A 57,671-nucleotide genomic window follows, 5' to 3' on the forward strand; every position below is an offset into this window, starting at 1 on the left:
AAATATTTTTGATCCGCTGTAATTCAGCCTCAGTGAATGGCTGACTATTTTCAACGCCAACTTTTAATGCTTCACCCACTTTTTTTGCATCATGATTCGGTGCATAAATTGCGCCCATGAATACAACGTTAAAGTCTTGATCTAACCATGTGGTCGCTTGCACTGCGGTACTGATCCCAGTTTCAACCATATTTTTATATAAACTGCCGCTTGGCTGCATGGTATATAAGGCGGGTGCAAGTGCTAAAGTCGGTTGCAATTGGGTATTTTTACCATTCATATAAATATGAAACTTCGCAAGATCACTGCCCTTTTGTACGGTGAACTGACGTTGGGTGATTTTGCTTGCATCTAACACGGGTACTTTTACAGGGGCTGGCACAGTGCGAGCTGGAATTGGGCTAAAGTATTGGTCAACTTTATTTAAAACTTCAGTTTTATCGAATTTACCTGAAATCACCATGACTGCATTATTCGGTGCATACCATGTTCGATAAAATTGATTTAACTCATTCATGGTAATGGATTTCAATTCAGGTAAATCACCAATTGGCAAACGACCTAAATATTGATTTCCATAGGCGGCTTTTAGCATCTGATCCATTAAAACAGCAAAGGGTTGATCCATACGAATCTCACGTTCACGTTTTACGATCTCAATTTCTGATGGAACAAATTTCTCTTGGAGTACCAATTTATCCATACGCTCAGATTCGAGGTATAGAATTTCATTCAAGGCATTTTTTTCTGGACGGACAATGTTAATGTACTTCGTGGCGTAATAATCGGTACTGGCATTGGTCATCAAAGTAAATTGATCTAAACGGCGTTGGAACTCATCGCCTTTTACATTTTGTGTGCCTTTAAATGCCAGATGCTCAAGTAAATGTGCAAGCCCGCCTTTGCCTTTCGGGTCGTTCAGTGACCCAGTTAAATAAACCGTATTTACATAAACTTTATTTTCTTTATCGTTCGGCGCAAGAATAACTCTAAAACCGTTATCTAATTTATATTCTTCAATATTTTTTTCAGTTTTTACCAGTACTGTCTGAGACCAAGACGTCGCACTCAATCCAATTAAACAAAGCGAGAGAGTAAGCTGCTTAAACCGCATTAACATAGATTATCCAAGTATTTATGGTGATTTAAATAAAAATGACAAACTATAGTAGAGAACGAGCGGTGTTTTTAATAGTGATGTTTTGCAAAAAGCTGTTTACTTAAACAGCTTTTTCTTTGCGTTTATAATGTCAGCAGACTCTATGTCTCAGTTAATCATAAGTTCCGCTTGCATATACAGTTTTGCATAACCAGAAATTTCAATCCGATCTTCAGATTCAATCACACAGTCTAAAACGCCACCACGTTTAGATGCTTGAAAAGCAATAAGCTGTTTTTGATTCAACTTTTCTGCCCAAAGTGGCACGATGCCAGTATGAATTGAGCCAGTAACAGGGTCTTCACCTATGCCAACGGCTGGGGCAAAATAACGTGATACGCAATCAAACTGCCCCTCACCTCTCGCCGTAATTGCCACATCAGGTTGCGACGCAGTAATCGCAGTACGCACTTTGCCCAATTGTTTTAGTTTTTCCAGATCAGGCTGTTCATCCAACACATCCTGTACCGTCTCGTACTCCACAATAAACGCTTGAGCGTTACGATAAACCGCTTTAAATGGTTTGCTTAATCCTGCTCGAAGTTCAGGGGGGTATTCAGTCACTAACTCAGCTCTGCGAATCGGAAAATTCATTTTAATTTTGCCATCATCGTCTTGGCTAACCACAAAAACACCTAAGTTACGCACATGAAATTGAATTGTTTTTGCAGCCGTGTAATCTTTAAATAAAACAAAAGCACTGGCTAAAGTGGCATGACCACAGAAATCCACTTCGTCTATAGGTGCAAACCAACGTATTTCATAGTTGCTATCATCCAACTTTTTCACAAAAGCCGTTTCAGACAAGTTATTTTCCATGGCGATATTCTGCATTAAATCATCATCTAACCACGCATCTAAAACAATGACTGCCGCAGGATTACCCTTAAATAATGCTTGGGTAAAAGCATCAACTTGATACATTTTCATCGTTGGAAACTCTCAATATTTTTCAGTTATTTTGAACCGAAAGTTTATAAATCATAGATACAGTTTTTTCTAAATTTGCGATACAAACCATATCTTAGAATTTTACGTGAAACTTATATCAAATAGCTGAAAGCAGACCTATTTCTTTTCCGTCACCCAAAGGGTAATGATTCCTTGAACAACGACGACGCCGTCTTCCCTTAAAGCCTGCACTTTGACTTGCAAATCTCCCGTTTTCCAATCTTGTTCAACGATAGCTGTAAGTCGAATATCAGAATCAGCTTTCGCCAAATAATCAACCTGCATCCCTTTTGGCAACCATCTTAGATGAGCGGGCACAGAAGCTTCTGCCAGAACACCCATGACATATTCCAATCCATTGCAAATCGCAATCACGTGAACTGTACCAATATGATTTTCGACAGTTTTGTTTTTTGACATGCTTGCTTCACAATAATTGCGTTCAAGCTTGCGAATTATTGGGTCAACCGTTTGAAAATACGGCGCTTTACGACTTACAATTTTTGAAAGTAACGTTAATCCACCGGGGATATTCTTCAAGCCGTTGTAAGCATTAAGTACATAATTGCCTTGAGGACGTATATTTTTTCTGAGTTTTTGAATTGCGGTATTAAATAGATTAGCCATTTTGAAATTGATTTAAATGAATTTCAAATAAGTTAACATAATGAAATCTATATCACGAACGTTCCCATAGCGTTTGTCTGAACCTCTAGGTCACGAATTTTGCATACAAGTAATAAAAAAAGAGCGGTCATCGCCGCTCTTTGAAGATCATTAAATAGCTTTAATCGCCCATATGCGAAATTATTGCTTGACCAAATTCCGAACAACGCAACAAGGTTGCATTCGGCATTAAACGCTCAAAGTCATAGGTGACAGTTTTTGCTTCAATCGCACCTGAAACCCCTTTGATAATCAGATCCGCAGCTTCCGTCCATCCCATATCACGTAGCATCATTTCCGCAGAAAGAATGATCGAACCCGGATTTACTTTATCCTGACCCGCATACTTTGGTGCTGTTCCATGGGTCGCTTCATAGACTGCAATTGCACCACCAATATTGGCACCCGGTGCGATCCCAATACCACCGACTTCGGCAGCAAGTGCATCAGAGATATAGTCACCATTTAAGTTCAGGGTTGCAATCACTGAATAATCTGCAGGGCGCATTAATATTTGTTGTAAGAATGCATCTGCAATCACATCTTTAATGATGATGTCTTTGCCTGTTTTATGATTTTTGATCTTCACCCAAGGACCACCATCAAGCAGTTCGCCACCAAAACGTTCCATAGCAAGCTCATAGCCCCACTCTTTGAACGCACCTTCGGTGTACTTCATAATGTTACCTTTGTGAACCAGTGTCACCGAAGGTTTATCATTATCAATGGCAAATTGAATAGCTTTACGTACTAAACGCTGCGTGCCTTCTTTTGATACTGGTTTAATCCCGATACCACAGCCTTCTGAGAAACGGATTTTGGTCACACCCATTTCTTCTTTTAAGAATTTAATGACTTTCTTGGCTTCTTCAGAATCAGCTTTCCATTCAATTCCTGCATAGATATCTTCTGAGTTTTCACGGAAAATCACCATGTCGGTTAATTCAGGATGTTGCACTGGCGATGGTACGCCTTCAAACCAACGTACTGGTCGTACGCACACGTATAAATCTAATTCTTGGCGTAAAGCCACGTTCAATGAACGAATACCACCACCAACGGGGGTGGTTAAAGGCCCTTTAATTGATATAATGAATTCACGTAAAGCATCAAAAGTTTCTTCTGGCATATATGTGCCGTAAATTTTGTCTGCTTTTTCACCGCAGTAGACTTCCATCCATTCAATCGAACGCTTACCGCAATAAGCTTTTTGAATCGCAGCATCTACTACTGCTTGCATTGCTGGTGTAATATCCACACCAATACCATCGCCTTCAATAAAAGGAATGATTGGATGATTTGGAACATTCAGTGACAGGTCTGCATTCACTGTGATTTTGTCACCATCTGCAGGAACCACGATCTTCTGATAACCCATTGTATAGGCTCTCCCTCATGTTGCTGGCGAGTAAATATATGCCTTCTTTGGCATACTTTAATTTTTTATTTGCGTAAAATAGTCTAATCCAATCTAGTTTGTTTTGAGATTTATATGAGAAATAACAACATTTCTCATATAAATAAAAGCATAAGTTTACCAACCCCCATAATCTAGAAGTAGTATTTATTTATGAGAATAGTGGTCTTCAATAAACCCTATGATGTGCTTTCACAGTTCCGAGAAGATACGGCACACTTAACGGTTTCAAATTTTATCAGCGATCCTGAGCTTCGTATTGCAGGTCGTTTAGATTTAGACTCTGAAGGTCTGATGTTTCTGACCGATCATGGGGGTTTAAATCAGTTCATTACCCACCCAAGCAATAAAAAGTATAAAACCTATCTTGCTCAAGTCGATGGTGATGTAACCGAAGAAGCTTTAGAGCAACTACGTCAAGGCATCGAACTTGCGGATGGTCTAACCTTACCTGCAAAAGCAAGTAAAGTAGACGAGCCAGATTGGTTATGGGAACGTACTCCACCTGTACGCTTTCGTGCCAACATTCCAACGACTTGGATTGAGCTACAAATCTGTGAAGGGCGTAACCGCCAAGTACGCCGTATGACGGCTGCGGTTGGTTTTCCAACTTTACGTTTGATTCGTACTCAAATTGGTTCAATCAACTTGGTGAAGCTTGGTTTAAAACCGGGTGAAAAAGTCGAAATCGAACCGTTGCTTTATTCTGATTTTAAGGATGTGCCAGCGGATAAACCGTATGAAGGCCGTTCTTTTGCGAAAAAGTCGACCAATAAACCGCATTTTTCTCGCTCAAAAGATAAAGCACGTGAAGAAAAAGGCGAAGCACCGTTTAAGGGTAAGAAAAAAGCCAGTGGCGGTACAACACGTATTTGGCAAATGGATGAAAGTGAAAAACCACGTCGTAAGACCAATGGTACGACACGTCCAAATACCAAAGCGCCACGTGGTCGACGACCACGTTAATTTTTAGAATTAAACAAGCCCACTTTCGTGGGCTTGTTTAATTCAATATTTCTATTAGGACATTTACTAAACTAATGATCATTTTTACTCAAAAACATATTAACCCCATAAAAAGGATAATTCGTCTGATACATTTGAATTAATAACTCATATTTAACTAGGCGACCATTTTTGCATTCATAAGAAAAATCTAATGAATCTTCTAACTCTTTTTTTTGATTTAATTGATCTATTTGAAACTGTGTTAATTCTAATCTAATTTCTTCTGATGTAGATGCTTTTACATTCGCAAGTTTTTTAGAAAGCTCGTTACTCTTTGAATGAACTATTTTCAAATTAAAAGCATCACCTCCCAAATTTTCTAAGGTGTACTTGATTACAACGAATACTATATTTTCTTTAATATCTATATTTGGGTCTGAACTACTACCATACACAGGCGAATTTACTTTGGATTGAGAAATAATGAATCTAGGTTCAAGAATTCTATGTTGTTCATCCAATTGCTGACGTTGAAGTTGAACTAGTTCAACTTGCTGTTTTATCCCTTCCCTCATCTCATCAATTTGAAGCTGAAGTGCTCTTTCTTGTTGTTCTAATGCTTTAGTATTTTGATCTAATTGTTTTCCTTGTTGCATATAACCTAAGATCAACCAAAAGAAAGCGACTGGTGCAAAGATACCAGCCAAGAAATCTCCCAAAGAATTTAGTTCACTAGGCAATGAATATTCATTAAAAATACAAAACAAATAAATACCAAGCAACCAAACGATTGTAATCAGTAATCCTAAAAATAAGCCCTTTTTACTCATATAAATATTAAAACTGAAAAAGACCATTAAACAATTCAATATTGTAGAAATCAACGTCCAATTCATCATAAAATAAAAAAACCGATGCTTTCACATCGGTTTTTTACATGACCAATAAATTAGTCAGTCACATCAATAACATTAAACGGCTGCAAGAACAGCATTGAAAGTGGCACTTGGACGCATCACTTTACTAATTTTGTCCAAATCAACTAAGTAGTAACCACCAATATCAGCTGGCTTACCTTGAACTTCAGCAAGTTCAGCACCGATCTTTTGCTCATTTTCAGCCAAGGTCTTCGCAAGTGGAGCGAATGTGGCTTTCAACTCAGCATCTTCGTCTTGTGCAGCAAGCGCTTCTGCCCAATATAACGATAGATAGAAATGACTGCCACGGTTGTCAAGCTCACCAGTACGACGCGACGGAGACTTGCCACTGTCCAGTAATCTATCTGTTGCTTGATCCAGTGTCATGGCTAGTAATTTGGCACGAGAATTATTTTCTTTAATTCCCATCTCTTCCAACGATGCGGCCAAAGCAAGAAATTCACCGAGTGAGTCCCAACGTAAGTGGTTCTCTTCGACCAATTGCTGCACGTGTTTCGGTGCCGAACCGCCTGCGCCAGTTTCATACATACCGCCACCCGCCATTAACGGAACGATCGATAGCATTTTCGCAGAAGTACCCAATTCCATGATCGGGAACAAATCCGTTAGGTAATCACGTAAAATATTGCCTGTAACTGAAATCGTATCCAAACCACGTGCTACACGCTCAAGTGTATAACGCATCGCACGGACTTGAGACATGATTTGAATATCTAGTCCATCAGTATCGTGTTCTTTTAGATACTCTTCGACTTTCTTGATCAATTCATTTTCATGTGGACGGTACGGGTCAAGCCAGAAGATTGCTGGCATACCTGAGTTGCGCGCGCGCGTAACCGCAAGTTTTACCCAATCACGAATCGGTGCATCTTTCACCTGACACATACGCCAGATATCGCCTTCCTCAACGTTTTGTGACATCAACACTTCGCCAGTTTCAAGATCAGTGATGTTGGCAACGCCAGCTTCAGTAATCTCGAAAGTTTTGTCGTGCGAGCCGTATTCTTCAGCCTTTTGCGCCATTAAACCAACGTTTGGCACAGTCCCCATCGTTCTTGGATCAAAGTTGCCGTTCCATTTACAGAAATTGATCATTTCTTGATAGATACGAGCAAATGTAGACTCTGGCATAACTGCTTTACAGTCATACTGTTTGCCATCGGCACCCCACATTTTACCGCCACCACGAATCATCGCAGGCATAGACGCATCGACAATGATGTCGTTTGGCGAATGGAAGTTGGTGATCCCTTTTGCTGAATCAACCATTGCCAGCGCAGGACGATGTTCCTGACAAGCATGTAAATCTTCAATGATTTCTTCACGTAGTGATGTTGGTAATGTCTCGATCTTCTCGTAAAGTCCGGCCATACCATTATTGACGTTGATACCTAACTCGTCGAATAATTTGCCATGTTTCTCAAAGGCATCTTTATAGTAAATTTTGACGCAGTGACCGAATACGATTGGGTGAGAAACTTTCATCATGGTCGCTTTAACGTGCAACGAGAATAAGATCCCTGCTTCACGACAATCTTCGAGTTCTTGCTCATAGAAGTCACATAGTGCTTTCTTGCTCATGAACATCGAATCAATAATCTCACCATCCTGCAATGCCACTTTTGGCTTGAGGACAATACTCTTACCACTGTTGGTGATCAGCTCCATTTTCACATTACGAGCACGATCAAGTGTCATCGATTTTTCGCCGTGATAGAAATCACCATGCTCCATATGTGAAACGTGAGTTTGTGACCACTGTTTCCACTCGCTCATTGAATGCGGATGCTTCTTAGCATAATTCTTCACCGCAGTAGGCGCACGACGGTCAGAATTACCTTCACGCAATACTGGGTTCACAGCAGAGCCGAGACACTTACCATAACGCGCCTTGATCGCATTTTCTTCCTCAGTCGTTGGATTTCCTGGATAGTCAGGAATTGCATAGCCCTTCGATTGTAGCTCTTTAATGCATGACACCAACTGAGAAACTGAAGCACTGATATTCGGAAGTTTGATAATATTCGTATCTGGATTCTGCGTGAGACGACCAAGCTCAGCAAGGTTGTTCGTCACCTTTTGCTCGTCGCTTAAATAGTCTGAGAATTCTGAGAGCACGCGTGAGGCTACAGAGATATCACTTTTGACAATCTCGATGCCCGCTGGCTTAGTAAAGGTCTCAATGATCGGCAGCAGCGAGTAGGTCGCCAATAGCGGCGCCTCGTCAGTCAGTGTGTAAATGATTGTTGACTTTCCACTAGCCATATATAGCCCCTTGTGTTGGATTGAGTTTTTTAGAGCCGAGCTTTTGGCCTAGCCCCTGCGAACCGGTTTACTTAAGTAAACTAGAGAATATCTGTTCTGCTCATATCTCAGTCAACGCAATATCTTGTGATAGCGACATTTCGCTGAGAAATAACAGGCGCAAGTTTAAGACTCGCCCCATGCGAACCGGTTAGCTTAATTAAAACATGAGAGTATCAGTCCTCTGGGCATCCTAGTCAACGCAATATCTAGTGATAACGACATTTCGCTACGAAATACCTACTAAGGTCTATGATTGAAACCTTATAAATTGGTTATTTACTGAACTTTGGTCAGTGTTATACAGTCTTTTTATGTGATTGTAGTTACACTTTTTAAACTCATTTTTTTAACAAATGATGAAAACAGGCCACACTAATTTATTTTAATTTTAAAAAGCAAGGAAGAAGCAATTTTACTTCTTCCCTGAGTTTAGAAGTCCATCGACCACTTGGTTAATCTTAACATCGTTACCTTGATATTTTGTGAGATCAAGCCCGCCACCTCGATAGATATGATATTCGGAAAGTCCTATTCTTTGGCCCGCACGGTTATATAGCTTTAACGTCATATCACTGATAAAGAATACGGTTTCGTAATCTTCAGTTGCATCATAGTTCAAGGTAAATTCACAAATATTTGGCTTAAATGGCGCATTAAATACCTGTGTCTGAATATGATAGCTTTCTATTCGATTAATGAGAGTTTCTTGAAAACGGTCAATTTTGACTTTAGGATTATTTTCAATACATATCGACTTGACCAATGGTCGATAGTCACGGTGAATCGGGTCTGCTTGTCACTGCCATGAACTACATGTCGAGCAAAGTACCCCGCTCAACAATGGTAAAATTAATTTCTTATTTTTCATATATAAAGTGACATATTTGAAGACAGCAGAATTATAACGTGATGAGTAATCAATTCAATCACTTAGCTTATCTCTCTTCACCGAATAACAATAGAGCAAGACAAACTAGTTATGAATGAGTTGAACAAATCTCAGTTAAAATCATATTGTCAATCAGTTTCTACGCCCTACATGATTGCGCATCCTTTCAGTTAGACTAATGTGTCCAACTTTCGGGTGCAACTCAACAACGGTGGAACGAAGCAAAAATATATTTAATTCATCTCAGCCAAAGCATCTACTCTTTGACTATAATCAATTGTATTATTATTAAGTAAAGGAGTACCTTCATAATAAAACTTTGTTAAATATTTTCCATCATTTGTAAGACGAATACCTAAACCAAACCATTGATCTTTTGTATTTTCATCACACTCATACAAATCATCTACTGCATCAAACAGTTCAATTGATGACTTTAAAACAGGACCTCTACTACTATTAACTTTAAAAATTTTATCACCAACCCAACATTCTGAAATTACAGCATTTCTTAGCTCCCCATACTCATTTCTTAACCTCTCAGTATAGTAAACAATCTTTTTCCACTCTAAAGGAGCAGCTAATGTAATTTCATTTAATATAGTATTCAACAAATCAGCTTTTCTCAAAAATGACATTATTAACCTCCAGCTTTATTTTAAAATGTTTTTTGAATCCAATTGCCGTCAGCATTTTTATATTGTGCAACAAATGCATCTGGCCTTGTAGAAAGATTATTCCGACCATGAAATACCGAAATTCTAACAGGAACCTTTTAACATATCTGCTTAAAAATCTCAGCTACAGGGATCTCAAAATTTGTTTTGTAATGCCTTAAATTTAATTTTTAATAAAGTTCTAATTACTAACCATTTATTCGTTTGTAAAATTCGAAATTATACGCATCTTTTTGCAACTTCCCTCTAGCATACAACCCTATTAATAAATCATTATAAGTAGATTCTGTATTATATAATATTTCCTCATCTAGAAATTTTAATTCATCAATCCTATCAATAATTTCAGCTCGTGAAGTATAAAATTCACCCTCACCAACGAAAACAGCAATTGCATCATGAAAAGTTACCAAAAACCCTCCTTCTTTAAGTAGATTAACTTTAAAACTAGTTAAAAACCGTGCTTCCAACATAGCTCTTCTTGCATCAGCTTTATCATCATTATTACCATTATTATCCGAAAAAACTAACGTACCATTGCGAAGTAATGATATCCCACTTTTCTTACCAGCAAGATATTTTGTAAAACGTTCTTCAATCTCATTTAAAGGTGTTTTATTTTCTGGCTCCCATTTTAATCTTATTTCTGTCATTGACTTCTCACAAATGTTTATTAATAAATATATTTTCTATCTATTCGATTTCTAAATAAATATTCTAGTTTTTGAAGAAGAAAAAGGGGGCTACCCCACTGCTGTCCCATAGTTTTGTTTAAATAAAAAACCTGAGCCCAAAATAGTTAAAATATAAGTGCGAACAAACACTTTAACTACAAGGACTCAGGTTTTGTCACATCAGAATACCGTATTTCATCAATTACTTAAACCTATTTCACGATGTGATTTTGAACGTCTTGCCAAGCAGCATCATTGTGGACAAAAATTAAGATCAGCCACACGTTGGGATCAGTTTATTGCCATATTGATGTCCCAGCTGTCCTGTCGGCAAAGCTTAAGAGATATTCAATCCAATCTCGAATCACAGCAGGAAAAGCTCTATCATCTCGGTGCTAAGACTATTGCACGAAGCACCTTGGCAAGAATCAATCAAGAACAGCCTGCCAGCCTATATCAGCAATTATTTACTCAGTTACTTCGGCATTGTGAAAACACAAAGATTGCACATAAATTTCGATTTAAGAATCCGCTGTATTCACTTGATGCAAGCCACATTGATCTTTCACTGTCCTTATGTGAATGGGCAAAAGTACATGAATCTAAAGCGAGCATTAAACTGACTGTTGGTTTAAATCATAGTAATACCATCCCTGAATTCGTGGCACTTGGAGATGGCATTGAAAATGATATGGTGCAAGGCAGAGCACTTAGATTTCCTGCTGGAAGTATTGTGGTATTTGATAAAGGATATATTGATTATCAATGGTTTGCTCAGTTAACAGATCAGAACATCAGTTTTGTGACTCGACTACGTCCAAAGACAGTTTATCAAGTTAAATCGAGCTATAAGGTTTTGGCTTGCAAGGGAATTCTTTCGGATGAATGCATTGAATTAACGAGTATCCATGCCAAGAAAAGAGGAGCACCGAAGCGATTAAGGCGTATAGAATTTTATGATGCTGAAAAGCAAAGGAGCTTCGAATTTCTAAGCAATAATTTCCATCTAGCGGCATCCACGATTGCAGCGATCTACAAAGATCGTTGGAAAGTAGAACTATTCTTTAAAGCGATTAAGCAGAATTTAAAATTGAAATCATTTCTAGGCCGAAGTCGTAATGCAATACAAACACAAATATGGATTGCATTAATCGCTTACTTACTAGTGAGCTTTGCCAAACATATGGCGCAGGAAGGCTGGAGTATTCAAAGATTATTAAGAATTATTCAGGTGAATTTATTTGAAAGGAAGTATCTAAAGGCATTATTTTTACCCGATAAGAAGTGGCGAAAACAAGAAGAACCTCAATTGAGGTTCTTCTTGGAATAATTGTGGGACAGCAGTGGGGCTACCCCCTTTTTCTATTATACCTTCAACCAAACATCTACTTTGCTTTGATCTTCAACTTTCAATTCAACCGTGGTGAGTGGATTTTCTCCTCCCTGAAGCTCAAATTGCAAGAACTCATCTCGACGGAAAGCAAACACGGTAAATGAAGCTTGCTGCTTCGAATATTGGGCGAGCAATTTCTCTGATGCTTTTAAACCATCAATGGCAATAATCACATCATTGGCAGATAAACCCGCCTGAGCTGCAGTACTGTGACGGCGAACCTGCTGTATGACTACGCCCTCAGCTTTATCTACCGTTTTCATACCAAATGGAAGTGCTTTTTCATTTTTGATCGTATAACTTAAACCAAACTCAGGTAATAATTGATCAAGCGGTAATTCTTCAGTGGTATTGATCAAATGATTGATTTGCTCGATCCAATCATCACCCGTCAGTTCATGGCACAACTCAAAAACCGTACGATCATTGACCTGAATTCCCTGTTGCGTATTTTCATATAAACGACGCATCAAAGCATCTAGACTTGAACCTCTTAAACGCAAACCCATGTCTAGGCAAAGCGCCACTAAGCTGCCTTTATTATAGTAACTTGTGCCTGCGTTAATAGAGTTCTCATCCTGACGATAGAACTTAATCCAAGCATCAAAACTCGACTCAGAAACAGACTGAATAAAACGTCCAGGGTTTTGTAAATAACGATCAATTTGCGCTTTTAATAAATCTAAATACGATGCTTGTGAAATGACACCACTACGTAACAAAATCAGATCGTCATAATAAGAGGTAAAGCCTTCAAATATCCAAAGTAAGCTGGTATAGCCTTCTTTGTGCAAATCATAATTGGCAAAGTTTTCTGGTCGGATAAATTTCACTAACCATGAATGGAAATATTCATGACTACATAAGCCTAAGAAACGCTGATAATCCTTAGATGGTTCTTCCGCCTCATTTTCTTTTGGTAGGTCATCCCGAGGTATAATCAAACTAGTGCTATTGCAATGTTCCAAACCACCATAACTATTGCCTGTCGCCATGGTCATAAAGCTATAGTTTTGAAAGGGTGCTGAGCCAAACATATCGATTTCAGTACGACATATTTTTTCGATATCGGCTTGTAAACGTTGTAGATTGGTACTGTGTTTTCCTGAAATCACAAACTCGTGTGGAATACCATTTGCTTCAAAACTAAAACGACTTTGATCAGCGAGTTCAAATGGGCTATCAATCAGCTGATCATAATTTTCAGCTTTTAAAGTAAAACGTCCTTTGACTAAACTTTTCGCAGGCAAACCTGTAGCAATCTGAAAATGCTTCAATTCATTCGGTAGGAACAGTTCCACTTCACATGGTGATTGTTCTTGATCCTGAAGTCCTAAACAAACACAAGCTGGATTGACATAGACACGGGTTTGATCAACATAAGCACCACGCACCGATAAATCGTATGCATAGACATCATATTCAACTGTAATCAATTCATGATCGGTATTGAATAACCGCCAGCGATTTTTCTCGGTTTTCTTAATACTGAGTAAACGCCCTGCTTCATCCGATGCTTTAACCGACTCGATATGTTTTGAAAACTCACGAATCAGATAACTCCCCGGAATCCAAGTGGGCAACCAAAGTTCTTGATTTGGGTTGGCAAGAAAACGAAGCGTGACATGAATGAGGTGTTGGCGATAATCATCGAACTCAATTTGATAGTGCAGCATAGTTCAAAATAGCAAATAGAAAGATTTCTCACAGCTTATCATTTTTTTACAAAGTCTTGCGCAGTTGTCGAAATTGTCAGCAAAAGTTTAGCCTACAACGCAATTCATATATAAAATGTCAACAGCCCCCCTAGATTCTATAGCAGAAAAGTCATAGCATGCTTTTCTTGCGTTCATGCCACTGGATCGGCTGTAAAAGGTATTTAAGTGAAATTTTATCTCTCCCTCTGTTTATTTCTTAGCATGCTTTTTGCTCAGCTAACCCATGCAAATTTACTCAATATTATGCCCGAAACAGTCGAAGCTCAGGCGTGGTCGATCATCGATGTACAATCAGGACAAATTATTGCTGAACACAATAGTCATGTGCAGCGTGCGCCAGCATCGTTGACCAAAATGATGGTGGCTTATATTGCTTTAAAAGAAATCGAAGCAGGCAAATTACGTAAAGAAGATGTGCTTACCGCCACACCTGTTGTCAACTCAGTGATGTGGGATGAGTCACAAATGTATTTGAAAGCTGGCGAACAAATTTCTGTAGATCAACTATTAGCAGGCCTAATCATCATGTCTGCCAATGATGCTGCATTGACATTAGCTGAAAAAATCTCAGGGAGCGTGCCGCAATTTTTGATTCGCATGAATCAAGAAGCGCAAGCTTTAGGAATGAAAGATACTCGTTTTAGTAATCCGTCAGGCATTACCATGACCGATCATTATTCGACTGCTGCCGATCTCAGTTTGCTCGCGCAAGCAATTGTGACCAAAACACCTGACTATTTGATTTACTCAAAAATGCCAAGTTTTAGCTACAATCAACGTTTCCATCGTGCAACTAACCTTGCCCTCAAAATGGATCCGACCTCTGACGGTTTAAAAACGGGTTATACCAAAGCAGCGGGCTACAATTTAGCTTTAACAGCAGAGCGCCCTACTTCTAATTCACATGTAGATAGCCGACGTTTGATTGTGGTTGTTTTGGGCACGCCAAACGCCATAAAACGCGCTGAGGTAGCACACAAGTTAATGAACTTGGCTTATACCTATACGCGTGATGAGGAAGTCATTCCAAAGCATAGACTGATTGCTGAACTTCCAGTGATTAAATCAACTTTGAAAATGTTTAAAGTTGAAACACAACAGCCAACCATTGTGACTACGTCTTTATATGCTCAACCTGCACCGATTGATTTAAATACCTTTGATTTAGTCACTCAACGTATTCAGGTGCTTGATGCAAATCAACAAATCACCCCAGTTGAGCCATTACAAACAACCAACACGCATATCAATATTGAACTCAATCAACAACATTTAACTGCACCATTGACCCAAGCCATGAACCTTGCCACGGTTTCAATTTATCAAAATAATCAGTTACTTCGTAGCTTACAAATTGAAAATGATGTGCAGATTGAAGAAGCCAATATTTTTCAAAGAATCATGACTTGGTTTTCCAACTTGTTCTCGTTTTTCTCAACAAATGATAATCAAGCTGCCAAACTTCATCCTTTAAATCAAGGATAGAAACTCGACTAATTTTATCAAGATTAACCATACACAATTAAAAAAAGGATGGCATAATCCCCCCATCCTTTCACAAAAATAATCAGGTTAATCATGAGCAAAACCTTACATCATATCGTGATTGTGGGCGGTGGCGCAGGTGGTTTAGAGCTTGCAACACAACTCGGTGAACGTTTTGGTCGACGTAACAAAGCTAAAATCACTTTAGTCGATCAGAATCTTACCCATATCTGGAAACCTCTCCTCCACGAAATCGCCGCAGGCTCAATCAACCCTCACGAAGAACAAACCAATTATTTTGCTCACGCAGAAAAGCATCACTTTGAATTTGTGCTTGGTACTTTAATTGAGGTTAATAAAGATCAAAAACAAATTACCCTCGCTCCCCCTCAGCTTTCCAAAGAACACACGCCACAAATTCAAAGCTTAGGCTATGACACTTTGGTGCTGGCTGTTGGCTCAGTCTCAAATGATTTTGGTACTGAAGGTGTTCGTGAATATTGTCATTTCCTAGACAGTCGTCAACAAGCAGACATTTTCCAACAAGATTTATTCCACCTTTATATCGAAGCGCAAAATCAACCCAATGACCGCGCCTTGAATATAGGAATCGTTGGTGCAGGTGCGACTGGGGTTGAATTGGCGGCAGAGCTGATTGAAACCACCAAGAACTTTTATCGTTATGGATTAAAGAAAATTAATCCGAAGCAAGTCAAAATCACCTTAATCGAAGCATCTGATCGTATCTTGCCTGCACTGAATGAGAAAACAGCAGCGCACAGCGCCAAGCAACTCAAGAAAATGGGCATCGAGGTTCTGACGGAGCACAAAGTACAAAAAGTAGATCAGTCGAATGTCTACTTTAGTAATGGGCATGTTTTGCATTCGGATATTACGGTATGGGCTGCCGGCGTCAAAGCACCTAAAGTTCTAGAATCATTTACTGATTTTAAACGTGACAAAATTAACCGTTTAATGGTCTATGCAACGCTACAAACCTATTCGGATCCAAATGTATTCGCTTTTGGTGATTGTGCACATTGTCAGTTAGATGCGCGCCAACCACCTTTAGGACCACGTGCACAAGTGGCAAGCCAACAAGCATCATTCTTAGTCGATGCATTAGCAGCACGGTTATCAGGCTCACCACAACCGATGTTTATCTTTAACGACAAAGGATCGCTGGTTTCTTTAAGCCGCAATCAAGCTGTTGGAGAATTGCTGGGTGATGTCAGTGTGCAAGGTTTTATTGCCAAAACCATGTATGTTTCTTTGTATCGACTACACCAAGCCAATATTCATGGTTATACCCAAGCGGGGATGCTGACCATGAAAGATTTACTCACAAGACGTGTCCGTCCAAAAATTAAACTATATTGAGTTGAAATTTTTAATTTCGTGCCTATTTATAATGAAATCGTTTCAAAAAGTGGAAAATGGTCTACAAAAACCATTTTTCACTTTATGATATACACCTAAATTAATGACATGGATTTAAAACATGACTGCTATTGCAAATAATCACGTGGTTTCATTCCACTACACTTTAACAAACGCTGAGGGTGAAACACTTGACAAATCTCAAGGTGAACCACTTGCATATTTGCACGGCGCAGGCAACATCATTCCTGGTTTAGAAAATGCACTTACAGGTAAAACTGTTGGCGAGAAATTCACAGTAAACGTTCCAGCTGCGGAAGGTTACGGTGAATACAACCCTGACCTCGTGCAAGAAGTTCCAGCTCAAATGTTCCAAGGTGTAGACAACATCCAACCGGGTATGCAATTCCAAGCTCAAACTGATGACGGCGTACAGATCGTAACAGTTAAAGCGATTGAAGGTGACAACATTCTTGTTGATGCAAACTTCCCGCTTGCAGGTCAAGACCTTACTTTTGAAGTTGAAATCGTAGAAATTCGTGATGCTTCTCAAGAAGAATTAGATCACGGTCACGTACACGGTGCAGGTGGTCACCACCACTAATTCATTTATGAATTAGCACTACAAAAAGCAAAGCCTCGGCTTTGCTTTTTCTTCACATTCACTTTTATAAAATAAGAAAAACACCTTACTTCTTCTAATAAATTGAGTGGTTCTTACTTTATGCAAAGCGATTATCAACTGATTTGGTTTCGCCAAGATCTCAGAATTCATGATCATGCTGCCCTTTGGCATGCTGCACAAACAGGACCTACGATTGCTCTGGTGATCTTGTCACCTGAACAATGGCAACTGCATGATGATGCCCCGATTAAAATTGAGTTTTACTTACGCCAATTACAGCACCTTAAACAAGAACTTACTGCGTTAAATATTCCACTGATCACCGTGACAGTGCCGCTTTGGAAAGATATAGTACAGTTCTTTTCGGATTTAATTGAACTTGTTCCAATTCAACATGTATATGCCAATATTGAGCTCGGTGTAAATGAGTTAAAACGTGATCATGATACTCAAACTTTATTAAATCAGCATAAAAAAGACCTTATTCTACTCAATGATCGTACGCTTTTCCCTGTTGCCTCAATTCGCAATCAATCCAATTTACCTTATCAAGTCTTTGGTGCATTCAAAAAAACCTGCTATCAGCGTTTACAGCATGCTTTACCTCAGTGTTATCCCTCACCCGAGGCTCAACCCCAAATCACATTGGATTTTTCATCAAGTATACAAACCGATATTGATGCCTTACAGCAACACTACGCGACAAAACTTCCTCAGTCATGCATAGCGACTTGGAAAATCGGTGAAGCATACGCACTGCATTTACTCGACCAATTTATGGATGAGAAAGTAATCAACTATAAAAATGAACGCGATTTGCCTGCCCAAGCAGGAACCAGTCAACTCTCGGCTTATATGAATATTGGTATCATCTCAATCCGTCAATGTATCCAAGCCTTATTTCGCCAACAACAAGGTGATTTTATTATCCAATCAGAAGGTCAACAAACATGGCTGGATGAGTTGTTATGGCGCGAGTTTTATCAACATATCCTGTTTGATTTTCCGAAAGTTTCAAAACATTTGCCGTTTAAATCCTCCACCCAAAATATTGGCTGGCGTGATGATCCAATTGCACTCGAAAAATGGCAACAAGGACAAACAGGCATTCCAATTGTTGATGCAGGTATGCGTCAATTACTCGCCACAGGTTGGATGCACAATCGAGTCCGCATGATCTGTGCCATGTTCTTAAGCAAGAATCTGCTGATTGATTGGCGTAAGGGCGAACAATGGTTTATGCAACATCTGATTGATGGAGATTTGGCTGCCAATAATGGTGGATGGCAATGGTGTGCATCCACAGGTACCGATGCTGCGCCTTATTTCCGTATATTCAATCCAGTCAGCCAATCGCAAAAATTTGATCCACAAGGAGATTATATTCGCAAATGGCTGCCTGAGCTTGCTGATTTAGATGACAAATCAATCCATGAACCTTATGCTAAAAATGCAGTTAAAAGCTTAAACTATCCAGCACCGATCGTGGATCTAAAAAGCAGTCGTGTCCGCGCAATCGAAACATTCAAAGCATATCTGCATTAGGCGAAGGAAATGACAACAAACCCTAATAACAGAAAAACTATCGTAATCACCAAAAATTAATGATAATTTGATCACAAAACATGCTGAATAAAACTAAAATTACTATGCAGAAGAATCCCGCCCCAGCACTGCTCTTATGGATTATCTCCGCTCAAGTTTTTATGGGTATAGTCGCTTACGAGTGGTTGCCAGCAAGTTATCGTGGCAGTTGGATCTTCCTGTTGATCCTTGTTATCGCGGGCGCATACTTAACTGTTGGAAAAGCGCTAATATTGGGCTTGGTCATGTTTGTTTCGATTGCGGTCTATTTCTTTTTAGATCTGGCTAATCAAACCTATATTGAACGTCAACTTTTACTCTTATTTGTAGCACCGATCGCTCCCATTTTTTTAAGTGCCATCCGTCATAATATTAAAAATGCATTGGCAAGCTATCGTGCGATCCAAAGTTATGACCGAAATTATCAACATGATATTTTACCACTCACTGCACTGAAGCACTTTCAAGATCAGCTTAAAAAGTTATTGCAACTCACCCATAAAGACCACTATGAAGTGATCAGTATCAAGATTAGCAATACCATACTGATTCGAGAAATGTTGGGTGAAGACATCTGGAAAGAAACTCAAAATAAGATCATGGCGATATTATCGACCGAACGAGACAGTGTGATTTATCATTTTATTAATGAAGAACTCAGCGAAATCAAAAGTATTGTTATCCATGATGAAAATAGCATAGATGAACATCATCCCCATCCACTTTTTATTCAACAATTACAAGAACTCACCGTCTTAAAACTTAAAATTGAACAGCACACTGAGTATCTCTCCCAATCTCAACAAATCAAAGAGGTGCCCTGATGTCCGTACTTCTTAATATTTGTGGTTTGCTGATCGCAACCGAACATGTTCCAGACACAACCTTACAACAGTTTTATCAGCAGTATTACCACTGCGCCATTCAACCAGCAAAAACTAAATTAAATTCTCAACTTGAAGCTCCTGAAGCGGTTAGACAACTATTTGCTCACCCAGAATCGTGGTGGCCAGTCTTTACCGCTGATCAATTACAGTCTGAAAGTTTCAAACGATTAATTGATAAAGGTGTCGAACCAGGAGTCATTTTGCCAGATGATTATTTTAGTATCATTGAATATTATAAAATTAAAAAAGCAGTCAATGAAGGTGCTATTCCGATTGCACTCTTTCAAATGCGGCATCCAAAATATTTTGCATCAAAAGCAACATTTTCAACTGCACTCGGACTCAGACCTTTAGCAGCACTGATCGAAACAGGTTGGGATGAAAACCTGATTGCTCAACCTGCAGGTAATTATATTATTCAATCAGACGATCCCAATAAATTGTCTATTCCTGCACGTAAAATTCAGCACCATCAACATTTTTTTTATCAAGCCACGACCAACACATCACAAACCACTGGCTATCAAATTCTTATTAACCCGCCGGCAGACATGCCTATAACCAATATCGAATATCCTCAGCTAGGCATCTCATGGAACTTTAATAAGATTAAATATACCAGTACACCCGCAGGTGTCGAAACCAACATCTTCGGCTATTTCATGATTGCGGTAAGCACGGTCGTAATTCCACTGGACTATTTATTGTCACTCCACTTTCCTAGCCTACTCAGTAGCTTTGGAAGTTCGATCTCATGGGCCTCGGTGTTGCTAGGTGGCACACTACTGCTCATTTTGAGCATTGCCATGATTCGAAGGAGGAGAATACATGCCCGCAATTGATATTCTGTTCTTATTCGGCTTTCTTGGGATCTGGATTCCACAGGCATTTTGGGCATGGTTGAGCTACCAAGCGTGGAAATACTCAAAAAATGCAGCCAAAGAGCTAGAAAACTTACCCATTCCAGCCGAATGGCCGATGTTGAGTGTGCTTATTCCAGCCTATAACGAAGGTGTGGTGATTGAAGACACCTTACATGCCATTGCGCAGCAAGACTATCCTGCACATGCTTATGAAGTTTTATTGATCAATGATGGCTCTAAAGACGATACGCTTGAAATTGCTGAACGCATGGCAGCCATTTATCCGTGTATTAAGATTGTCAATGTACCAAAAGGTATGGGCGGTAAAGGTAAATCTCGAACACTGAACAACGGTTTACCCCATGCCAAAGGTGAACTGATCATTGTTTATGATGCGGACAGTACGCCTGAACCAGACTGTGTACGTCTACTCGCCCAAACCCTACTTGCTGATAAAAAACTGGTTGCGGTAAATGGCAAAGTACGTACCCGTAATTGGCGCGATAGTATTTTGACCCGCTTTATTGCGATTGAATTTATTTTCTTTCAATGGATCTTCCAAGGAGGTCGTTGGCAACGCTTTGAACTTTCAACCCTGATGGGAACCAACTATGTAATTTGGCGTGATGCCTTAGAAACCCTTGGTGGTTTTGATGAAAAATCACTGGTTGATGATACGGAGATGAGTTTCCGAATCTTTCTCGGTCAAAGACGAATTAAATGGGTACCCTATGCTGTAGGTTGGCAACAAGATCCACCTTCTTTGAGCGTTTTCATCAAACAACGATCACGCTGGACTCAAGGCAACTTCTATGTCACCAGTAAATATTTACCAATCGCTTTAAGAAAGCCCTTTCCGATTGGCATCGAAATTTTTAACAACATCATGTGCTATGTGTTATTCGTTCCCGCACTGATTTGGAGTCACATCACCCTGACCTTAGGCTTACTCGGTATTGCAGGTATTACTTTACCTGGACCCTTTACCTTGTTATGGGCGTTATCGTTTTGCTTGTATGTGGCACAGATGTGGTTCACCTTATCTTTAGAACGAGCAAAACCTCAACTATATTTCTTCGCAGTTTTATCTTACGTGACCTATTCACAAATATTCTTATTTATCGTATTTAAAGCGGCTTATGACATGCTGAAAAATAAGATACAAGGAAATTCACTACAGTGGTATAAAACTGAACGTAGCAAGGAGAGAAAATAAAATGAAAAAAAACCGATTAAATCATCCCATTTTCAAAACATTATTCGCAAGTGCAGCCCTCTCTTTGCCTGTATTTACTTTTGCAGATACATTGAATACGTGGACATTTGACAATATTAACACGTCCAACAAATACACCATTGAGCCACATTTCTTTTATGTCGGTAAGGGTTCTGAATGGCAAAGTATTCGTTTTAGCAGTGACTATTCAACAGAACATTACACCACTTTATTGGTGAAATATGATGATAAGCTTATTTATAACACTCAGCTCAACGGATCGGGCGAAATCAGCTTTGATATCCCCGCAGCACCAAGTGGCTTTCATCGTTTAGATTTTATTATACAACAGTACTCTCCCCGCACATCCCCAGCAGCAGATCGAACCACCTTTTGTAGTGAGGATGTAGATCAAGTCACCTATTTAAGCAACTCAAAAATTGATTACACCCGACATCGCCCACTTTATCATTTGAAAGAATTACCTGATGCACTATTTAATCCACAAGTGGTGCGTCCAACGCCGTTTATCGGTGTGCTCAAATACAATCCAGCTAACTTAAACGAAGCTTCAATGCTCGGGCGTTTAATGAGCGCATGGGGTTCTGTTACACCAGTCAAATGGTATGAGCAAAACCCACCCGATGGTGAAAATGCAGATTTTTTAATTGAGATTTCTAAATCAGCAACACCATTGCCAAATGGCACCTTAGTACAACTCAGTGCTCAAAATGATGTTCCTATTTTACATATCCAGTATGATCAAGCTAAAAAGTTAGAGTCCGCAATTAATGGATTATTAAATCCTCACTATTTGCAACAACTGAATACTTCATCCACCTTTCTAACTGATAAACTTGCAGCTCCAACTTGGGCCAAAATTAAACAAATTAAAACGTTGGCTGATCTTGGTATTAGTGATTTTCGTTTAAATCAAGCTGAAAAAAATCTTTTCCTTACTTTCCCTGCTGTTTGGCAACCCACTGATATTTTACAAGGTCAGATTGCGCTTCGGGTTCAAAGTGGTTTATTAGAAGGTTCAAATATTACCACGTGGATCGATGGTGGACTGGCTGGAAGTCTAAAAACGGCTGACTTAGATTCAGACCCAGTCAATCGACAATTTAACTATTTTGCAAAAACAATTTCGAATAACACAACCTTTAGTATGAAGTTGGAAAACTCTGTGATCGTCAATTCACAATGTTTACCGACAGCAAAAGGTTCTTTATGGATTGATACAAAGAAATCGACGGTTAAATTACCGCATAAACTGAAAAATGGGGTTGCATCACTATCCATGACCTTCGCAACACACCCGACAATTGCGATTGATGGTCAGTCCGGGAGTTTGGAAATCGCAATGATCGTGAGCCAAGTCGCCAAAAAAATGCTGATGACCAATGATCCAGTTCCATTAAATTTTGTTAAATTCGACCCTGCGAAACCAGAACTGATTAATGTCCACGTCAACCCGAATATCTATCGCCAACAAATCTTAATGCATAAAGATATGGTTTATCTTCCTGCCGCAACGCATGGATTCTTAGTCAGTGTCAATGATCAACGTTTTGATATTCTCACTGACTCAATCAGTGGTGCTCAGAATTTCACTCAACTATGGGAGAAAATTCAACGAGATATTCCAAACAATGCCAGTAAAATATTAGTGACTGAAAATGGTCAAGTGTTTACCTTACAGAAAATTATTGTAGGAAATCAGAAAGTACCTCTGGTTCAACAATCCTCTTTCTTTATTTTGGTTTCTATTATCTCTGCTATTATGATTCTTATCATCTTGCTCTGGTACTGGCGAAAAAAACCAAATGCTAACAATAAGAGTGAATAATTTAAAACGTATCATTGCTTTAACTATATCAGTCCTCACACTTTTGGGAGGTTGCATGCATCTGATTCAATCAGAAGCGCAACCTCCACACATTGAAGGAATGTTTTGGCAGCCCGATTTAAAAACAACACCCCCTACAGGAAATTGGGATCTATTGGGTGTATCAACCTTTGTTCCCCAATGGTCTGTTGTACAAACCAAATCTTGGTTCGATCATGATATTGGGTTCACCAAATGGGAAAAAAACATCAACCTTAAACAGCTCAATCAAAATCCATGGGCAGAAAATATTATATTGGGCTTGGCTGGAGAATATGACGAAAAACTAGCTCGCTCTAAAGTTGTTCAACTTGCAGCAAACTCTCAACAAATTATTGATAAAACCCAATCCATCCCATTGAAAGGATATTATTTTCCAGTCGAAGCTGATCCAACTTGGCTCGGCGTAGGGATTTTAGGACAAGCTTTGAGCACCCTCCCCAAACCACTTTGGGTCAGCATCTATAGTGCTGAAGCTATGCCAGCACACTTTGATGTATGGCTGAAAAGTTGGTTACCTGAGCAAACTCACGTATTCTTTCAAGACGGTGTTGGTGTGGGCACGCGCTCACCCCAACAAGCGAGAATAATCCTAGATGGCTTACAACAAGAATTTGGACAAGAAAAAGTAATTATTGTTTTAGAAGCCTTTCGCGCCACCAAAAATGGAAAGTTTCGTTCAGCCTATCCTTGGGAAATCATTGAACAACTGAAAGCTTATGAAGGGCAAAAAGTTTATATCTTTGACGGCCCACATTATATGAACCGTATGACCGTCTATGTGGTGGCATGGTGGTATAAACTCAAATACGGTTCAAGTGCAAAAGCGAAAACATCTCATTAGCCCTGAGCAATTTGATCCAAAATTCGTTGTGATGCTTTACCATCCCCAAACGGATTCGGCACATTTGCCATACGTGCATAATGTGCCTGATCAGAAAGTAATTTTTCAGCTTCTGCGATGATTTTCGCTTGATCTGTGCCAACTAAAATACCTGCACCCACCTGGACCACCTCAGGGCGCTCTGTGGTTTCTCGCAAAATAAGCACTGGCTTGTTAAACGAAGGGCTTTCTTCTTGTAAGCCACCTGAATCTGTCAAAATAAACGCGGCACGATCAATCACCGCAAGTAGACTTGGATAGTCTAATGGTTTGACGAGATGAACCTGTGCATGATGAGAAAATTTACCATGGACTACATCATGTACTGCTGGGTTTAAATGCACTGGCCAAACAAAATGAACATCAGGATAGTGTTGTGCTAAATATTCAACCGCATGACAAATATTTTCAATGCCTTCGCCAAAATTTTCACGACGATGCGCTGTGATCAATACAATCCGCGCATTTTCTGGAAAGACCAAACCGTGCTGCTGTAAATGATCGTGTTGCGTGACTTGTTGATGAATCAACGCACGCCCCAGATAAACTGCATCAACAACGGTATTGCCTGTTACGGTAATGCTCTCTGCTAAAATATGTTCCTGTAACAGGTTTTGTTTGGACTGTTCCGTTGGCGCGAAATGCCATCTAGTGATTCTAGAGACCAATTGGCGATTTCCCTCCTCAGGAAATGGATGATCCAAATCATAAGAACGCAAGCCAGCTTCCACATGCGCCACAGGTATTTTCATAGAAAATGCGACCAATCCAGCCGATAAAACTGTAGTGGTATCGCCTTGAATCACAATTGCGTCACGATATTGCCCGTCATTAAAAATCCCTTCTAATTGACTCAAACCTTGAATCAACAATTGGTTTAAACTTTGTCCCGCATTCATCATTTTTAGACGGTGATCTATTTTAATTTGAAAGAACTCAATCGCATCACGTACCAATTCATCATGCTGTCCCGTAAAAATCACTTCGACTTGAAAACGCTCATCTTGTTGAGCCAGCAAAATAACGGGGGCAAGTTTGATCAGCTCAGGACGAGTACCAAATACAATTGAAATCAGTTTTTTCATGATTAAAAATCCTTATAAAATACAAGTTCGGTACGTGTGTTGTTATAGCGATCTTGACCATTGGCTAAAGCATCCTTGAGATAATGCCCATACAGCCGTTCTACTCGTAATTTTACTGGCACATAATTGAAAGGTTGCCAAGCCACTCCTGCACCATATTCAAATAAATTATTATAATTTTCACCCTTGGAGTCAGCTAATGCATGTAGTTTGGCATAAGCTTGTACTGTACCCGTGTCACCTCGGTAGACATTAAAGCCTGAGCGTAATCTTAAATCCGCAATCACGTTATAGTCTTCACGTGAATAACTCGCAACATTGCCATACAAATCAGTAAAATAATCACTCCAAATCGTGCGATTTTCTACACTTGGATTTGCATACCACTCCTGATAACCCGTTACACCACCAACCACACTTTCGCGAAACCTATCCCGATTGCGGTCAATCAAATCATAACTACCGCCAACTTCTAAATAAGCTCGAATCGGTAAAGATAACCACGGCTGGTAATTCGCCCCCACACCGACAGTCGCTGCATTTTCATCAATGATTTCTGGACGGACACCACCTTTAGATTTTGTGTCACGGTTAAGATTCACAAAACCATAGACTTGTGCACGACCATTATCCAAGTTGCGCCCATAGCGCATTTTTAGAGGAAAAATGAAGTCGTCATAGCGCGACTCATATGATGGTGCAAAATAAATATCTTTGAATACGGGTTTGACTGCCCCACCACTCAAATTTTGTACCGCTTGCTGTGCTTTAGTCGCGATATCGGCATCACTGGATGTGGTTAAACTTTTGAAAATTGACAACGCTTCTTTATTATTTTTTTGTTGATTGAGTAAATAAGCCTGTTGTAATTTGAGTTGGTCATCTTGCGGTGCAAGCTGTGATGCTTGACGTACACTTTGCAAAGCTTCATGTGGCTTATTCAAACGAATTTGTAAATAGGTCAGACTTTTCCACACTTTGATATCCTGTGGCGTCAGTTGTGCAAGCTCCAATAAGATTTTTTCTGCTTGTTCAGGCTGGCTTTGTTCAATTTTATAAAAACTGTCCCAACGGTCATAGATTGGATTGCCTGGCTTATAAGCAGCATCGCCCTCTTTGACAAAATCAGACTCGGCACTCATCACCTGCTGTATCGGGAATAAAAGACCCAACATAAACAAGGTATGACTCAGCTTATTTTTTGATTTTTTCATTGCAGATCTCAACTCAGAATACCGATATAAAATGTTAGGAAAGGTCAATTCAACTCAAGTTATAATGTTATGTTATTCACATATTATAACTAAATCATCGTTATCGAATGGTTAAAATAAGTTATTTTATAAGCAAGTTAAGTTGATGAATCATTGATAAAAATCAATATCTATAACTCAAAAATGGGCTGATGCTCTGTTTTTTTGTATTCAAAATTAAATGAAACCTAAATAGAGAACATTATGACTTTTTCACACCATGCTGAACCTCATGTGATACAACGTTCTGGCTGGCTTCGTGCGGCAGTACTTGGTGCAAATGATGGGATTATTTCTGTCACCAGTTTAGTCATGGGCATGGCTGCCAGTGGCGCGCACGCTCAGACGCTCTTAGTTACATGTATCGCTGGACTGATTGCGGGCGCAACCTCAATGGCGGCTGGTGAATATGTGTCAGTAAAATCTCAAGAAGACATTGAAAAAGCGGATTTAAAATTTGAAGCAAAGGAATTAAAAAAGAATCCTCAAGCCGAATTGAATGAGTTAACACAAATATATATATCGCGAGGATTAGAACCTGAACTGGCGCACCAAGTCGCAACACAACTGACTGCACATGATGCCTTAGGTGCACATGCCAGAGATGAAATCGGCATCCATGAAAATACCGCAGCCAATCCGATTCAAGCTGCACTCTCATCTGCTGTGGCTTTTTCTTGCGGTGCCGCCCTTCCAATGTTCGCCATTTTACTCAGTGCCGAAGCTTATATTTCGCAGACGGTGATGCTCACGGGGATTTTATCTCTCGCGTTATTGGGTGCAATGTCAGGATACATTGCCAACACCTCTATGCTAAAAAGCAGCTTACGCATTACGCTGTGGGGCATTCTCGCCATGTTATTTTCTAGCTGGGTCGGTTCACTATTCAACGTTCAAGCACTTTAGAGATGCTTGCTTTTCCAAAATTCGAGTTGGTGTATAACAATTAATTTACGGCGGAATAAAGCTTTTTCTATCGTTTGGTAGTATGATCAGAGATTACTGAATGATCTATAATTAGTGTGAACATTCCACTAAATTCGATCCTCGCAGTTCAGAACTGACCAATGTAGAGAAGTGTTTTGATACATCGACTTGGGATATTGTTTGCATTTGCAACAATTGCACTACAGATTGCTGTTTTTCTACAGCCACTATTGCCAGAGAAATATCAAATTTCTCCTGCATGTGAGACTGTGTTGCATTTGTCATCCCAATTTAGACCTCAGCAAGATCTGCATGCACATCACTCACATGCTGAACATCATCATAGTATTGCCTCAGATCAGGTCGTTTCAAATTCAACCAATCATGGACATCAACATGATTTCAATCATCAATGTCCATTTTGTTTTTTCTACGGACAATTGGTTGTTCCTCCAACATTAGGTATTCAAGAAGTCTTGGTTCGCTTACAGGTGCGTTATTTGCACCTACAACAAGTGTTCATCAGCTTCTTCTTTTCTTTACAACGCCTATTTCTTATTCCCCAAGGCCGTGCCCCACCGCTTGCTTTTTCAGCTATTTAGTTTGTCAAAAATTACTTATTGAGAAAGTGAGTTATATATGCTTTATCGAGTTTCTTTTGCTGCCATGCAGCAAGAGCCAGCGATATACATCGCTAAAAAAATACAGTGTTTAGATGATATTCAACAGACTCCCTCTGTACTGGAGAATTCGCTATGGACTTAGGTTTAACTGCATTAGAACTGGCACGTATCCAGTTCGCTTTTACTGTTTCCTTTCATATTATTTTTCCTGCCACGTCGATTGGGCTGGCTTGTTTCCTGGCGGTTTTAGAATGGAAATGGCTAAAAAGCCACGATCCGATTTACAAAGATTTATATAAGTACTGGCTTAAAATCTTCGCCGTCACTTTTGGTATGGGCGTGGTTTCAGGTGTGGTGATGAGCTATCAGTTCGGCACCAACTGGAGTGAGTTCTCCCGTATTTCAGGAAGTATCACAGGGCCATTACTGACCTATGAAGTGCTTTCGGCTTTTTTCCTCGAAGCAGGATTCCTCGGCATCATGTTATTTGGCTGGGGACGAGTCAGTGAAAAAGCGCATTTCTTTGCGACGCTGATGGTAGCCATCGGTACATGTATCTCAATGTTCTGGATATTATCCTCCAATAGCTGGATGCAAACACCGCAAGGCTTTGCGATTGAAAATGGCATCATCGTTCCTACAGATTGGTTCGCGATTGTCTTTAATCCATCATTCCCATACCGTTTTGCACACATGGCAGTGGCTGCATTTCTTGTTTCTGCCTTGGTTGTGGCTGCTACGGCTGCTTGGCACTTACTTCGTGGTCGCCGTGATGCATTGGTCAAAAAATCATTTTCAATGGCAATGTGGATGATCTTATTTGCTGCACCAGCACAAGTGGTGATTGGTGATCATCACGGTTTAAATACTTTAAAATATCAACCGGCAAAACTCGCTGCGATGGAAGGACATTGGGAAACCAATGTCAATGAACCTATGCCACTTTACCTTTTTGGTATCCCTGATATGCAAGCAGAGACCACCAAATATGCGGTGGGTATCCCCTATTTGGGTAGCTTGATTCTCACACATAGTCTCGATGGTGAAGTCAAAGGTTTAAAAGAGTTTGCACCTGAAGATCGACCAAACTCAACCTTGGTGTTTTGGAGTTTCCGTATCATGGTGGGCCTCGGCACACTGATGGTTTTATTGGCGATTGTCGGGTTAATTCTACGCAGAAAAGATCAGATTTATGAAAAGAAATGGTTTCATAAATTCGCTCTGATCATGGGACCAACAGGCTACATCGCTTTATTGGCAGGCTGGTTTACCACTGAATTGGGGCGTCAACCTTGGGTGGTTTATGGTGTTTTACGGACTAAAGATGCTTTATCCAGTGTTTCTGCCGAACAAGTTGGACTCACGCTGATTATCTTTGTGGTGGTCTATACCATCGTCTTTGGTACAGGTATTTACTACATCCTCAAACTGATACACAAAGGTCCTCAGTTTATCGATACACCAATACCAGAGACTGGAGGCGTTGGACATTTTAAAACCCCAATGCGTCCTTTAAGTGCTGTTGATGACAGTCTTGAAAACAAAGATCAAGGCAAAGGAGAATAACATGCTGGATATTTCTCTCATTTGGGCAATGATTATTGCCTTTGGTGTATTGATCTATGTGGTGCTCGATGGTTTTGATCTCGGTATCGGCATTTTGTTCCCTTTTATAAAAGGAAAACAAGAACGAGATGTAATGATGAATACCGTTGCGCCTGTTTGGGATGGCAATGAAACATGGATGGTATTAGGCGGTGCTGGATTGTTCGCAGCGTTTCCAATCGTGTACGCCACAGTTTTATCCGCACTGTATATGCCTATTACCTTAATGGTGATTGCCTTGATCTTTCGCGGCGTTGCATTTGAATTCCGTTTTAAAGCCAATCGTTCCAAAGCACTTTGGGACATGGCATTTATATGGGGTTCAACACTGGCGAGCTTCTTACAAGGCGTGATTTTAGGTGCCTACATTCAGGGCTTAAAAACAGAGAACGGCATATACGTCGGTGGCGGTTTGGATTGGCTGACTCCTTTTGCACTGTTTACTGGTTTCGGTGTGGTCGTGATGTATGCAGCTTTAGGTTGTGGCTGGCTCATCCTGAAAACAGATCAGGAATTGCAAAACAAAATGTACAACCTGATGCCAAAACTGATCTTCACCCTATTGGCTATTTTCGTTGCCGTCAGCTTGTACACGCCTTATAGTCAGCCAGCAATCGCTGAAAAATGGTTTGCTTTACCGCAACTACTATATTTTAGCCCTGTGCCAATTTTAGTGATCGCATTTACATTTTTAACATGGCGTGCCTGTGTAAAACGAAGTGAATACAAACCTTTTGTTTATACCCTCATGCTGATGTTTCTTGCGTATTCAGGCTTTGTCATCAGTCTTTGGCCCTACATCATCCCGCCGTCGGTCACGATATGGGAAGCTGCTGCGCCAAGAAATAGTCAGCTATTTTCCTTAGTTGGTGCAGGTATTATGATTCCAATCATCTTGGTCTACACCTTTTGGGGTTACTGGATTTTTAGAGACAAAGTTCGTATTGGTGACGACGGCTATCATTGAGGTGAAGTCAAATGAAAAAATCACAAATCAAATGGTTCATTGGCTTGTGGCTGGTTGGCTTTTTAGGGTTAGCGATCATCGCTGGACTCTTTAAAGGCTTATTGATGCTTGCTTACCAATAATCTCTTTTCTGGGTGTTTGACCGATCATTGGTCAAACACCTGCGTACTTCTCCAATAAGCTTTCTATTCTTTAACTAAATAACCATTATTATTTGCTATTTTTTTAAATTCTAAGCTATGTTGAGTACAAAGAAATGAGGTACATGACATGTCAGTTTTAGAATTATTAGAAATAAAACATCCTATTTTTCTTGCACCTATGGCGGGTGTTTCCACACCAACACTCGCGGCAGAAGTTTCAAATCAAGGCGCTTTCGGCGCTCTAGGTCTTGGCGCGAATACACCTGAATCAGCCAAAGCGCAAATTTTAAAAACACAAGAACAGACGGATCGCCCGTTTCAAGTCAACTTTTTTTGCCATCAGCCAGAAGCACTCGATGCTGAGATCGCCAAGCAATGGATTGAATATTTACAACCTGAATTTGCTAAATTTGATGCTGTTGCACCAACACAGTTGAAGTGCATCTATCCGAGTTTTTTAGAAAATGATGATTTCCTCAATGTCGTTTTAGAAACCAAACCCAAAGCCGTCAGTTTTCATTTCGGAATTCCTCATCCGCATCAAATTCAAGCACTCAAACAGGCTGGAATTATCACTATGGTTTCAGCAACCAACCTGATTGAAGCACAACAAATTGAGGCTGCTGGCATTGATATTATTATTGCACAGGGTATCGAAGCAGGTGGGCATCGTGGTATTTTCAATCAAGATGTTGATGCCGCAATCAAAACCAGTGATCTTGTTCAACTGCTCACCCAACATTGTACTTGCCCTGTGATCGCAGCAGGTGGCATCATGAATGGTGATCACGCAAAAACCATGTTTAAACTGGGTGCGGCGGCTGTACAATTAGGAACAGCCTTTGTGCAATGTAAAAGTTCCAGTGCCAACGCCGCTTATCGCAAAGCCTTATTTAGTCAAAAAATCACCCAAATCAGTGCCAGTTTATCGGGACGTCCCGCTCGCGGTTTACTCGGAACATGGCATACCCAAATTGATAGCCCGCATCGTCCCACTGTACCAGCATATCCATATAGCTATGATTTAGCCAAACAACTGATGGGGATCGCAAATCAACACGATGATTTTAGCTATGGTGCATTTTGGGCAGGAAGTAATGTGGCTCAAATTCGGGAGTTAGAAGCCGCCGATTTAGTCAATCAACTGATCGTAGAAATCACAACGCGATAAAAATAATCATAAAAAAATCGACCTATACAGGTCGATTTTTTATTGCTGTCTACTTAAACAGTTCTAATAACGTTCTTTGCGCGTTATAAGGCGCTTCGCCCTCTGCTGGAGTCGCACGTTGCCACGTCCCATCTGCTTGCAATAACCACGCTTGTTGATTGTCTTTGAGATAGTTCAATAAGCCTTGCTGATAAATCCGTTTTTTCAAAGCAGGTTCCTCTATTGGGAAACAAGCTTCTACACGATTAAATAAGTTACGATCCATCCAGTCGGCACTCGAACAATAAATACGTGGATTACCATTATTGCTAAAATAATAGACACGGGTATGTTCCAAAAAGCGTCCTACAATCGAGCGCACACGAATATTTTCAGATAGATTTGGCAAACCTGGACGCAAACAGCAAATCGAACGGATAAGTAAATCAATTTGTACGCCAGCCTGCGAGGCTTCATACAATTTATTAATGAGATGAACTTCAGTTAAGGCATTCACTTTAATAATAATTTGTGCAGGTTTACCCGCTTTCACATTGGCAATTTCATCATCGATGAAGTTAATCAAATGTGCATGTAAGGTAAATGGCGCGTGCAATAACTTTTTCAGTTTTGCCATCTTGCCCATACCGGTCAACTCTTGGAACACGCGATGTACATCTTCACAGAGTTCTTTATCGGTGGTCATGAGCCCATAATCGGTATAAATTCGAGCATTACCTGCATGGTAATTACCTGTGCCCAAATGCACATAACGAACCAATTTATTATTTTCTCGGCGTACCACCAAGATCATCTTGGCATGGGTTTTATAACCCACGATACCATAGACCACCACTGCGCCCGCTTCTTGCAACACATTGGCAACTTCGATATTGGATTCTTCATCAAAGCGCGCACGTAATTCAATAACCGCAGTCACTTCTTTGCCATTACGTGCAGCTTCTGCAAGCACCTGTACAATTTCCGAGTCTGCGCCACTGCGATACAAGGTTTGCTTAATCGCTAACACCTGTGGATCACGAGCCGCTTCACGTAATAATTGAATCACAGGCGCAAAAGACTCAAACGGATGATGTAATAAAATCTCTTGTTTTTGCATCGCCGCAAAGATGCTTTCTGACTTCTTAAATACTCTTGGCAAAACTGGCGTATGCGAGTCATAGCGCAAATGCGGACGTTTAAAGTTTGACAATAAACGCGCCAAATTGACTGGGCCATCAACTTTATATAGTTGCTCTTCTCCCAACTCAAACTCAGCCAACAAATAGTCATAGATATGCTTTGGACAATTCTGCGTAACTTCCAAACGTACCGCACGTCCAAAGCGACGCGAACTCAACTCACCTTTCAATGCTTTGGCCAAATCTTCCACATCTTCGTTCAACGCCAAGTCAGCGTTTCGTGTGACTCGAAATTGATAACATCCTGTTGCTGTCATGCCAGGGAACAAGTCGGATACATGCTCATGGATAATCGCAGAAAGCATCACATGATGTTCTTTCCCGTCGGTGAGTTCATCAGGTAAACGTACGACACGCGGTAAAGAGCGCGGTGCTGGAACAACAGCCAAATCAATTTGACGACCAAAGGCATCTTTACCTTCTAATGTCACCACAAAGTTGAGACTTTTGTTCACCAACCGTGGAAATGGATGTGCTGGATCAAGACTAATCGGTGTTAAAACAGGTGCAACTTGTTCTTGGAAATATTTTTTAATCCAAGCAGATTGTGCAGGTGTTAATTCCCCACGACGTAAGAAGCAAATATCTTCTTCACGTAACTTCGGTAAAATTTCTTCATTGAGAATACGATATTGATGTTCAATCGCAGCATGTGCCGTGATGGAGATTTGCTCCATTACTTGCTTTGGTGTTAGACCATCGGGCGTACGACTTTCATTGCCCAAGGTCAGTTGTTCCATCACGCCTGCTACACGAATTTCAAAGAACTCATCCAGATTACGTGAAAAAATGAGTAGGAAATTCATCCGTTCCAACAATGGATGAAGTGGATCAACGGCCTGTTCAAGCACACGTAAATGGAAATCAAGAATGGAGAGTTCTCGATTAATATAACGATCGTTGTAACTATATTCTATTGGCGCTGTTGTCGTCACTGCAGTATTCATACCGAACCTTGTGCATTATCATTCATCAAGTGATAATTTAAGTATGCTGCAAAAATATGTCAATTTGGTAAAAAAGCCCAAAAATATTGAGCTTTTTCGCATTTAGATAAATTTACTGCGGCTTTTGTGTGCCGTTCATATATTTCAAAATCACACGTTTACGATATTGCAGCTTTCGATCATTGCGATTGTCTTGGTAATACTTGGGATTGGGTAATAACGCAGCAAGAAAAGCCGCTTGTTCACGCGTTAAGTTTTTTGAACTTTTACCATAATAATATTGAGCTGCGGCTTCTACGCCATAAATGTTCTGCCCGAATTCAACCGAGTTCATATACACTTCTAAAATGCGACGTTTGGACCACATCCGCTCCATCATCCATGTCGCGACGGCTTCTTGTCCCTTACGAATAAATGAGCGTTGGTTATACAAAAATAAGTTTTTGGCCAATTGCTGTGAGATGGTCGAACCACCAGCCACCACCTCACCCTTTTTATTATTTCGTTCCAAGGCATGTTGAATACCCGCCCAGTCGAACCCATGATGATGAATAAATTTGGCATCTTCCCCAGCCAAAACAGCATGTTTGAAGTTATCGCTTATCTGATCATAATCGCGCCAATCGTGCTGAATCGGTTTCATATCAGACCAATAGTCTAACCGCATGAACATGGTTGTATTTACAGGTTGGGTTCGCCACCATACCAAACTGCTAAAAATCCAAAGCTGAATGAGCAAAATCACGCCGACGATCAGCATCACAACACGGGCTAAAAAGGCTTTCATTAAAGTGCATTACTCCTTCTGCATCAGTCTGCGTAATGTCAACAGACCTATAGGGTCTATTGATATTTCATCCATGTCTTGCGTTATTGGTTAAAACCACACAAACAAGGCGGGAAACGTAGGCAATGGCGATCCCCTTGTCAAGTTTCATAACAAAGTTTGGGGCAGTTTTAGCCATAACCCTTCGGGACTGGAATATTTTTTTCCGGTACTTTGTTATGCCTTACTCATTTAGAATACCTAAATTTCGTAAGTCATGCCTCGTATCGTCTAAAAAATATTCTCAGTCGCAAGCATCTGTGAAATGTCAACAGCCCCTATATCATGCTAAGCTATTTTTTATTTCAATGACTCGCCAAGCATATGACTGAAACAACTCCACCACAAATCAATCAAAAATTACAGATGCAAACATGGTGGTTTACAGCGTTATTGATCGCCGTCAATGTCGGATTATTTAGTTGGCAAATTCTCACTGGTGTGAATATTACCGATCCTTCACCGGTTGATGCAATTGCTTGGGGTGCAGATTTCACACCTCTGACGTTCTTGGGTCAGCCCGAACGACTACTCAGCAGCATGTTTTTTCATTTTGGTATGATCCATTTGATGCTGAATATGTGGGCATTATACATTTTTGGTAGTATTGCCGAACAACTGTTTGGTCGGACTTATTATATTGCTCTGTATTTTCTAGCAGGGTTAATGGGCAGTGTGCTTTCCAGCTATCTGAGTATTTTAGATGCATACCAATTATTACAACACTTTGATGTAAAACTATTACCGAAAATCAGTGCAGGCGCTTCGGGCGCAGTCATGGGCTTAGGTGCTGCACTGACGGTTATCTCGCTATTTCCAACTTTGCCACGACAACGGTTTTTGTTAGATAAAAAATCCTTACTCTTGATTATGGGTATCAACCTTGTATTTGGTTTTACTGTTTCAGGCATCAATAATGCTGCACACATTGGCGGCATGATCATGGGTGCATTGCTCGCGGGCGCTTGGTATTTTAGCCAAAAAACGGTGAAAACCAATTTTATCCAAATCGCAGCCATCATCATTGCAACGTTATTACTCGCGGGATTCTATTTTTACTGTACTCAATTAAGCACTGAACTTCATCCATTGTGGTATGAGATTTTGATGCAAAACAAACTGTAAACGCGCTACGCTCATCACATCGAGCTGTCACATTATAATATGTCAGCAACATTTGACTGACGGCCCATGACGAAGAATGTACTTACATCGGATAAGTACATCTATCAAATCAAAAGGGAGACAGATATGAGACCTCACATTTCCATTTTAACGCTTGGCGTGACTAACCTAGAACAATCTCTTATTTTTTACCGTGATGGGCTTGGACTTCAGACTGAAGGTATTGTTGGCCTAGAGTTTGAACATGGTGCTGTTGCATTCTTTGATCTTCAAAATGGGCTTAAGCTTGCAATCTTTGCTCAAGATGATCTTGCTATGGATGCTGGGTTAACAAAACACCCGATTAGTTCAACTGCCATGTCAATTGGACATAATGTCACTGATAAAAATGAAGTGGATGAGCTGATGCAAACTGCAAAAAAAGCAGGCGCTACCATCGTCAAAGAAGCCCAACATACTTTTTATGGGGGGTATGCTGGATACTTTCTCGATCCCAATGGGCATCTTTGGGAAATTGTTTGGAACCCGCATATAATGCCGCCAACCGACTAGTTCTGCCCCCTAATCTCTTTTTTTAATTTCTATTAGATTAAAATTACAGACTCTATCTAAAAGACTATACATTTACTCATCATTTTTTGACGCAGGATTTAGCTCTGAAATAGCATGAGTTCCTGCGTCAAAATTAGTCCACTTTCTACGACTGATTCATTTCCCTCAAGCTCTGCAATGGTGGAATATCACATAAATAGCTGAGACGATAACGACCAATCAAAGTACAAATCAACATCATCGTTAACGGTAAAATCAACCAGATTTCAGGATGCCATTGCACTGCCATTTGCATCTTGTGACTGGCAATCGCACTAATCACCTCAGCAAACAGACATGCGACGATCCCTGCCAATAACCCAATAAAACCGATTTCCATACTCAGCATCCGTTTTAATTTATTTTTGGCGATACCAAAAGAACGCAATAAAGCCACTTCTTTACGGCGCTCATCCATCAACACATTCAAACATGCGATCAGTACCAAGATGCCTGATAACCCCACCAGCATCGCCAGTACAGTCACGATCTGAACCAGCACGTTCATTAAACGTTTTACCTCATCCAGAATCCGCCCGACATCAATAAATACCGTATTGGAAAATTGTTGAATCAGTTGCACCATTTTTGCTTGATCTGCGGGTGGCACATAAAAGCTTCCCAAGTAACTGCCTGCATTTTCATCCATCGTTTCAGGAGAAAAAATAAAGAAGAAATTTGGACTAAAACTTTCCCATTCGACTGTGCGCAAGTTAATCACCGTCGCTTGTAAAGTTCCCTCTGGCAGACTAAAACTGAGTTGATCACCGATATGAATATCAAGCTCATTGGCTAACTTTTCTTCTACCGAAACTTGAGCAACTTGGCTAAATTCTGTCGCCCCTTTTGTAATGACATTGTCAGTCGGAAAATCTACTGATTGAGTCAAATTAAGTTCACGGCGTAAAGAGTTATTTTGCTGAATCAATTCAGGTGCAAATGCTTCACCATTCTTCGCAATCAAGCGACCTCGAATATTCGGATAGAGCGGCGTTGATTGCCACTGATTTTGTTCCAGTTGTTGCTTGAGCTCTGGCATATCAAAAGGAGGCAACCCATAGACAAACTGGTTAGGTGTTCCCTCTGGTAGCTGTTGCTGCCAACGTTCGAGTAAATCAGTTCGCAAAACACTCAGTACCGTAATCAAACTCAAACCTAAAGCCAAAGCCGTAATCTGTAATGCCGTTTGATGGGGAATGCGGACATAAGCTGATAATGGGTGTTTCAGTTGTTTAATCGCTTTTAGTAACAGCCAAATCACGGCATAGAGCACAGCACAAAGGGCTAAAATCGCGCTTAACACTAACAAACTTAACTGAATGTTATCACTCAATACCAAACTAAAAATCACCAGACTAGCAACCCCAACAGCAAACATCGCAATATGAGATTTTCGCGAGCGCACTTGTTGGCGTATGACTCGAATGGGTGGTGTATTTAGTAACTCCCAAATACTCGGCAAGATAAAACCAATCAAAACCATCACACTAGTAAAAATCGCAATCGGCAATGCCATGAGTAAATCACTCATTGCAAAGCTCAGTTGTAGCTGAGGAATCAACTGCAACATCAATTGCAATAACCCATAGCCCAAAGCGATGCCCATCAAGCTTCCAATCACAATTGACAAAAGACTGACAATGCCAAGCAGTACCAAATAGGCTGCTAAGATTTGCCATTTGCTTGCGCCCAAACAACGCATCAAGGCGATATGATCTTGGTTTTGTTGTACATAACGTTGACTGGTCAAAGCAATTGCAATACCACAAAGTAGAATCGTCAATAAATTGGCGAGCTGTAGAAAAGTATCTAGATTTTCAATCGGTTTCATTAGCCGAGTATTGGATTGACTGGCATCTCGTAGTTTTAATGTTGTTTGTTCGGTATTTTCAATCTGCTGATCAACTGCCTGATCTAAAGGCTGCTCATGACCAGTGTCTTGTTTAAATATCTGCTGAAAGGCATTCACTTGTTCAGGCAAACCTGCCATTAACAACCGATATTCAATACGGCTGCCAATTTGAACGGCATTGGTTTTTGCAATATCTGCACGATGAATAATCACCGTGGGCGAAAAACCTGAAAAACCAAGTTCTTGATTTGAATCATGCTCAATCACGCCTGTAACCGTAAATTCACCATCCGCAATGGCAACCTGATCACCTAGCTTGGCATGCAATAAATCCATTGCTCTTGGACTTAACCAGACTTGTCCGGGCTGAATAGATTTGGCCTGAGGTGAGATCTCTAGTTTCCCACGCAAGGGGAAACCCTCATCCACGGCTTTGACATTGACCATCACAAACTGATCTTGGGTATGCGCCATTGATCCAAATATGGTCACAAAGGCCTGTTGCAAATTCAGTTGTTCCGCATGTTGCAGCCAGTTAGATTGAATCGGCTCCTGATCTGACAGGACTAGATCTGCACCGAGCATTTCCGCTGCTTGCAAGGTCACGGCATTTTGGACTTGAGTATTGCTAAATTTTAAAGCAGTGGTTGCGCTAATCGCGAGGGAGAGCGCAATAATCAACAAATACAATCCACCTGTACGAAAACTTTGTAGCAGTAAGGGTTTTACAATCGAATTCATACCCTTTCCTCGGCGCTCTCATCTTCAGCTTTGATGATTTCTTGAATTTGACCATCCACAAGCCTGACATGACGTTGACATAATGCAGCTAAATTTTGGTCATGCGTCACCAGCACTAAAGTCGTGCCTAGCTCTTTATTTAAATCAAATAAAAGTTGCTCAATCTCTTCTGCCGTTTGTCCATCCAAATTTCCTGTCGGTTCATCTGCGAAAATAATTTTAGGTTCGGCAATCAATGCACGGGCAATCGCCACGCGTTGTTGTTCACCACCAGACAAAACTTTGGGCGTTTGTTGTGCTTGACGAATCAAGCCCACACGCTCTAACCAAGCCAATGCTTTTTGTTCCGCATGTTTGAAATTAAAATCAGGTTGTAAACGCAATGGCAACATGACATTTTCTAAAGCACTGAGCTGAGGTAGAAGCTGAAAAGACTGAAAAACAAAACCAATATTTTCTAATCGAACCTGCGCACGTTGCTCTTCAGTTAAAGCATGTACCGCTTGTTCACAGACCCACAACTCTCCCAAACTTGGTCGATCCAAAGTGGCTAAAATCCCCAAAAGCGTTGATTTTCCTGAACCTGACCGACCTGTAATCGCAATTTGCTCTCCCTGATAAATATCTAAATCAATCTCTTTTAAAATGGTTAGAGTTTGCTGATTGATTTGAATATTTTGTGTAACTTTTCGGGCAGAAATAATCGGTTGTGGCATGATGTTAGGTATCCTGTAGAACAAATTTTTAACGGTTATGCAAACACCTAAAGTGATCTTATCTATGTCTAAACTGCTTGCCACACTACTGATATGTTTAGTACCAACACTGGTTTCGGCAAAGACGATTTTGATATTGGGTGATAGCCTGAGTGCAGGTTATGGTATTGATGCCAAACAAGGTTGGGTTCACTTATTACAACAACGTTTAGACCAACAGTATCCGAAACAGCACAAGGTGGTCAATGCAAGTGTCAGTGGAGAAACTACCAGTGGCGCGCTGGCAAGATTACCGAAACTATTGCAGACCTATAAACCTGAAGTTGTGGTCATTGAACTAGGCGGAAATGATGGATTACGTGGGCAACCACCACAAATGATTCAAAAGAATTTAGCTCAGTTGGTACAACTCAGTCAGAAACAAAAAGCCAATGTTTTACTATTTGGTATGAAAATACCACCAAATTATGGAACGGCATATAGCACCGCTTTTGAAAATAATTATAAAGTTGTAAGCCAGCAATATCGTATTAAGTTACTGCCCTTCTTTTTGGAAGGTGTCGCAGGTAATAAAAGTTTAATGCAAAATGATCAGGTTCACCCAAATGCCAAAGCACAATCGATTATGCTTAACTTGGCTTATCCGTATATTCGAGGGGCGCTATAAAGCGTTGTGCTAAGTTTGATTAATCTATTTTTTTACTAAAATAAACAACGCTTTCCGTTTCTTGAAAACCCAATGCACGATGCATTGCATGACTGATGACATTGTCCAATGCCGCATCAGATGCAAACTCAGTACAAGAAAATTGTTTTGCCCATGCTTCGACCTGACGAACAAGTAAAGTTGCCACACCTAAGCGACGATATTCTGGAAGTACATAAATGCCTTCTAGAAATGCCACAGGAGAAGTCTCTGTCCCGTTTACGTATTCATACCGAATAGATGCTTCTAGCATCGCAACCGCGTGATGATCCGAATAGGCTAATAATTGTAATGCATGCTTTTCAGCCAATAACTGATGCATCTCTTGCAAATGTGATTCTTCAAGATCATTCCAAAGCTTTATTCTTAGTTTTAACCAATCTTTGAGTGAAGCTTCTGATGCTGGTTTAATATTCATAACATAACCACCACTGCTTTGATGAACAGCGTGAAAAAATAACCTAAATAGAAAAATGGCTAACTTGAAAGTTAGCCATTTATATTATTCTAAAAATCAAAGAACGTCACTTCACCCGTTTCAAGCGAATACTCAGCGCCAACAACGATCATCTTGCCTTTCTCAATTAAGCTTTCCAACACACTTGAACCATGACGTAACTGATTCACTGATGCGAAAACATTTGAACGAACAGCATGAGCAGATAATTTTTTCAAATCATCTTTTAATTCAGTTTGCATCAAAATTTCTACCGAAGGACGCACTCGATTGACGATTGACATCAAATTTGATGATGGCGGTTGATCTGGATTTTTTAAAGTATCAATTGTTGCTTGGATCGCACCACAATGACTATGCCCTAAAACAACAACCACTGCACAATCATATCGTTCAGCGGCAAACTCAACACTGCCGACTTGTGACGGTGCAACGATATTGCCTGCTACACGTATCACGAATAAATCACCTAAGCCCTGGTCAAATACCATTTCAGCAGGCACACGCGAATCTGAACAACCTAGAATGATTGCAAAGGGATTTTGTTCACTTGCCATTTCGGCGCGCTCTTGGTGAGTGAGAAATTTCTGTTGGGTTGCTTCCCCTTTCACAAAACGAGCATTACCAGCTTTTAAACGTTCTAGAGTTTCTTTGGCAGTGAGCATGTATACAATCCATCTATGATTAACATGAGCAAAGAGTTTAATCTGCGCAAGTTTGAAAGTCACTGACCAAAATAGAAACTCATCGAACAAAGGACACTCCTTTGATCATAAAAATGACGCATAAATGATGATTTCATTGGCAAGAATTTCCATACATCTGTAGATTATGCAAATGACTCCCCGAGTAACATCCTCAATAATCAATTGATTTAAGAATAGATCAAGGACTGAGTAAAGATGAATACCCTATTTTCGGTGCCATTGCGTAAGACATTCACTGCCGCATTACTGGCTTGCAGCCTATCAGCAGTTGCAATAAGCACAACACAAGCTGCTGAAATTGAGATGAGTTTTCAAAATTTATTACAACAAGAACGAGCATGGGCTGGCCTACAAAGCAAAACATTAAAAGTAGGCGATATCACATGGTCTTATAGCGAAGGCGGTCAAGCAGGAAAACCAATCGTCGTTTTAATTCATGGTTTAGCCGGCAGTCGAGACAATTGGAATCGAGTCGCACAAGCGTTAACCGCAAATTATCACGTCATTATTCCAGATCTACCTGCCAGTGGGGAAACCCAAGTTCCAAAAGAATTTGATTATTCAGTTCCCAATGTCACCGAAAAATTACGCCGCTTTATCGAAGCAGCTAACCTCACAGGTCCAGCACATATCGCAGGTCACTCACTGGGCGGCTCCGTTGCCATGCTCTATGCAGGTCAATATTCGTTTGAGACCAAGAGCCTGTTCTTAATCAATGCCGCTGGTGTGTATCGCACGGCAACAACGCCGTATTTAAAAGATCCAAATCAAATTAGAAATATGGTGGTGAGCAAAAAAGGTGATTTTAACTTCCTCATGCAACAAGCCATGTATGCTCCGCCTTTTATTCCAAAAGAAATTGCACAAGCCCAAGAGCGGATGATGATTGGACAAGTCGAGCAAACCAAGAAAATGATGGAACAGGTAATCGCGCTAAATAAGCTATACACGCCTGATTCATTTGCTTTGTTGACTAGAGCGATTGACGCACCTACTCTAATTTTGTGGGGAAAACAGGATAAAATCATCAATGTAGAGGTTGCTTCTGAACTCAAATCCCTGTTGAAAAATGCTCAAACGCCTGTGATTCTGGATAAAGTTGGTCACATGCCAATCTTAGAAGCAGATCAATTGGTGGTGCAGCAATATTTGCCATTCTTGAGCAAGATTCAGGCAGCTAAACCTGCAACTGCCCCATCGCCATAAGTTTAAACAAGTGATTTGAAATTTTATGTCTAAACATCCAATGATAGAACAACTAATCGATGCACAACTTGATTTCATCGATCAGGAATTTGCACAAACAGAAACCATTCAACATGAGTTTAAACAGTTCTATCATTGGTTACGTTTACAGCAACTACAACAGATTTGGTCATTTCCACAGATTTTTGAACTGCTTGAAAAACAAATTTTAGCAACACCCGCAAGTTCATTTTTAGTTGAGCAAATTGCTGAGCACATCCGTTTCGCTTTGATTCATCCGCTGAATGAGCAAACCACAATTGAAGATGTCATCCCCGTTTTAACCATCGATTCGATTGCACAATACGTTGCCAGTAAAAGTGGTCATCGCCAACGTCTGATCAAAACCATAGTCAACAACCCTGCTTTTTCTGCGCTGATTACGCAACTGATCCAACATTCGATTCAAGACTATTTAGATAATTCAGTGATGTCTAAACGTGTTCCTAGTGTCGGGCATTTTATGAAAATGGGCAAATCAGTTTTGGAAACAGTGACTGATTCTAATCTCAATGAAACCATTGGCCACTATTTGCAAAAGAATATTTTAAAAATTAGCCAAATGAGTGAGAAAGTTTTAAATCAACATTTTAACGATGATAAGCTCTATCACTTTCAGGCCAATCTTTGGCATAAAATTAAAGTCATGCCTTTATCGGTATTGCGGAACTATGTCGAAGTACAGGATTTACCTAAAACGGTCGGCATGGGACATGATATTTGGGAGCATATTCGTCAAACAGATTATTTAAAACAACAAGTTCATGATGGTGTTTATGCATGGTATGCACGAAACCAAGAGCGGACTTTTGATTTGTTATTACGTGATCTAAATATTGACGAAAATTTAATTGAAAATGAATTAAGCAACTTACTAGCGCCTATCTTAGGACAAGTCATTCAAACGGGTTATCTAAGACAACGTGCTCGCACTTATTTAGAAAAGTTTTATTATTCAGAACATGTGACTGAAATATTCAAAAAACAAGGCGCTTAAAGCGCCTTGTTTGCGCTATATCGAACTTAGAAGCTATACGTCACGCCAAGATTGTAACGACGACCATCGAGCACATAATTATAGGTCTCTGTATCAATCTCTTTATCGAACAGATTGTAAACACCCGCCGCAAAGGCGATATTTTGTGTTGGTTTGTAGTTCAATCCGACATCAACCATCGTATAGGCAGGTTTACCCTTTGCCATCTCGGTGCGACTTAAATAATCAGAGGTTTTGCTGCGGTAGTTGACTCGCCCCCAACTTGAGAACTGATCATTAATCTCCCAATCTGCGGTGGTATTGAACATATGTTTTGGCATTTCATTTAGCGGTTTGCCTTTATTTATACCGCTTTTTTGTTCTGTATCAGTAAAAGTATAATTGGCACGTAAGTTCACATTTGGCAAAAATTTCCAACCAAAAGTCATTTCAGCACCACGCATATTGGCTTTATCCACATTCTCACGCAGACTGACAAAATCAAATTTTTCACCTAACCAATCACAGCCACGTGACCCAGCATCTCCCTGACAAGTTCTTACTTCAGTAATTTTATCTTTAAATTCACTGTTAAAAATTGTTAAACCTGCATTCAGATTATCGAGATTGTCCCAGTTAAATGAAACTTCATAGTTCACACTTTTCTCAGGTTTTAAGTCAGGATTTCCGACAATAACGCCATTGCTTTGGCCTCCACCTGTAGCTTGTCCCCATTCTGCAACAGTTGCACGCAGTGCTGGTGTTTTATAGCCCGTCGATATGCCACCCTTAATCACCCAATTGTCATTTAAGCCCCAGACTCCATACACTTTTGGACTCCAATGATCACCAAATTTTTCGTCTTTATCTAAACGGAGTGAGCTGGTCAAAGTAAAGTCATCAACAATATTCCATGCATTTTCAGCAAATAATGCCCAGCTATAACGATCAAGATGTGAAATAGGTTTTGCACCACCCACACTCAATTGGTTACCTTGATCATCTAATTCTTCTTTTAAATACATACCACCAAAACTAAGGCTATGACGATCAAAATTAATTTTATTGATTGTATTAAATGTGGTGTTGGTCGCTTCCATATTGCGTGATGGATTATCATTTTCTTCACGCTGAATATAGGAATTTGTTTCTACAGCACCAATTTGACCGCGATGCGTTAAGCTATATTCTGTACGGTAATAATTGGTGAGTGAGTCTGTAGGATACTCACCACGTTTATTTGGTTTGTTTTCTATTGTTTTACCCACGGTTGCGTTACGCGCTTGAATAGAGCGTTGATATTCCAAATCAATAGTGTGGTCATCATTCGGTGTTAAGCTAAATGCCGCACCGCCTGCACGCATTTTTTGTTTCTTATAACCCCCATAGATATCATCTTCATCACGTTGGGAAAATAAACCATTGGCTTTAAATGATAAAAGATTGGCAATCAACGGCCCTGAAATATATGCATTTGATTGATATAAGTTACCTGAGTTTGAGTTCTCTTGTAGTGTAGTATCAAGTTTGATTGATCCCGTCCATTCCGTGGCATTTTTTTTGGTAATGATGTTAATCACGCCACCCATTGCATCTGAACCATACAAACCTGACATCGGGCCTCGAATCACTTCGATGCGTTCAATCGCACCAATGTTTGGTAACCAACCCTGTTCAATCCCTGAGTTATCGCTATTTGGTCGAACTGAACGGGTATTTATTTTTTTCCCATCGACCATAATCACCGTATAAGCGCTGCTCATACCACGAATACTAATATCGCTTGAGCTACCACCACCCGTTACAACAACACCTGGCACATCTTTTAGTGCATCTGTCACATCACGATATGCTTTCTTATTAATTTCTTCTTGTGTGAGAACGGAAATTGACGCTGCAGCCTTTTTAATATCTTGTTCAAATCCACTTGCAGTAACGACAATAGTACTCAGTTGAGTTGCATTATTATTACTATATTTTTCATCTTTATTATTCGTTTTTATTTCGGCTTCATTTGCTGAAGCATTCCCAACTGAGCACATCCCTATTAGAACAGATATAGATAGCAATGAGAGAGCTGACTGTTTAGACATATAAATTCCAATAAATTAACATATGATTTAAAAGTGGATATTTCACGTATCATGGTAACAATATTGGATATAATTGTAAACAGTAGTGATAATTACTATCATTAATAAAATTACATTTGATAAAAAAATAGTCTCATTTAAGAGACTATTTGGATCTTACTTTTAGCGTTAAATTACTTAAAATAAGCACCTTCTGCTTGCGTATGATCGGTCTGGTCAACCACACGTTTTAATTCAGGGATATGTTGTTGTAAAGTCGTTTCAACGCCCTGTTTCAAGGTCACATCAATCGCTGAACAACCTTGACAACCACCACCAAATTTCAATACCGCAGTAAGGCCGTGTTCTGGGTCATCTTTGACTTCAACCAAACTACAATTACCGCCATGCCCTTCCAATCCTGGGTTAATCTCAGATTGCAAGATATAGGTAATACGTTCTTCGATAGATGCATCAGGCCCCACACGCGGAACTTTTGAGTTCGGTGCACGGAAAGTCAATTGACCACCAAAACGATCTTTGTTGTAGTCAATCACCGCATCGACCAAATACGGAATTGATGGTGCATCTACATAAGCAGGAAAATCTGGATAATCCTGTTTATAATCGGTCGGTGCAACCTCATCAGGCGCACTGTAAGCCATACAGCACTCAGCACGTGGCGTACCTGGATGCTCTACAAAAACACGAACGCCAATTCCTGGAGTATTTTGCTTTTCTAATAAATCGCTCAAATACTCTTGTGCAGAGGGAGTAATTAAAAGGTTTGGAATTTGTTCTGCTGCGGCAGTGTTGGTGTTCTCAGTCGACATAACATTAATCCTCAAGCTGATGTCGTTATATTAACCGAAGATGGAGGGTAATTAAAAAAAATCAACCATTTTTGTAGGAATTCTATGCAAGATCATTGTTAATTCGCTTTTTAATGGCATTATTGCCTAGACACTGATCAAATTCGAAACGTTTATGTTACATCTACCTTTTAACCATACTGTGACGCTGATTATTATCACAGTGGCAATTTCTTTACTGGCCTTTTCTAACTCTCGCGTAATGAACCGTCTGATCTTTTGGCCGCCTGCGATGCAACGCGGACAATATGATCGATTTATCTCCCATGGCTTCATTCATGCAGATGGCACACATTTACTTTTCAATATGATCACGCTGTTTTTCTTCGGCAATATCATTGAAAGTTTTTACCGTCAGTTTTTCTATGACATGGGCTTTGTGCTGTTTTATTTGGGTGGATTAATTTTTGCAATTTTACCGAGCTACTTAAAGCATCGAAATGACACGCATTGGGCAAGTCTTGGCGCATCGGGTGCTGTTTCCGCGGTTTTATTTGCCTATATTTTATTCCAGCCATGGAACCTGATTTTTGTGTTCTTTATTCCTGTTCCAGCCATTATTTTTGCCATTTTATATGTGGCTTATAGCGTCTGGTCAGGCAAACGTGGTAACAGCAATATCAACCATAGCGCCCACTTATGGGGAGCTGCTTACGGTATTGTCGTGACGATCATCTTAGAGCCTAGAGTGGTTCCGCATTTCCTCAATCAACTGACCAAATTGCCATTTTAAACAATAAAAAACAAGCCTCCAACTGAGGCTTGTTTTTCAAATATACACATCAAATTTGCTCTGACCTTCTTATTATCATTACTTTGATCGATTTCACCTGTATCAGCATCAGCCAAATTTAACCAAAGCATAGAACTGTATAAAAAAGCAACTCGTAAAAAAGATGAGATAGGCTTAAAATTTAATCAGATCAAATACACAGGGTGTATCAATATGAAAATAATTTTATTGAGCTTAAGTATTTTATTCTGTCTGAGCCTATCTGCATGTGCGGTACATACCCCACGTGGCAGCGTGGTGATTGACCCAGATGGCTATGACCACAGATACCATCGTCAAGGCGGTAAGGGAGATTTCTGCCCACCAGGACTGGCAAAACAAGGGCGTTGCTAATCATTTAAAAGCGTCTAAATGATGTACATGTGGACGCCTTTAAGTTCAAGCAATTTCTGCTGGAAAGGCGATGACTTGATCAATTTTAACCTGATTCATCACCACCATCAGTAAGCGGTCTATTCCCAACGCAATACCTGAGCATTCAGGCATATTAGGTAGTGCTGCCAATAAATACTGATCGGTTGGAATGATAGGCAAACTTTGCTTGCTACGTTCCATATTATCTGCCTCAAAACGAGCAGCTAAAATATCTGCATCCAAAAGTTCATCATAGGCATTTGCTAATTCTAAGCCTTCGATATAAACCTCAAAGCGTGCAGCAACCAGTTCACCATCTTGATCTGTTTTGACTTTTGCTAACGATGCCATTTCAGGTGGAAAATCAGTCAAAAATACAGGCGCATCGAAGCCCAAACTTGGTTCAACAAAATGAGAAAATAATAAATCCATGTAGCCAAGACGATCATCGCCAAGATCAAGATTTAGCCCCACTCTGTTAGCGGTATCTTTGAGTTGCTTTAATGTGGCTTGTAATGGATTAATGTCTAAACGATCCTGAAAAGCGTGTTTATAACTTAAAATAATCGGACGTATTTCCCCAAAACGATGCGCCAAACAACTTTCTAATAAGTCTGCTGTTTCATGCATCAGTCCTTTTAAATCCATTGCAGGGCGATACCACTCCAACATAGTAAATTCGCTATTGTGCTTACGTCCATGTTCATCATCACGGAAAACTTTACAGATTTGATAGATCGGACCACTACCACTCGCCAGTAAACGTTTCATTGGAAACTCTGGTGAGGTTTGTAAATATTGGGTACTTAACTTGCCATGAATGTGTCGCTGCACTTGCACCGAAGCCAAATGCACATCGGTTACACCTGCCTGAGATAAAATTGGTGTTTCTACTTCCATGACATCACGCTCAGCAAAGAACTGGCGAATCTTCTGATACATTGCGGCACGCGCTTTTAGTGCTTCAATGGAACAGGTCGGTTGATAAGTTTTCATATTTTGACTCATGCTTTTGGGCCTCCGTGTGCGGCCCACTCACGGCGCAATGGATAGTTTTTACGGAGTAAATCAAATGCTGACTGCTGTACCTTTCCATCTTGAACACAGGCGCGAAGTTGCTGATCATCATCAGCAATATTATAAATTTGTGTGAGATACTTCTTGAGTACCGCTTTTAAATCCTGCTGATCAAAGTATTGTTCAACGCTCGGTAACTGGCTTTCAAATTGCTTCGATGCGTTATAGCCGAACCGATTGCAAAAAGCCTCATAGATCATCTGCGTGCCTCTGGCCTTACCTTCCAAACTATAGCCTGCAATATGCGGGGTCGCTAATGCCAGCAGATCCAATAATTGTTCTGAAATTTCTGGTTCAAACTCAAATACATCCAGTACCACTTGGCGTTTGGTTTTTTTAATATCCGCCATCAATGCCGATTGTTTTACGACTGCCCCACGCGCACTATTAATTAAAATAGCTGTAGCTTTCATTGCAGAAAAGGCAGCATCATCAAATAAATGCTGTGTTGGATAATCGCCTGACAACGTTAAAGGTACATGAATTGAAATCGCATCTGCACGTTTCAAAAGCTCATTGAAAGAGACATTTTCAATGCCATCAAGTTGTACATACGGATCATAGCCGATCACTTGCCAACCCAATAATTGGGCCATTGTTGCCAATCGTTTCCCAACATTACCTAAGCCCACAATCGCTAAGGTAAATTGATGGTCTTTTTCTAATAATTCAATATTTAAATGCAGTAATGCGGTAATCACATATTCAGCAACCGCTTGAGCATTACAGCCTGCGGCATTACTCCATGCAATCTTATGTTGTTCTAAAGCGTGGATATCGAGATGATCTGTTCCGATGGTTGCGCTACCAACAAATTGAATTTTAGTTTGATCAATCAAAGCCTGATCGACTTTAGTAACAGATCGAACCAACAGCGCATCTGCATCTTGTACATCCTGATGCGTCAATGTACGCCCTGCTTTATGCTGTATTTCTGCAAATTCCGCAAAAAAATAATCGGTAAATGCCAAATTTTCATCTGCGATAATTTTCATGCAGCGCTTTCCATCTATGAGTCTGCGCTTATTATCCTTAGCATCGAGGAAATTGACAAATCAAATCTCGATTTTCTAATAACAATGTCGACCATGATTACAGTTTTGAAGATGCGGATATTGATTTGAGTGAAATACAAAATCATAAATTTCAGGCATAAAAAATCCCTGCATATGCAGGGATCTTTGGATCTAGACGAAGATGTAATTACATCATGCCGCCCATACCACCCATACCGCCCATATCAGGAGCAGATGGTTTATCTTCAGGAAGATCAGTAATCATACATTCTGTTGTTAACATCAAACCAGCAACAGAAGCTGCGTGCTCAAGAGCAGAACGCGTTACTTTAGCAGGGTCAAGAATACCCATTTCTAACATGTCGCCATATTCGCCAGTTGCAGCATTATAACCAAAGTTACCTTCACCTGCTTTTACTGCATTGATGACAACCGATGGCTCATCACCTGAGTTGGCAACGATTTGACGAAGTGGCGCTTCGATCGCACGACGTAGGATGTTAATCCCCGCTGTTTGATCGTCATTTGCACCTTTCAGATTTTCAAGGGCATTGACAGCACGTACCAGTGCAACACCACCACCCGCAACAACACCTTCTTCGACAGCAGCACGTGTTGCATGAAGTGCGTCATCTACGCGGTCTTTTTTCTCTTTCATTGCAACTTCAGTCGCAGCACCGATTTTAATTACGGCAACACCGCCTGCTAATTTAGCAACGCGTTCTTGAAGTTTTTCTTTGTCATATTCAGAGCTAGACTCTTCGATTTGACCACGGATTTGTTGCACACGTTCAGAGATTTGAGCTGCATTACCAGCACCATCAACGATCACAGTATTTTCTTTAGATACAGTGATTTTATGCGCAGTACCTAAGTCTTGAAGAGAAGCTTGTTCTAAAGACATACCCACTTCTTCGGAAATCACAGTCGCGCCTGTTAAGATCGCGATGTCTTGAAGCATTGCTTTACGACGATCACCAAAACCAGGTGCTTTAACCGCACATACTTTAATGATACCGCGCATGTTGTTTACAACAAGTGTAGCAAGCGCTTCGCCTTCAACATCTTCAGCGATAATTAAAAGTGGCTTACCTGTTTTAGCAACCGCTTCTAATACCGTAATCAATTCACGGATGTTGCTGATTTTTTTATCAACAAGAAGAATGAACGGATTTTCAAGTTCAGCCGTTAAAGTTTCTTGTTTGTTCGCAAAATATGGAGAGATATAACCACGATCAAACTGCATACCCTCTACAACGTCTAAAGAGTCTTCGAAGCCAGAACCTTCTTCTACAGTGATAACGCCTTCTTTACCTACTTTTTCCATTGCTTGCGCAATCAACTTACCAACAGTTGTGTCAGAGTTCGCAGAGATTGAACCCACTTGTTCAATCGCTTTGAAATCATCAGCAGGTTTTGCATTGGCACGGATATTTTCAACTACAGTTTTCACTGCGATGTCGATACCACGTTTCAAATCCATTGGGTTCATACCTGCAGTTACAGATTTGATCCCTTCATTTAAGATTGCTTGAGCAAGTACAGTTGCAGTCGTAGTACCGTCACCAGCGATGTCGTTTGTTTTGCTTGAAACTTCACGAACAAGTTGAGCACCCATGTTTTCAAACTTGTCTTTAAGTGAAATTTCTTTCGCAACAGTCACACCATCTTTAGTGATGTGTGGCGCACCGAAAGAACGGTCGATCACAACGTTACGGCCTTTAGGACCTAAAGTTACTTTTACAGCATCTGCAAGGATATTTACGCCTGCGATCATTTTTGAGCGAGCTGAATCACCAAATTTTACGTCTTTAGCTGACATATTAAACTCCGAATCTTTTTAAATACTTAATCTGATAATAAAATGAGTTATGTGTCGATTAGCCTTCTAGCACAGCTAAGATATCTGACTCTTTCATAATCAAGAGTTCTTCACCACTCACTTTAACGGTTGTACCTGCATATGCACCAAACAATACTTTGTCACCAACTTTGACATCCAAAGCACGTACACCGCTATCTGTGATTTGACCGTTACCGACTGCAATTACTTCACCTTGTAATGGTTTTTCAGCAGCAGAACCTGGCAATAAAATACCACCAGCAGTTTTGGTTTCTTCTTCTACGCGACGAATCACAACGCGATCATGTAATGGACGAATGTTGCTCATAATTAACTCCATCAGACTTAGTCTTTTTGATTAATTTGTACTGCTACTCCAGTAGCAATAAACAAAATTTTGATATGCCACTTTTGTGGGGTTAAAAAAAAAGGCTTCAAGGGGAAAAACAAAAAATATTCTACTTTTTGATGCTTTTTCAGACATCATCATCATTGCTGTTTAAAATCGTCGCTTTTTCATGCTTTTCGAACTGCTTTTTTTGTTCATCAAACCAATAATGTTCAATCACACCATCCGCTAAAATCACATTAAAACTATTCGGCAAACCAAAACGTACCCGATTGGATATCGCTGTTCCTGCATGAATATCCAAAATAGGATGATCAAATCCCAAATGGAAAATCTGGTTTAAATCATGCACTGCGACCTTATGTAAATGCCCATGCAATAAACCAAACAATCCCGTTTCGCCCCACTTTTGTAGTGCTACTTTTCCAAGCACAGGACAATCTTTGCCGCCATGATCATCTGGAAATGTATAAAAAGGTTGATGAAAAACACCTAGCTTGATTTTATCTGATGCTGCATTTTTTAATTTTTCATAGGTCTCATTGATCTGATCAAATGAAATATGACCGCGCGTATGATAACGCCTGCGAATGCTATTTATTCCAACAATATAGAAATGCTCCGTTTCTAAAGTCGTTTCCAGATCACCAAAAAACATTTGATAGCGTAGAAAAGGCGAAAAGAAGCGATTCCAAACATGATACAGCGGAATATCATGATTGCCCGGCACCACCAAATAAGGAATCGATAGACCGTCTAGAAACTGACGACACGCATAAAACTGTTTAAGGCGAGCACGTTGAGTCAAATCACCACTCACCACAATTGCTTCAGGGTGATGTTGCTGACAAAACAGTTTAATCGCGCTCATACACGCTTCGCGCTCAGTACCAAAATGCAGATCAGACAGATGTAACAACATTTGGAACCATCACTTTTAAAGCCGATTTTTTAACAGCGAAGTTTAATGGTGTTTGCATTTCCATTAACTCCCCATCTACTGCTACCGTTATTGTGGTCTTTTTACAACCCACCTGTATCTGCTCAGCGCAAAAGGTATATACATCAGAGGCTTGATCAATTTTTCCTTGAATTAACTTCAACAACATTTTTAACAAACTAAATCGATCACTTTTCGCCACCACGACCCCAGCAAGTTTGCCATTGGCTGCACATTCCGCAATTCTAAGTTTCAAATCACTGAGTTGAAGTTGATTATTTCCAAAGAAAATTAGCGGCGTACTCACTGGATGTTTTTGTCCATCGACGGTCACAGCCAATTTTAAAGATTTATGCTCTCGGAGCAGCACATCTAAGCCCGATGTATAGGCGTGCAAAGGAAATCGCCCAAAGCGTTTGTTGTACAACTCACGTTTCTTAATAAATAACGGATATAAACCTAGACTGGCATTATTCAAGTAAATTTGATCATTTATAGTCGCAACATGCACATCATGTACCTTTCCTGTCGCAATCACTTCCGCTGCTTGTTGTACATCAATCGGAATATTTAACGCTCGAGCAACGTAGTTAAACGTACCTAGCGGTATGATTCCCATTGGGATATCGGTATGCATCAAGCGCTTTGCAACCGCGTTTAAAGTACCATCTCCGCCTGCGGCAATCACCACTCCGCAATCATCAGCCTGTTGATGTCTCACTAAAATAGCTTCCATCATTTCACCAAAATCAACTGTTTGATTTAACTCAAAGACCTGAATTTCAAAACCATATTGAGTCCAAAATGTCATGAGGCGCTCATATTCTTCATCTTGTTGTGCGGCATGAAATCCAGATTTTTGATTATATATAATAGAGAGTGGACGTAAATTTGGATGCATAAAGATCAAACTTAAGGCTGTTAATAGCTGTATTTTTGTGTACAAAAGCAACAAATGAAAGCTTGTTTATGTAAATTTTGAATGAGCATAATTCATTTTATCAATAATAATTCTCAAGAAACACACAAACAGTAAGATATTGTTATTTATTAATATTTTTAATAAAAATAACACCTATAAATATATCGTATACTGTATTGAAAAAACATTCAAACGATCAAAAACAACCACTTAGGTAGATATAAACAGCGTTTCATTAACAGTAGATAACATTCTTGGCTCTTATTTTTTTTTCGATTTTATGCTTTAATACAGCCACTTTTTTTACTTCATCTATTTTCATTGTATCCCAATGAATAGAACTGTACGTCGTACACACTTTAAAAAGGCATCACCATGACCCAAGTGAACGCACCAGAATTCGTTCGTCACCCTAAGCTTATTGCATGGGTGGAAGAGATTGCAAAATTAACCAAACCAGCAAAAATTGAATGGTGTGACGGAAGCGAAGAAGAATATCAACGTCTGATCGACTTGATGATCGCTAACGGCACCATGCAAAAACTTAACCAAGAAAAGCATCCTGGTTCATATCTTGCAAATTCTGATCCTTCTGATGTTGCTCGTGTTGAAGACCGCACTTATATTTGCTCTGCAAACCAAGAAGATGCTGGCGCGACGAATAACTGGGTTGCACCTGCGGAAATGCGCACAAAATTAAATGGATTGTTTGATGGTGCAATGGAAGGCCGTACCATGTATGTGGTTCCTTTCTCAATGGGTCCGTTAGGTAGCCACATTGCACACATTGGTATTGAACTTACAGATTCACCTTACGTTGCTGTTTCGATGAAGAAAATGGCGCGTATGGGCAAAGCGGTTTATGACGTCCTTGGTACAGACGGTGAATATGTACCTTGCGTACACACTGTTGCAGCTCCTCTTGCCGCTGGTGCAAAAGATGTTGCATGGCCATGCAACAATGAAAAATATATCGTCCATTATCCAGAAACGCGTGAAATCTGGTCTTACGGTTCTGGTTACGGTGGTAACGCGTTACTGGGTAAAAAATGCTTAGCATTACGTATTGCTTCTGCAATGGGTCGTGAACAAGGTTGGTTAGCTGAACACATGCTAATTTTAGGCGTAACCAATCCTCAAGGTGAAAAACATTACATCGCAGCGGCATTCCCTTCTGCATGTGGTAAAACTAACTTTGCTATGTTGATTCCACCAGCAGGTTATGAAGGTTGGAAGATTGAAACTGTAGGTGACGATATTGCTTGGATCAAACCAGGTGAAGATGGTCGTTTATATGCAATCAACCCAGAAGCTGGTTTCTTCGGTGTTGCACCTGGTACAAATACCAAAACCAACCCGAACTGCATGGCAACTATGCACAAAGATGTCATCTATACCAACGTTGCTGTAACTGATAACGGTGAAGTATGGTGGGAAGGTCTTTCTAAAGAAGTTCCAGCGAACCTGACTAACTGGAAAGGTCAACCGCATACTGGCGAAGACAAAGCTGCTCATCCAAATGCGCGCTTCACAGTTTCTGCTGGTCAATGCCCTTCGATTGACGCTGACTGGGAAAATCCAGCAGGTGTTCCAATCTCAGCATTCATCTTCGGTGGTCGCCGTGCGGACACAGTGCCTTTAGTATCAGAAGCTTTTGATTGGGTTGATGGCGTGTATAAAGCTGCAACCATGGGTTCTGAAACAACTGCTGCGGCTGTTGGTCAACAAGGTATTGTTCGTCGTGATCCATTTGCGATGCTTCCTTTCGCTGGTTATAACATGGCTGATTACTTCGGTCACTGGTTACAACTTGGTCAAGAAGTTGGTGCTAAAGCAGAAGCTGCTGGTAACAAATTACCAAAAATCTTCAATGTAAACTGGTTCCGTCGTGATGCTGAAGGCAACTTCGTATGGCCTGGTTTCGGTCAAAACATGCGTGTTCTTGAGTGGATCATTGATCGTTGTGAAGGTCGTGCTGAAGCGACTGAAACACCAATCGGTCTAGTTCCAACTTATGAGCAATTGAACTGGGAAGGTATTGATTTCTCTAAAGAACAATTCAATACTGTTACTGCGCAAGATAAAGATCAATGGATCAAAGAGCTTGAGAGCCACACTGAGTTATTTACTAAACTTGGTGATCGTTTACCTCAAGCACTTAAAGATCGTCAAAATGAATTATTAAATGCGGTTAAATCTGCTTAATAATAAAAGACAATAAAAAGGTCGCTTCGGCGACCTTTTTTGTTGTGTGATGACTGAGCATTTGAAATTAATAAAACCTGCTTCATAACTAAAACAGGTTTTAAGAAACGGTAACTACCAATATTAGTTATTCTTTAGACAATACATTAATACACCTGAAATAAAATGTCCTGTTCGAGGTAACTAAAGTATCCTTATTTCAAATTACTAGCAATAATAATTTTTATTCTCTTCGGATTTATTCTTGCATTAAAATATTTACCCCAACAGGAAATAAATCAAAATGTTCTAGTAAACCATTTTTTTAGCGTCTCTTCTGAGAGTTCACCATTATCATAAATTTCTCTAAATACATATAAAGCAATACTGAAGTCTTGATTAACATATTGAGCTTCCCATTCATCATCATACGGTGAAAATACAAAAACTTCTGTAGGTTTTTCAGCAGAGTTATTTAAAAGGCTAAAATATCCCCCCTGTGGATACCTTTCACACTCATCAATTGAACATGCCAATAAATAACCATATCTCGGATCACAAACAAAACTATACCTATCATAAATGATAAATCCTGTAACCTCCCTAAACTCCACATATAATCCATCATTATCTACTGGCTGTACCTTTTCGACAATAAACTCACCACCATTCTTATAGATACTCTCAAGCCATTCAACAATAGTTCTCCACTCGGTCTCAAGATAATTAATTTTATAACTGTTAACAAGAGGCTTTCGCACCACATAACTCAGCTGATAAAGAAACATTTTCTTTCCTTAATAACTTATCGACCGTAAAAAGGGGTTTGGGAATGGGCTGCCATCTTCAAATCGTTT

At 40.1% G+C, this 57,671-nt stretch carries 51 protein-coding genes and 1 pseudogene (2 of these 52 cut by a window edge); 24 read left to right on the forward strand and 28 right to left on the reverse strand.

Annotated elements, in window-relative coordinates; all coding sequences use genetic code 11:
• The 4 genes from MMO38_RS04690 to icd all read right to left on the reverse strand — a co-directional run.
• Positions 1 to 1,120, reverse strand: the start of a protein-coding gene (locus MMO38_RS04690) for a pitrilysin family protein (RefSeq protein ID WP_241322739.1). Its footprint begins 1,649 nt before the window's first position; 1,120 of the gene's 2,769 nt are visible here — the first part of the coding sequence; it begins with the start codon at positions 1,118 to 1,120; its stop codon lies beyond the left edge, outside the window.
• Positions 1,121 to 1,267: 147 nt separating this feature from the next.
• The gene (locus MMO38_RS04695; protein ID WP_241322740.1) at positions 1,268 to 2,089 is read right to left on the reverse strand and encodes a PhzF family phenazine biosynthesis protein; all 822 of its coding nucleotides are present in this window, start codon (positions 2,087 to 2,089) and stop codon (positions 1,268 to 1,270) included.
• A gap of 138 nt (positions 2,090 to 2,227) precedes the next feature.
• Positions 2,228 to 2,737 (reverse strand): hotdog fold domain-containing protein, encoded by a 510-nt coding sequence (locus MMO38_RS04700; RefSeq protein WP_241322741.1) that lies wholly within the window; start codon positions 2,735 to 2,737, stop codon positions 2,228 to 2,230.
• Between the two features lie 160 nt (positions 2,738 to 2,897).
• Positions 2,898 to 4,154 (reverse strand): NADP-dependent isocitrate dehydrogenase, encoded by a 1,257-nt coding sequence (icd, locus tag MMO38_RS04705; RefSeq protein WP_241322742.1) that lies wholly within the window; start codon positions 4,152 to 4,154, stop codon positions 2,898 to 2,900.
• A gap of 192 nt (positions 4,155 to 4,346) precedes the next feature.
• On the opposite strand from icd, the gene MMO38_RS04710 reads away from it, so the two are divergent.
• A complete protein-coding gene (locus MMO38_RS04710) occupies positions 4,347 to 5,159 on the forward strand; it encodes an rRNA large subunit pseudouridine synthase E (protein ID WP_004670416.1) in 813 nt (270 codons plus the stop codon).
• A gap of 71 nt (positions 5,160 to 5,230) precedes the next feature.
• Here MMO38_RS04710 and MMO38_RS04715 read toward each other — a convergent pair whose 3' ends face one another.
• The 5 genes from MMO38_RS04715 to MMO38_RS04735 all read right to left on the reverse strand — a co-directional run bounded on the left by MMO38_RS04715 (position 5,231) and on the right by MMO38_RS04735 (position 10,605).
• Positions 5,231 to 6,040, reverse strand: a complete 810-nt coding sequence (locus MMO38_RS04715; RefSeq protein WP_241322743.1) for a hypothetical protein — start codon at positions 6,038 to 6,040, stop codon at positions 5,231 to 5,233.
• A 72-nt stretch (positions 6,041 to 6,112) separates the two neighbouring features.
• Positions 6,113 to 8,344: an NADP-dependent isocitrate dehydrogenase gene (locus tag MMO38_RS04720; RefSeq protein WP_241322744.1), complete on the reverse strand. Its 2,232-nt coding sequence runs from the start codon at positions 8,342 to 8,344 to the stop codon at positions 6,113 to 6,115.
• Between the two features lie 454 nt (positions 8,345 to 8,798).
• The gene (locus tag MMO38_RS04725) at positions 8,799 to 9,149 is read right to left on the reverse strand and encodes an Sbal_3080 family lipoprotein (protein ID WP_241322745.1); all 351 of its coding nucleotides are present in this window, start codon (positions 9,147 to 9,149) and stop codon (positions 8,799 to 8,801) included.
• 359 nt (positions 9,150 to 9,508) lie between these two features.
• Positions 9,509 to 9,913, reverse strand: a complete 405-nt coding sequence (locus MMO38_RS04730) for a hypothetical protein (protein WP_241322746.1) — start codon at positions 9,911 to 9,913, stop codon at positions 9,509 to 9,511.
• Positions 9,914 to 10,140: 227 nt separating this feature from the next.
• The gene (locus tag MMO38_RS04735) at positions 10,141 to 10,605 is read right to left on the reverse strand and encodes a hypothetical protein (protein ID WP_241322747.1); all 465 of its coding nucleotides are present in this window, start codon (positions 10,603 to 10,605) and stop codon (positions 10,141 to 10,143) included.
• 193 nt (positions 10,606 to 10,798) lie between these two features.
• Here MMO38_RS04735 and MMO38_RS04740 point away from each other — a divergent pair, with 193 nt between their 5' ends.
• The gene (locus MMO38_RS04740; RefSeq protein WP_241322748.1) at positions 10,799 to 11,956 is read left to right on the forward strand and encodes an IS4 family transposase; all 1,158 of its coding nucleotides are present in this window, start codon (positions 10,799 to 10,801) and stop codon (positions 11,954 to 11,956) included.
• 35 nt (positions 11,957 to 11,991) lie between these two features.
• Here MMO38_RS04740 and MMO38_RS04745 read toward each other — a convergent pair whose 3' ends face one another.
• Complete coding sequence (locus MMO38_RS04745; RefSeq protein WP_241322749.1) at positions 11,992 to 13,695, reverse strand: PDZ domain-containing protein; 1,704 nt, start codon at positions 13,693 to 13,695, stop codon at positions 11,992 to 11,994.
• Positions 13,696 to 13,902: 207 nt separating this feature from the next.
• Between MMO38_RS04745 and MMO38_RS04750 the strand changes: the two genes are divergently transcribed.
• The 9 genes from MMO38_RS04750 to MMO38_RS04790 all read left to right on the forward strand — a co-directional run bounded on the left by MMO38_RS04750 (position 13,903) and on the right by MMO38_RS04790 (position 24,509).
• Positions 13,903 to 15,222, forward strand: coding sequence for a D-alanyl-D-alanine carboxypeptidase PBP6B (locus MMO38_RS04750; protein ID WP_241322750.1), 1,320 nt, complete (start codon positions 13,903 to 13,905; stop codon positions 15,220 to 15,222).
• A 93-nt stretch (positions 15,223 to 15,315) separates the two neighbouring features.
• On the forward strand, positions 15,316 to 16,602 hold the full coding sequence (locus MMO38_RS04755) for an NAD(P)/FAD-dependent oxidoreductase (RefSeq protein ID WP_241322751.1): 1,287 nt from the start codon (positions 15,316 to 15,318) through the stop codon (positions 16,600 to 16,602).
• A 121-nt stretch (positions 16,603 to 16,723) separates the two neighbouring features.
• Positions 16,724 to 17,206: a peptidylprolyl isomerase gene (locus tag MMO38_RS04760; RefSeq protein ID WP_005197827.1), complete on the forward strand. Its 483-nt coding sequence runs from the start codon at positions 16,724 to 16,726 to the stop codon at positions 17,204 to 17,206.
• Between the two features lie 120 nt (positions 17,207 to 17,326).
• Positions 17,327 to 18,772 carry a deoxyribodipyrimidine photo-lyase gene (locus tag MMO38_RS04765; RefSeq protein WP_241322752.1) on the forward strand — a complete coding sequence of 482 codons (1,446 nt, stop codon included), beginning with the start codon at positions 17,327 to 17,329 and terminating at the stop codon, positions 18,770 to 18,772.
• A 104-nt stretch (positions 18,773 to 18,876) separates the two neighbouring features.
• Entirely contained in the window at positions 18,877 to 19,635 is a 759-nt protein-coding gene (locus MMO38_RS04770; protein WP_034595172.1) for a hypothetical protein, read from the forward strand.
• Positions 19,635 to 20,540, forward strand: a complete 906-nt coding sequence (locus MMO38_RS04775; RefSeq protein WP_241322753.1) for a hypothetical protein — start codon at positions 19,635 to 19,637, stop codon at positions 20,538 to 20,540. Before MMO38_RS04770 ends, MMO38_RS04775 begins: the two co-directional genes overlap by 1 nt.
• Entirely contained in the window at positions 20,527 to 21,777 is a 1,251-nt protein-coding gene (locus MMO38_RS04780) for a glycosyltransferase (protein ID WP_241322754.1), read from the forward strand. The genes MMO38_RS04775 and MMO38_RS04780 overlap by 14 nt, the downstream gene beginning before the upstream one ends.
• Before the next feature lies 1 nt (position 21,778).
• The gene (locus tag MMO38_RS04785) at positions 21,779 to 23,626 is read left to right on the forward strand and encodes a hypothetical protein (protein ID WP_241322755.1); all 1,848 of its coding nucleotides are present in this window, start codon (positions 21,779 to 21,781) and stop codon (positions 23,624 to 23,626) included.
• Positions 23,604 to 24,509 (forward strand): hypothetical protein, encoded by a 906-nt coding sequence (locus MMO38_RS04790; RefSeq protein ID WP_241322756.1) that lies wholly within the window; start codon positions 23,604 to 23,606, stop codon positions 24,507 to 24,509. The genes MMO38_RS04785 and MMO38_RS04790 overlap by 23 nt, the downstream gene beginning before the upstream one ends.
• Here the strand turns inward: MMO38_RS04790 and wecB are convergent.
• Together wecB and MMO38_RS04800 are read right to left on the reverse strand one after the other, a co-directional pair.
• The gene (gene wecB / locus MMO38_RS04795) at positions 24,506 to 25,633 is read right to left on the reverse strand and encodes a UDP-N-acetylglucosamine 2-epimerase (non-hydrolyzing) (RefSeq protein WP_241322757.1); all 1,128 of its coding nucleotides are present in this window, start codon (positions 25,631 to 25,633) and stop codon (positions 24,506 to 24,508) included. The genes MMO38_RS04790 and wecB overlap by 4 nt on opposite strands.
• Positions 25,634 to 25,635: 2 nt before the next feature.
• The gene (locus MMO38_RS04800) at positions 25,636 to 26,847 is read right to left on the reverse strand and encodes a hypothetical protein (protein WP_241322758.1); all 1,212 of its coding nucleotides are present in this window, start codon (positions 26,845 to 26,847) and stop codon (positions 25,636 to 25,638) included.
• Between the two features lie 243 nt (positions 26,848 to 27,090).
• On the opposite strand from MMO38_RS04800, the gene MMO38_RS04805 reads away from it, so the two are divergent.
• From MMO38_RS04805 to MMO38_RS04825, 5 genes are all read left to right on the forward strand, one after another.
• On the forward strand, positions 27,091 to 27,792 hold the full coding sequence (locus tag MMO38_RS04805; protein ID WP_241322759.1) for a VIT family protein: 702 nt from the start codon (positions 27,091 to 27,093) through the stop codon (positions 27,790 to 27,792).
• A gap of 176 nt (positions 27,793 to 27,968) precedes the next feature.
• Complete coding sequence (locus MMO38_RS04810; RefSeq protein WP_241322760.1) at positions 27,969 to 28,415, forward strand: DUF2946 family protein; 447 nt, start codon at positions 27,969 to 27,971, stop codon at positions 28,413 to 28,415.
• Positions 28,416 to 28,568: 153 nt separating this feature from the next.
• Positions 28,569 to 30,002 (forward strand): cytochrome ubiquinol oxidase subunit I, encoded by a 1,434-nt coding sequence (locus MMO38_RS04815; RefSeq protein WP_241322761.1) that lies wholly within the window; start codon positions 28,569 to 28,571, stop codon positions 30,000 to 30,002.
• A 1-nt stretch (position 30,003) separates the two neighbouring features.
• On the forward strand, positions 30,004 to 31,008 hold the full coding sequence (gene cydB / locus MMO38_RS04820) for a cytochrome d ubiquinol oxidase subunit II (protein ID WP_241322762.1): 1,005 nt from the start codon (positions 30,004 to 30,006) through the stop codon (positions 31,006 to 31,008).
• A 270-nt stretch (positions 31,009 to 31,278) separates the two neighbouring features.
• Complete coding sequence (locus tag MMO38_RS04825; RefSeq protein WP_241322763.1) at positions 31,279 to 32,322, forward strand: nitronate monooxygenase; 1,044 nt, start codon at positions 31,279 to 31,281, stop codon at positions 32,320 to 32,322.
• A gap of 49 nt (positions 32,323 to 32,371) precedes the next feature.
• Here MMO38_RS04825 and ppk1 read toward each other — a convergent pair whose 3' ends face one another.
• Complete coding sequence (gene ppk1, locus MMO38_RS04830) at positions 32,372 to 34,450, reverse strand: polyphosphate kinase 1 (protein WP_241322764.1); 2,079 nt, start codon at positions 34,448 to 34,450, stop codon at positions 32,372 to 32,374.
• Positions 34,451 to 34,562: 112 nt separating this feature from the next.
• The gene (gene mtgA, locus MMO38_RS04835; protein ID WP_005197859.1) at positions 34,563 to 35,237 is read right to left on the reverse strand and encodes a monofunctional biosynthetic peptidoglycan transglycosylase; all 675 of its coding nucleotides are present in this window, start codon (positions 35,235 to 35,237) and stop codon (positions 34,563 to 34,565) included.
• 363 nt (positions 35,238 to 35,600) lie between these two features.
• Between mtgA and MMO38_RS04840 the strand changes: the two genes are divergently transcribed.
• Together MMO38_RS04840 and MMO38_RS04845 are read left to right on the forward strand one after the other, a co-directional pair.
• Positions 35,601 to 36,401: a rhomboid family intramembrane serine protease gene (locus MMO38_RS04840; RefSeq protein WP_005197861.1), complete on the forward strand. Its 801-nt coding sequence runs from the start codon at positions 35,601 to 35,603 to the stop codon at positions 36,399 to 36,401.
• 126 nt (positions 36,402 to 36,527) lie between these two features.
• Complete coding sequence (locus MMO38_RS04845; protein ID WP_241322765.1) at positions 36,528 to 36,953, forward strand: VOC family protein; 426 nt, start codon at positions 36,528 to 36,530, stop codon at positions 36,951 to 36,953.
• A 145-nt stretch (positions 36,954 to 37,098) separates the two neighbouring features.
• Here MMO38_RS04845 and MMO38_RS04850 read toward each other — a convergent pair whose 3' ends face one another.
• Both MMO38_RS04850 and MMO38_RS04855 read right to left on the reverse strand, forming a co-directional pair.
• Entirely contained in the window at positions 37,099 to 39,585 is a 2,487-nt protein-coding gene (locus MMO38_RS04850; RefSeq protein ID WP_241322766.1) for an FtsX-like permease family protein, read from the reverse strand.
• Positions 39,582 to 40,301 carry an ABC transporter ATP-binding protein gene (locus MMO38_RS04855; protein ID WP_241322767.1) on the reverse strand — a complete coding sequence of 240 codons (720 nt, stop codon included), beginning with the start codon at positions 40,299 to 40,301 and terminating at the stop codon, positions 39,582 to 39,584. Before MMO38_RS04855 ends, MMO38_RS04850 begins: the two co-directional genes overlap by 4 nt.
• A gap of 37 nt (positions 40,302 to 40,338) precedes the next feature.
• Here MMO38_RS04855 and MMO38_RS04860 point away from each other — a divergent pair, with 37 nt between their 5' ends.
• Positions 40,339 to 40,968, forward strand: a complete 630-nt coding sequence (locus MMO38_RS04860; RefSeq protein ID WP_241322768.1) for an arylesterase — start codon at positions 40,339 to 40,341, stop codon at positions 40,966 to 40,968.
• A gap of 19 nt (positions 40,969 to 40,987) precedes the next feature.
• Here the strand turns inward: MMO38_RS04860 and aac(6')-I are convergent, their stop codons facing one another.
• Together aac(6')-I and MMO38_RS04870 are read right to left on the reverse strand one after the other, a co-directional pair.
• On the reverse strand, positions 40,988 to 41,425 hold the full coding sequence (aac(6')-I, locus tag MMO38_RS04865) for an AAC(6')-Ighjkrstuvwx family aminoglycoside N-acetyltransferase (RefSeq protein ID WP_241322769.1): 438 nt from the start codon (positions 41,423 to 41,425) through the stop codon (positions 40,988 to 40,990).
• An 89-nt stretch (positions 41,426 to 41,514) separates the two neighbouring features.
• A complete protein-coding gene (locus MMO38_RS04870; RefSeq protein ID WP_005197878.1) occupies positions 41,515 to 42,129 on the reverse strand; it encodes a carbonic anhydrase in 615 nt (204 codons plus the stop codon).
• Between the two features lie 237 nt (positions 42,130 to 42,366).
• On the opposite strand from MMO38_RS04870, the gene MMO38_RS04875 reads away from it, so the two are divergent.
• Both MMO38_RS04875 and MMO38_RS04880 read left to right on the forward strand, forming a co-directional pair.
• Positions 42,367 to 43,377, forward strand: coding sequence for an alpha/beta hydrolase (locus MMO38_RS04875; protein ID WP_241322770.1), 1,011 nt, complete (start codon positions 42,367 to 42,369; stop codon positions 43,375 to 43,377).
• Positions 43,378 to 43,402: 25 nt separating this feature from the next.
• Positions 43,403 to 44,413 carry a hypothetical protein gene (locus MMO38_RS04880; protein ID WP_241322771.1) on the forward strand — a complete coding sequence of 337 codons (1,011 nt, stop codon included), beginning with the start codon at positions 43,403 to 43,405 and terminating at the stop codon, positions 44,411 to 44,413.
• A 26-nt stretch (positions 44,414 to 44,439) separates the two neighbouring features.
• On the opposite strand, the gene MMO38_RS04885 is transcribed toward MMO38_RS04880, so the two are convergent.
• Together MMO38_RS04885 and nfuA are read right to left on the reverse strand one after the other, a co-directional pair.
• Positions 44,440 to 46,485 carry a ligand-gated channel protein gene (locus MMO38_RS04885; protein WP_241322772.1) on the reverse strand — a complete coding sequence of 682 codons (2,046 nt, stop codon included), beginning with the start codon at positions 46,483 to 46,485 and terminating at the stop codon, positions 44,440 to 44,442.
• A gap of 173 nt (positions 46,486 to 46,658) precedes the next feature.
• Entirely contained in the window at positions 46,659 to 47,297 is a 639-nt protein-coding gene (gene nfuA, locus MMO38_RS04890; RefSeq protein ID WP_004670351.1) for a Fe-S biogenesis protein NfuA, read from the reverse strand.
• 154 nt (positions 47,298 to 47,451) lie between these two features.
• On the opposite strand from nfuA, the gene MMO38_RS04895 reads away from it, so the two are divergent.
• Positions 47,452 to 48,069, forward strand: coding sequence for a rhomboid family intramembrane serine protease (locus MMO38_RS04895; RefSeq protein WP_004670349.1), 618 nt, complete (start codon positions 47,452 to 47,454; stop codon positions 48,067 to 48,069).
• A 213-nt stretch (positions 48,070 to 48,282) separates the two neighbouring features.
• The gene (locus MMO38_RS04900; protein WP_005081751.1) at positions 48,283 to 48,462 is read left to right on the forward strand and encodes a hypothetical protein; all 180 of its coding nucleotides are present in this window, start codon (positions 48,283 to 48,285) and stop codon (positions 48,460 to 48,462) included.
• A 45-nt stretch (positions 48,463 to 48,507) separates the two neighbouring features.
• On the opposite strand, the gene epmA is transcribed toward MMO38_RS04900, so the two are convergent.
• From epmA to MMO38_RS04930, 6 genes are all read right to left on the reverse strand, one after another.
• On the reverse strand, positions 48,508 to 49,491 hold the full coding sequence (epmA, locus tag MMO38_RS04905; protein WP_241322773.1) for an EF-P lysine aminoacylase EpmA: 984 nt from the start codon (positions 49,489 to 49,491) through the stop codon (positions 48,508 to 48,510).
• Positions 49,488 to 50,555: a 4-phosphoerythronate dehydrogenase gene (locus MMO38_RS04910; protein WP_241322774.1), complete on the reverse strand. Its 1,068-nt coding sequence runs from the start codon at positions 50,553 to 50,555 to the stop codon at positions 49,488 to 49,490. Before MMO38_RS04910 ends, epmA begins: the two co-directional genes overlap by 4 nt.
• 208 nt (positions 50,556 to 50,763) lie before the next feature.
• Positions 50,764 to 52,398, reverse strand: coding sequence for a chaperonin GroEL (gene groL / locus MMO38_RS04915; protein WP_004670341.1), 1,635 nt, complete (start codon positions 52,396 to 52,398; stop codon positions 50,764 to 50,766).
• 58 nt (positions 52,399 to 52,456) lie between these two features.
• Positions 52,457 to 52,747 (reverse strand): co-chaperone GroES, encoded by a 291-nt coding sequence (locus tag MMO38_RS04920; protein WP_004670340.1) that lies wholly within the window; start codon positions 52,745 to 52,747, stop codon positions 52,457 to 52,459.
• A gap of 148 nt (positions 52,748 to 52,895) precedes the next feature.
• A complete protein-coding gene (locus tag MMO38_RS04925) occupies positions 52,896 to 53,690 on the reverse strand; it encodes a metallophosphoesterase (protein WP_241322775.1) in 795 nt (264 codons plus the stop codon).
• Positions 53,671 to 54,609 carry a diacylglycerol kinase family protein gene (locus MMO38_RS04930; protein ID WP_241322776.1) on the reverse strand — a complete coding sequence of 313 codons (939 nt, stop codon included), beginning with the start codon at positions 54,607 to 54,609 and terminating at the stop codon, positions 53,671 to 53,673. Before MMO38_RS04930 ends, MMO38_RS04925 begins: the two co-directional genes overlap by 20 nt.
• A 396-nt stretch (positions 54,610 to 55,005) precedes the next feature.
• Between MMO38_RS04930 and MMO38_RS04935 the strand changes: the two genes are divergently transcribed.
• Complete coding sequence (locus tag MMO38_RS04935) at positions 55,006 to 56,835, forward strand: phosphoenolpyruvate carboxykinase (GTP) (protein ID WP_004670333.1); 1,830 nt, start codon at positions 55,006 to 55,008, stop codon at positions 56,833 to 56,835.
• Positions 56,836 to 57,113: 278 nt separating this feature from the next.
• On the opposite strand, the gene MMO38_RS04940 is transcribed toward MMO38_RS04935, so the two are convergent.
• Positions 57,114 to 57,602 carry a hypothetical protein gene (locus MMO38_RS04940; protein WP_241322777.1) on the reverse strand — a complete coding sequence of 163 codons (489 nt, stop codon included), beginning with the start codon at positions 57,600 to 57,602 and terminating at the stop codon, positions 57,114 to 57,116.
• 39 nt (positions 57,603 to 57,641) lie between these two features.
• A pseudogene (locus MMO38_RS04945) lies at positions 57,642 to 57,671 on the reverse strand (hypothetical protein); its annotated part runs 309 nt beyond the window's last position; the annotation flags it as partial.

This window comes from Acinetobacter sp. NIPH 1852 (assembly GCF_022549455.1).
Lineage (GTDB): Bacteria > Pseudomonadota > Gammaproteobacteria > Pseudomonadales > Moraxellaceae > Acinetobacter.

Coding starts and splice junctions, on each gene's coding strand:
- MMO38_RS04695 (WP_241322740.1), bottom strand. CDS start 2,089: ATGAAAATGTATCAAGTTGATGCTTTTACCCAAGCATTATTTAAGGGT.
- MMO38_RS04700 (WP_241322741.1), bottom strand. CDS start 2,737: ATGGCTAATCTATTTAATACCGCAATTCAAAAACTCAGAAAAAATATA.
- icd (WP_241322742.1), bottom strand. CDS start 4,154: ATGGGTTATCAGAAGATCGTGGTTCCTGCAGATGGTGACAAAATCACA.
- MMO38_RS04710 (WP_004670416.1), top strand. CDS start 4,347: ATGAGAATAGTGGTCTTCAATAAACCCTATGATGTGCTTTCACAGTTC.
- MMO38_RS04715 (WP_241322743.1), bottom strand. CDS start 6,040: ATGATGAATTGGACGTTGATTTCTACAATATTGAATTGTTTAATGGTC.
- MMO38_RS04720 (WP_241322744.1), bottom strand. CDS start 8,344: ATGGCTAGTGGAAAGTCAACAATCATTTACACACTGACTGACGAGGCG.
- MMO38_RS04730 (WP_241322746.1), bottom strand. CDS start 9,913: ATGTCATTTTTGAGAAAAGCTGATTTGTTGAATACTATATTAAATGAA.
- MMO38_RS04735 (WP_241322747.1), bottom strand. CDS start 10,605: ATGACAGAAATAAGATTAAAATGGGAGCCAGAAAATAAAACACCTTTA.
- MMO38_RS04745 (WP_241322749.1), bottom strand. CDS start 13,695: ATGCTGCACTATCAAATTGAGTTCGATGATTATCGCCAACACCTCATT.
- MMO38_RS04755 (WP_241322751.1), top strand. CDS start 15,316: ATGAGCAAAACCTTACATCATATCGTGATTGTGGGCGGTGGCGCAGGT.
- MMO38_RS04760 (WP_005197827.1), top strand. CDS start 16,724: ATGACTGCTATTGCAAATAATCACGTGGTTTCATTCCACTACACTTTA.
- MMO38_RS04765 (WP_241322752.1), top strand. CDS start 17,327: ATGCAAAGCGATTATCAACTGATTTGGTTTCGCCAAGATCTCAGAATT.
- MMO38_RS04770 (WP_034595172.1), top strand. CDS start 18,877: ATGCAGAAGAATCCCGCCCCAGCACTGCTCTTATGGATTATCTCCGCT.
- MMO38_RS04775 (WP_241322753.1), top strand. CDS start 19,635: ATGTCCGTACTTCTTAATATTTGTGGTTTGCTGATCGCAACCGAACAT.
- MMO38_RS04780 (WP_241322754.1), top strand. CDS start 20,527: ATGCCCGCAATTGATATTCTGTTCTTATTCGGCTTTCTTGGGATCTGG.
- MMO38_RS04785 (WP_241322755.1), top strand. CDS start 21,779: ATGAAAAAAAACCGATTAAATCATCCCATTTTCAAAACATTATTCGCA.
- MMO38_RS04790 (WP_241322756.1), top strand. CDS start 23,604: ATGCTAACAATAAGAGTGAATAATTTAAAACGTATCATTGCTTTAACT.
- wecB (WP_241322757.1), bottom strand. CDS start 25,633: ATGAAAAAACTGATTTCAATTGTATTTGGTACTCGTCCTGAGCTGATC.
- MMO38_RS04800 (WP_241322758.1), bottom strand. CDS start 26,847: ATGAAAAAATCAAAAAATAAGCTGAGTCATACCTTGTTTATGTTGGGT.
- MMO38_RS04805 (WP_241322759.1), top strand. CDS start 27,091: ATGACTTTTTCACACCATGCTGAACCTCATGTGATACAACGTTCTGGC.
- MMO38_RS04815 (WP_241322761.1), top strand. CDS start 28,569: ATGGACTTAGGTTTAACTGCATTAGAACTGGCACGTATCCAGTTCGCT.
- cydB (WP_241322762.1), top strand. CDS start 30,004: ATGCTGGATATTTCTCTCATTTGGGCAATGATTATTGCCTTTGGTGTA.
- MMO38_RS04825 (WP_241322763.1), top strand. CDS start 31,279: ATGTCAGTTTTAGAATTATTAGAAATAAAACATCCTATTTTTCTTGCA.
- ppk1 (WP_241322764.1), bottom strand. CDS start 34,450: ATGAATACTGCAGTGACGACAACAGCGCCAATAGAATATAGTTACAAC.
- mtgA (WP_005197859.1), bottom strand. CDS start 35,237: ATGAAAGCCTTTTTAGCCCGTGTTGTGATGCTGATCGTCGGCGTGATT.
- MMO38_RS04840 (WP_005197861.1), top strand. CDS start 35,601: ATGACTGAAACAACTCCACCACAAATCAATCAAAAATTACAGATGCAA.
- MMO38_RS04845 (WP_241322765.1), top strand. CDS start 36,528: ATGAGACCTCACATTTCCATTTTAACGCTTGGCGTGACTAACCTAGAA.
- MMO38_RS04850 (WP_241322766.1), bottom strand. CDS start 39,585: ATGAATTCGATTGTAAAACCCTTACTGCTACAAAGTTTTCGTACAGGT.
- MMO38_RS04855 (WP_241322767.1), bottom strand. CDS start 40,301: ATGCCACAACCGATTATTTCTGCCCGAAAAGTTACACAAAATATTCAA.
- MMO38_RS04860 (WP_241322768.1), top strand. CDS start 40,339: ATGCAAACACCTAAAGTGATCTTATCTATGTCTAAACTGCTTGCCACA.
- MMO38_RS04870 (WP_005197878.1), bottom strand. CDS start 42,129: ATGCTCACTGCCAAAGAAACTCTAGAACGTTTAAAAGCTGGTAATGCT.
- MMO38_RS04875 (WP_241322770.1), top strand. CDS start 42,367: ATGAATACCCTATTTTCGGTGCCATTGCGTAAGACATTCACTGCCGCA.
- MMO38_RS04880 (WP_241322771.1), top strand. CDS start 43,403: ATGTCTAAACATCCAATGATAGAACAACTAATCGATGCACAACTTGAT.
- MMO38_RS04885 (WP_241322772.1), bottom strand. CDS start 46,485: ATGTCTAAACAGTCAGCTCTCTCATTGCTATCTATATCTGTTCTAATA.
- nfuA (WP_004670351.1), bottom strand. CDS start 47,297: ATGTCGACTGAGAACACCAACACTGCCGCAGCAGAACAAATTCCAAAC.
- MMO38_RS04895 (WP_004670349.1), top strand. CDS start 47,452: ATGTTACATCTACCTTTTAACCATACTGTGACGCTGATTATTATCACA.
- MMO38_RS04900 (WP_005081751.1), top strand. CDS start 48,283: ATGAAAATAATTTTATTGAGCTTAAGTATTTTATTCTGTCTGAGCCTA.
- epmA (WP_241322773.1), bottom strand. CDS start 49,491: ATGAGTCAAAATATGAAAACTTATCAACCGACCTGTTCCATTGAAGCA.
- MMO38_RS04910 (WP_241322774.1), bottom strand. CDS start 50,555: ATGAAAATTATCGCAGATGAAAATTTGGCATTTACCGATTATTTTTTT.
- groL (WP_004670341.1), bottom strand. CDS start 52,398: ATGTCAGCTAAAGACGTAAAATTTGGTGATTCAGCTCGCTCAAAAATG.
- MMO38_RS04920 (WP_004670340.1), bottom strand. CDS start 52,747: ATGAGCAACATTCGTCCATTACATGATCGCGTTGTGATTCGTCGCGTA.
- MMO38_RS04925 (WP_241322775.1), bottom strand. CDS start 53,690: ATGTTGTTACATCTGTCTGATCTGCATTTTGGTACTGAGCGCGAAGCG.
- MMO38_RS04930 (WP_241322776.1), bottom strand. CDS start 54,609: ATGCATCCAAATTTACGTCCACTCTCTATTATATATAATCAAAAATCT.
- MMO38_RS04935 (WP_004670333.1), top strand. CDS start 55,006: ATGACCCAAGTGAACGCACCAGAATTCGTTCGTCACCCTAAGCTTATT.
- MMO38_RS04940 (WP_241322777.1), bottom strand. CDS start 57,602: ATGTTTCTTTATCAGCTGAGTTATGTGGTGCGAAAGCCTCTTGTTAAC.